We start from the raw sequence: 57,671 nt of genomic DNA on the forward strand, positions 1-57,671 counted from the left end.
GGGAATAAAAGATTAAAATCCCTTCAACTCTTTTCAAGTTTGTAAGTGGCGCCTCTTTTATGTGTCATGTAATAAACTGCAATAAAATCAGCCTCCAGTTCAATATATCTCGTGTCTGCAGCAGGATCTTGTGCTGCTTCATTAGGGTATCTCCAAATATTATTACAAAAAAAGCCCCGCAATTGCGGGGCTTTCGTGATAAGATTTTAAACTCCTTTAGTTTTGAGAAGCTGCATTTGCTTCTTTCATTCCTTCTTCAATCAATCCGTAGAATTGATCAATCTTAGGAAGTACTACGATTCGTGTTCTTCTGTTTTTTGCACGACCTTCAGCAGTTTCGTTAGTTGCAACAGGTATGTAATAACTTCTACCGGCAGCAGTCATACGGGCTGGCTCAACTCCAAACTCTTCCTGAAGTGTCCTAACTACAGAAGTTGCTCTTTTTACACTAAGATCCCAGTTATCTTCAATAACTCCGCTGCTAATTGGCTTATCATCAGTATGGCCTTCAACCATAAATTCTATGTCCGGCTTGTTTTTAACAACAGTAGCAACTTTTCCAAGAACTTCTTTTGCTCTGTTCGTCACATTGTAACGACCGCTTTCAAATAAAAGTTTATCTGAAATAGAAACATATACTACACCTTTTTCAACATTAATTTCGATATCCTCATCACTAATGTTGCCTAAAGCACCTTTAAGGCTGGTAACTAATGCAAGAGTTACAGAATCCTTCTTATTTATGGCATCACGCATACTCTTAATGGCGAGATCTTTTTCTTTAATGCTCTCTAAAGAACGCTCAAGGTTTTCAGCTTCTTTTTTAGATAAAGTAGCCAAATCTCCTACATTGTTTAATAGTGCTGCATTTGTGTTGTTTAAAGTTGATATTTGGCTATTTAACCTTTCCTTCTCGTCCAGACAGGAGTTAAGTTTTACAGTAGCTGTATTTAATTGATCCTGAGTTTCTCTTTGCTTAGTCTCCAGTTCTGCATATTTCTTTTGAGAAACACAAGAAGAAAGCATAATAGCGGCTGTTGCCGATAGAAGCATGAATTTTTTCATAACTTGAAAATATTATTAATGTTAGATGACCCAAAAGTATCAAAAAAAATCTTTCTTGAAAACTAATTTTAACATTTCTTTGCGTCGATTTTTAAATTTCCCTAAATATCTTCTTTCCCCGAAGATAGTGGGCATACACAACGGATTCTGTTTTATAATATTGTTCTTTTTTAGGAAAATTTTTTCTTTTTTTTCTCATTGTTGAAAATGATGAATAAAAATTCAAATGCGCCCTGAAAACTGCAAAAAAATGATTGAATTTTCCCTGTCCCAAAAAGCGAAAAGCAGCTATTCCATCCAGGATCATACGTATAAATAGAACCCAAAAGATTTGTGGTGACGGTACATTTTTAGTAATTAAATAAAGACTGTTCCTAAAATTAAAAAAAGTCTTCATAGGATTAATGCTACTTAAAGTAGCGCCGCCTACGTGGTAAATTGTTGATTTTGAGGCAAACATTATGCTGTAATTAAGGTTGTTTAATCTCCAGCAAAGGTCAATTTCTTCCTGATGAGCAAAAAAATCTTCATCCAGACCGCCGGCTTCCAAAAAAGCCTCTTTTCGTATTGCCAGGCAGGCACCACTGGCCCAAAAGATGGTGGTATCATCATTATATTGGCCATTATCTTTCTCAATGTGGTCAAAAATCCTTCCACGGCAGAAAGGATAAGCGTATTTGTCAATAAAACCTCCTGCAGCGCCCGCATACTCGAAGTAGGATTTATTATTAAAATCCAGAATTTTTGGTTGTACGGCACCCACTTTTGGTGCATGCTCAAAAATGGCAATTATCGGCCTTAACCAGCCCGCAGTTACTTCAATATCGCTGTTTAGAAGAATAAAAATATCTTCCTTCAGGTTTCGAAGAGCATCGTTATAACCTTTCGCATAACCTCCATTTATTTCATTCTGGATTAGTTTAACTTCAGGGAAATTCTTCTGTAAAAACTCAATAGAATCATCTGTAGATGCATTATCTGCCACATAAACTGTTGCTTCCGCAGAATGGGAAATTACAGAGGGAAGAAATTTCTTCAGAAGTTCTTTTCCGTTCCAGTTTAAAATGACTACTGCAATTTTCATGTTTGCTTTAACTATTCGGTTTTCTGAAAAGAGGGTATTTCCTTCAGAAAATTATATTTTTCTGCTTCATAATCCATTTGGCAATAGTAATGGTTAATTCCGTTGGTCACCATTAAATAGGTAGCATTAAGTTTTAGATTATACCTCGCAATTTGGTCAAAAGTGTCCTGAGTAACCTTGATTTTTGGTGCTTTACATTCCACAATAAGGTGAATATTACCGTTGCGGTTAAAAACCACAATATCGTAGCGTTTGACCAGATCGCCCAGCTTCAGTTGTTTTTCAACATTTATAAGGCTCTCCGGGTAATCTTTTTCTTCAGTTAAAAACCTTACACAATTTTGTCTCACCCACTCTTCCGGAGTAAGGATGACGAATTTTTTCCGTAGTTTGTCAAAAACAGCTGTTTTATTTTGATTATTTTTGAACCGAAAGCTATACTGCGGAAAGTTTAATTCTTGCATAGCGCCAAAAATAAGAAAGAAAAAATAACCCTTCTGTGAAAAATTCTGAAAAGAACAGGAAGGATAAAAAGATCCCCACATTTACCAATGGATGAAGCCAGGCAAATTGTTAACAGCATACAGAGCGGAAAAATTGAACCTGTGTACTTTTTAATGGGCGAAGAGCCGTATTATATAGATAAAATTGCCGATTTTATTGCAGATAACGTACTTCAGGAGGAGGAAAAAGGCTTTAATCAGATTGTGATGTATGGGCGGGATACGAGCATAGATGAAATTGCCAGCAATGCCAAACGCTATCCTATGATGGCAGAGCGGCAGGTGATTATCGTGAAGGAGGCGCAGGATCTTTCCAGAACCATAGAGCAGTTAACGGCCTATGCTGAAAATCCGCAGCCTACGACAACACTGGTAATGTGCTACAAGTACAAAAAGATCGATAAACGGAAAAAGTTGTATAAAGCTGTTGCAAAAACGGGTGTTATCTTTGAAAGCAAACGTCTCTACGAGAACCAGGTGGCACAGTGGATCCAGACTACGCTGAAAACGAGAAACTACAGCATTTCACCCAAGGGCGCACAAATGTTGGTAGAATTTCTTGGGAACGATCTTGGAAAAATTGAGAATGAGTTGCAAAAACTACAGTTAATAGTTCCCGAAGGAACACAAATTACTCCGGAATTAATAGAAGAGAACATTGGAATAAGTAAAGATTTTAACAATTTTGAGCTAAGAAAAGCGGTGGGGATGAAGGATACTTTAAAGGCCCACCGGATCATAAATTATTTTGCGCAAAATCCAAAGGACAATCCTCTTGTAGTCACCATTTCGCTGTTGTTCTCCTATTTTTCCCAGTTATTACAATATCACGGACTTTCAGATAAGTCCAAAGGAAACGTGGCGCGGCAGTTAAAAATTAATCCGTACTTCGTGAGCGATTACACTACAGGTGCCAGGAATTATCCTATGAAAAAAGTGAGCGGTGTAATAAGTCTGTTGCATGAAGCCGATGTAAAAAGTAAAGGAGTAGGATCTGTAAACGTTTCACAGGGCGACCTGCTAAAGGAATTACTGGTAAAAATAATGCACTAATTCATGAAGAAAATTAATTCCTGGGTTGGAGCTGCCAGACTAAGAACCTTACCACTTTCCCTTTCGGGAATTCTTGTTGGGACAGCTATTGCTGTAGAAAAAGGATTTTTTAATATCGCCATTTTTAGCCTTGCCCTGGCTACTACTTTAGGTCTGCAGGTGCTTTCCAATTTCGCTAATGATTATGGAGATGGCGTAAAAGGGACAGATAATGAAGATCGGGTCGGGCCAATGCGAGCTTTACAAAGCGGAATAATCAGCCAAAAAGAAATGCTGGTTGGGATCATAATAACAGCGGTAATTACTTTAGTACTGGCTATTTTATTAATCTACGCCGCATTTGGAACTGAAAATATTATTCCGGCGCTTTTCTTTTTCTTTCTGGGTATAGGAGCTATCGTCGCTGCAATAAAATATACCGTGGGAAAATCGGCTTATGGCTACCGTGGTCTTGGCGACCTGTTTGTTTTTATTTTCTTCGGAATAGTAGCGGTTTACGGATCATTTTTTCTTTATATCCATGAAATGGAGTGGGATGTGTTTTTGCCCGCTTCAGCATTCGGATTCTTTAGTGCGGGAGTGTTGAACCTGAACAACATGCGTGATAGAATTTCTGATGAGAAAGCCGGTAAAAATACATTGGTGGTGAAAATAGGAGGAAAGGCAGCCAAAAAATATCATTATTTTTTAATAATCTCCGCTTTTGTTTTAATGATACTTTACACGATTAGAAATTTTGAGGGAGTAGATGATTTCTTGTATGTGCTGGCATTTCTTCCGCTTGTGTTTCATTTAAAGCGGCTTAAGCAGAATGAAAATCCTGTTCTCCTGGATCCTGAATTAAAGAAACTTGCGCTGTCAACTTTTGCAACTGCCGTGCTTTTTGGAATAGGGCAAATCTGGTAAAATCAGGTTTAACAAAATTATATAGCTAACATTTCTTAAGGTCCTTCTTCAAATCCTTAATTTTAAGTTTTAACCTGAAAATTATTTAATTATGAAAATCACTTTCTACGGACAAAATTGTTTAGGACTTAAAATAGAAGAGATAGATGTTTTGGTAGATCCTTTTATTACCGGAAATGATCTTTCCAAAGATAAAATAAATATAAAAGACCTAAAGGCAGATTATATTTTGCTAACGCACGCGCACCAGGACCACACGTTGGATGCCGAAGAAATTGCAGAGAATACCGGCGCGGTAATCGTAGCTAACTTTGAAATAGCAAATCATTACGAAGAAAAAGGTCTTGAGGTTCATCCCATGAATCACGGCGGAAGCTGGGATTTTGAATTTGGGAATGTAAAATATGTAAACGCTATCCACACCAGCTCTTTTCCGGACGGGAAATACGGCGGCCAGCCCGGAGGGTTTGTAATAGAAGGCGAGCATAAGAACATCTATATTGCCGGGGATACTGCACTCACGATGGATATGAAATTAATTCCTATGACAACAAAACTTGATCTTGCTGTTCTTCCGGTTGGTGATAATTTTACTATGGGTGTAAACGACGCAATTGTGGCCAGTGATTTTGTAGAATGTGATAAAATTTTAGGCTGTCATTATGATACATTTGGCTACATAGAGATAGACCATGAAGAAGCAAAGAAGAAATTCTATGAAAAAGGAAAGGACCTGATGCTTCTTGACATTGGAGAGAGTATAGAATTATAATGCATATTAGACTATTAGATCATTGGATTTCTGGAATTTTAGATATAGAAATAATAAATAAAAAAGATGCATCGATTTAAAGAGTTGGAGATTTGGAAGAAGAGTCGCATCTTTTGTAAAGACATTTATAAAATAACAGCAGATTTCCCGGAAGTAGAAAAATTTGGTCTTGTTAATCAATTAAGAAGAGCAAGTATATCTGTTCCTTCTAATATTGCCGAAGGAGCCTCAAGGGAATCGCCAAAGGAATTCAGTAGGTTTCTGGAAATTGCAATGGGTTCTTGTTATGAAATAGAAACACAAATCCTGATATCAAATGATCCTGGTCTTATAGAAGCTAAGAATCTTGAAACCTTACAAGCGGAGTTAGAGTCAATAATAAAGATGATATCCAAGTTCCGTTCTATTGTTAAAAGTCGCGTTTGAATCAGAATTTTATTCGTATTTTCTTAATCCAACAATCCAACAATCCAACAATCCAACAATCCAACAATCCAACAATCTAAATGACTGCTGAATACAAAAAGTACATTCTAAACTTTAAGCGCCCCAGTGGAACTTCACGGGGCGTTCTTACTACAAAGGAAACCTGGTTTATTATCATCAATGACAACAACCGGAAAGGCATTGGTGAATGCGGAATTCTTAGAAGTCTAAGCATCGATGACAGGCCCGATTATGAAGAAAAATTGAAATGGACCTGTGAGAATGTAGCTTTAGGTAAGGAGAAACTTTGGGAAGCGTTAATTGAATTTCCCAGCATTCAGTTTGGGGTGGAAATGGCTTTCCGCTCTTTGGAAGCTGCTAATCCTTTCGAATTATTTCCTTCGGAATTTACTAAAGGAAATGATGCTATTCCGATTAACGGACTGATATGGATGGGTGAAAAAGCGTATATGAAGTCCCAGATTGAAGACAAAATTGCTTCAGGGTTTAATTGTATTAAACTGAAGATTGGCGCGATAGATTTTACTTCAGAACTTCAACTTTTAAAATACATCCGTCAAGAATTTTCTTCAGAAGAAATAGAGTTGAGAGTGGATGCCAACGGAGCTTTTGCACCTTCCGAAGCTCTTGAAAAGCTTCAAAAGCTAAGTCACTTTGAGCTACACAGTATAGAACAGCCAATAAAACAGGGGCAGATTGAGGAAATGGCGGATTTGTGCAGCAGGACTCCGCTGCCTATTGCACTGGATGAGGAACTTATAGGTGTTTTTGATGTAACAAAAAAGGAAGAACTACTACAAACAATAAGGCCGCAGTATATTATTTTTAAACCTAGTTTGATTGGTGGTTACAGAGGTACACAGCAATGGATGGATTTGGCTGAAAAACAGGGGACAGGCTGGTGGATTACCAGTGCTTTGGAAAGTAATGTAGGGCTGAACGCAATTTCGCAGTGGACATACACCAAACAACCAAATATGCCGCAGGGTTTGGGAACCGGCGGTTTATACACAAACAATTTTGATTGTCCGCTCGAGGTGCATAGCGGTAAAATTCACTACAATCCCGGAATTTACTGGGATTTCAAATTATAATTATAACATGTACATAGCTCAGGCTCTTAGGTATCGATATAGCTTCTGGCGATATATCGTGGGAATTATTATCGTAGCAATAGGAATCACTTTAGGTCAGGTTCCATGGACTTTCGCTGTTTTTATGAAAGAGGGATTTGCCATGTTTGAAATGCCCCAGACGGAATTACTTAGCTCGCTGGAATCAAACTTTTCACTTTTTCTCCTGTTGTTGTCTTACGCAGTAGGATTGGCGGCACTTTTTTTTGCAGTAAAGTACCTTCATGAACAACCTATTCTTACCTTATCCACCACCCGCAAAAGCCTGGACGTAAAACGTGTGATGTTTTCTTTCCTAATTACCGCAATTTTAATAGTGGGCGGAATTTTTATAGGATATCTATTGGAACCTGAAAGTTTTCAGTGGAATTTTAATCTTGTCCCTTTTTTGATTCTGTTGGTAATTGCAGTAGTCCTCATTCCTATACAAACAAGTTTTGAAGAATACCTTTTTAGAGGGTATCTTATGCAGGGGATAGGAGCTTTTGCAAAAAACAAATGGATCCCTCTCTTGATAACTTCTCTCATCTTTGGTGGTCTGCATATTGCCAATCCCGAAGTTGCCTCATACGGATATTTTATAATGGCAAGTTATATAGGCATAGGTTTGCTCCTGGGAATTATCACATTAATGGATGAGGGGCTCGAATTGGCCCTGGGTTTTCATGCCGCAAATAATCTCTTTATTGCGCTTTTACTGACTTCAGAAAATACCGCCTTCCAGACTCATTCAATATTTAAAGATATCTCTACACCTGAAATTTTGGGTTGGGAAGTCTTTATTGAAATACTAATTATTTATCCGGTGGTTTTAGGAATATTTGCCAAAAAGTATGGCTGGAGCAATTGGAAAAATAAGCTTTTCGGAAAAGTAGAAAAGCCGGAAACCTTAAAACTTTCTGAAGAACCTTAAATTTTTCATAGCGATTTGTTAACTTCCCTTAATCAAAATTAAAATAATTTTGATTTTAGGCTATGACAGACAAGTATAAAGTACCTGAAACGCATCCGGACTTCAGACTTAACAAACAGTATTTTACCAATGCTGAACTGCGCCAGGTTGCGTATAGTTTTATAAAGGAAGGAGAGGCTTACGAGGAAAAAATCGGTAGTTTTCTGCTGGATTGGTTAAAACCATCTTCTTATACTATCAGTAAAACATCGGGTTCTACAGGTGTTCCAAAAGAAATCAAGCTAAAAAAGGAACATATGGTAAATTCTGCTCTGGCTACTTCCAAATTTTTTGAATTGCCTGCAGGAACAACCGCTTTACTTTGTTTGCCGGCCACGTATATTGCAGGACGCATGATGCTGGTGAGGGCAATGATTTTAGGTTGGCACCTGGATTTAATTCCACCGTCTTCCAATCCGTTAGACCAGGTTTTTAAGCGCTATGATTTTTGTGCAATGACTCCATTTCAATTAGATAATTCGGTAGGTCGGCTTCATCTTATTAAAAAGCTTATTGTTGGCGGAGGTGCGGTTTCCTATCGCATTCAGAAAATGGTGAAGGATGTTGACACGAAAGTCTATGAAACTTATGGGATGACTGAAACGGTGACACATATCGCAGCCAAGCGTCTAAATTCAAATAAAAAGAAGGAGAATCGTCCCTTTAAAGTTCTTCCGAACATAAATATTTCTAAGGATAACAGGGGTTGTTTGGTGATAAAAGCTCCTAAACTTTCGGATGAGGTTATTGTTACCAACGATATTGTGGAAATTCTCACCTACAAAAAGTTTGTATGGAAAGGTAGAATTGATAATGTGATAAATAGTGGCGGAATTAAAATTTTTCCTGAAGAAGTAGAACAAAAAATGAGTCCGGTGATCGATCAGCGGTTTTTTATTACCTCAATTCCCGATGATGCCCTTGGAGATAAGCTCGTTTTGTTTGTAGAGAGCGATTTTTCTGAAGAATTACTACTTCAGTTAAAGAAAAAGATCGAAAAACTGCCGACATTGGATAAATATGAAGTTCCGAAGAAAATATACCTCATCGAAAAATTTGAAGAAACCTCTTCAGGAAAAATTCACAGGGAAAATACAGTTAAAAGTAAAGTCGGTTAAACTTCTTATTTAAGCAGGAATAAAGCTAATGGCCGAAAATGGCAATTTTCGGGCATCCGTTTTTTCGGTCATATTTCTCAGGCTTATCAGAAAATATAGTTGTATATTTACAACCATACAAGAGTAATATTACAATCTTAACCATGGAAGCCAAATTAGAAAATTCCAAGAAAGGAAGACAGCAAGCTAATCTTGCTAAATTTTCACCATCCTGGGTTGTTTTAAATGTGAAAGATGCTCCTGGTTATAAGATGGAATTAATTGACCGTATCCGGAAAGGCGTGAGAAAGGCAGATTGGAAGCAATTAATACATGATACCGGTTCTACTGAAAAAGAATTTGAACATATTTTGCCGGCATCTATTAGTAGTATGCAGAAGAGGAGCGTTTATGGAAAAGAAACTTCAGAAAGGATCTATGAACTGGCGAGATTATTTGGATTGGGCTATGAGGTTTTTGATTCCAAAGAGGATTTTAAACAATGGTTAATGACTCCATCCAAAAATCTTGGGGGAAAAATTCCGTTTGAACTTCTGGACAGTAGTTTTGGATTTGAAATGGTGGAGAACGAGATTGTCAGGATTCAGTACAATGTCTATAGCTAATGATTGTCTATAGAATTGCTAATGTTAAGTACAAAGATGCAACGCTATCGGGATTAGGAGCTGAAAAGGTTGGTGGAAGGTGGAACGAAGTTGGAACACGGGCAGTTTATTGTTCAGAAAACATTTCACTGGCCTTACTGGAATATTACGTTCACTCTGCAAATATAGCCTATCTACCTAAAGAAATATGGGCAGCAAAAATTCAATTTCCAGATGATCTTGTTGTTGAAGAATTACAAGAGCTTCCGGAAGAATGGAATAATTACCTATACTCTGCTCAAACAACAGAAATCTTTACAAATTTGGCCAAAGACCGAAATTTCTTTGCTTTACGGGTACCCTCCACTATTGTTGGAATAGAATCCAATATTATTTTGAATCCGCTGTATAAAGACTTTGGAAAAGTTGAAGTTACTGAGTTTCTAAATTTACCTGTTGATGAAAGGCTTAAGGTAGGAAAACACTAATAAGTTGCGATTAAAGACGACGCCTGAAAATGGCAATTTTCGGCATGTGTTTTTAAAAGTAAATGGTTTCAACGAATTCGGAAAAAATTAAAATATATGCTAATGCTGAATTAAAGCCTCAACTTCCTCTTTTAATTTTGGTAAATGAGTAATTAAAATTGACCAGATATTTTCATCTGAAATATTATCATATGCGTGAATCACCTGATTTCTTAATCCTATAATTTTTTTAGTATTAGTTAATTTATCTTCAAAAGCTGAATCTCTTCTTATTATTCGATTAATGGCTTCCCCTATAATTTCCAGATCTCTCTCAACTGCTCTTTTGAGCATCAGATTTTCTTTATATCGAAGAAAATCCATATCTGAACCTTCAAAGTAACTGTCGATTTCTTCTATGGCCAATTTCACATCAAATAGCCATTTAAGATTCTTTCATCCATATACCAATTCCTTTGATCGGTTAATAGATTTTATCAAGATTGGGTTCTTTAATGTCTGTTCTTCTACAAGATCAATTTCTCTTCCAAGGAGAGCTTTTAAATCTTCTTTAAAGCTTATATAATTTTCAAAATAATCAGCTAAGTCGATAGGTTTAAACCTAACCATAAAATCAATATCACTACTGTCGGAATACTCTTCATGTAAAGCAGACCCGAACAAATACATCTTATCGACCTTGTGTTCTTCACAAAGTTCATACAGCGTACTCATATGTTTTTCCAGGACCTTCATATCGCAATTTAGAGAAAAATCTGCTTTACACTATCTTTTTTCTTTTTGGTTAAGATAAAATTATTGCCAAATGATGACACTTTTTCTGATTTTTGAATCGTTCTGGATTATAGAATCTATTCTTTTATTTCCCAAATTTTTCCACATCCACATAAAACTCCTCTATCTTTACTTCAATAGCATCTATATTTTTAACGCCTGCCAGTTTTTGCCAATTTTCGGTAGGGATTAGCCGTTCTTCTTCGCCGTTGATTAGTACGTCTACAGGCATGGTGAAATTTTGAACATCTGCTTTCCATCGGAAAGAAATAGTCGCTCCTTCCTGCTTTAGCTGAAGTTCAGGAATTGCAGTTTCTCTAAGATACTGATCAAAAACCGGCTGAAGATTGGTCGCTATTGGTTCGTTGAAGAAATCTTCTACCTGTTGCGTGGTGACCGTTTGATGTTTAAAAGTTTCAGTATAATCCTTCAGTGTTTTCCACCATAGCTCGTCATCCTTATAAATACTACGGATGGTGTTTAGAAGATTAGCTCCTTTTGCATACATATCACCCGATCCTTCAGCATTTACTCCGTAATCTCCGATTATTGGATTTTCATTGCTAATATTTCTTCGGAGACCTTTCAGGTATTCAAGAGCATTTTCTTTTCCCTGCTCACATTCTACAAAAATTGCTTCCGTATAGCTGGTAAAACCTTCATGAACCCACATGTCGGCAATATCTTTGGAGGTAATACTGTTTCCGTACCACTCGTGCCCCGACTCGTGAATGATGATATAATCCCAGGACAACCCGTGGCCGGTACCAGAGAGATCACTTCCCAGGTAGCCGTTCATGTAATGATTTCCGTAGGCCACTGCGCTTTGGTGTTCCATCCCGAGATACGGAGTTTCCACAAGTTTAAATCCGTCTTCAGGAAAAGGGTAAGGCCCCATTTTTTCATAAAAGCACTCCATCATTGGTTTGACTTGTTCAAACTGTTCTTTGGCTTTTTCGAGGTTGTACTCCAGAACATAGTAATCCAGGTCCAGATCTTTATAATTATCATGAAAATGAGCATATTTTCCAATATTCACCACCACGTTGTAGTTGTTTATTGGATTAGAAACCTTCCATTTCCACCTGGTGTAACCATCTTCAAGTTTTTCGCTTCCTAACAGTCTGCCGTTGGAAACATTGGTTAATCCCGTTGGGACTTCAACCTCACTAAGAACTTCATTAGGTTCGTCGCTCTGATGGTCTTTGTTCGGGTACCATAAACTTGCACCCGCACCTTGTACAGCAACGGCTATCCACGGATTCCCTTTTTCATCTTCGGTCCAGACAAAACCACCGTCCCACGGAGCTCTTTCTGCCACAACGGGATTTCCGGAGTAATAAAACTGAATAGAATCTTTTTTGCCTTTCCTGAGAGGATTGGAAAATTCGACAAAAACGGCATTATGTTTCCTTTTGTATTGAAGCTTTTTTCCTTTCCGGACAATAGAATCAACCTTCATATTTTCAAAAAGATCTACCTGCATTACCGGCAGCTTTTCTTTAGTCCTGAAGGTAATAGTATTGGACCCTGAAATAAACTTGTTTTCAGGAACAACCCTTACCTGGAGATGATATTTAAGCACGTCATAAGCACGTTCTTTCCTTAGCGATCCACGAAGGCTGTCAGCTTCAGTATATTTTCCTTCTTTATTGCTGAGTACCTGACAACTGCTGACAGGTACTATAAAAAAGAAAGCGAAAATTAAGAAAAACAGGTTTTTCATGTATTTTAAATTTAAGTCTGAATTACGCCCATATTAAAATCTTTTTCAATAGGAGCGTGATCAGCGGCTTCTATTCCCATGGAAACCCACTTCCGGGTGTCTACAGGATTTATTACAGCATCTGTCCACAGTCTTGCCGCAGCGTAGTAGGCAGAAGTCTGTTCGTCGTACTTTGCTTTCAGTTTTTCAAAGACTTCTTTTTCCTTTTCCTCATCCACCTTTTCGCCCTTTTTGGCCATTGAGGCGGTTTCAATCTGTGCCAGTACTTTTGCTGCCTGTGTACCACCCATTACGGCAAGTTCTGCACTCGGCCAGGCAAAGATAAGCCTCGGATCGTATGCTTTGCCGCACATTGCGTAGTTCCCTGCACCATAAGAATTGCCAATTATCACGGTGAATTTTGGAACTACAGAATTGCTTACCGCATTCACCATTTTTGCACCGTCCTTAATAATTCCGCCGTGTTCGCTCTTGCTGCCTACCATAAAGCCGGTGACATCCTGAAGGAAAACCAACGGAATCTTTTTCTGATTGCAATTCGCGATAAAACGAGTGGCTTTATCTGCAGAGTCCGAATAAATCACTCCGCCAAACTGCATTTCTCCCTTTTTGGTTTTCACAATTTTACGCTGATTGGCGACAATTCCTACGGCCCAGCCATCAATTCTTGCATAGCCAGTAATAATGGTTTGTCCGTAGCCTTCTTTGTATTCTTCAAATTCTGAATTATCTACTAGACGTTTAATAATCTCGGTCATGTCGTATTGATCGCTGCGCTTTTTCGGCAGGATCCCGAAGATTTCATTTTCATCTTCTTTAGGCTTAACGGACTCTTTTCGGTTAAAACCGGCTTTGTCAAAATCACCGATTTTGTCCATGATATTTTTGATTTTATCCAGCGCTTCAGAATCATTTTTCACCTTATAATCTGTAACGCCACTTATTTCGCTGTGAGTGGTCGCGCCGCCAAGGGTTTCATTATCCACACTTTCGCCAATGGCTGCTTTTACCAGGTAACTTCCGGCAAGGAAAATACTTCCGGTTTTTTCCACAATAATAGATTCATCGCTCATAATAGGGAGATAAGCCCCGCCTGCAACACAACTTCCCATAACAGCGGCAATCTGGGTAATTCCCATACTGCTCATTACCGCATTGTTCCTGAAAATCCTTCCGAAGTGTTCTTTATCAGGAAAAATTTCATCCTGCATTGGTAAAAACACACCGGCGCTATCTACAAGGTAGATAATGGGTAGCCTGTTTTCAATAGCTATTTCCTGCGCACGAAGGTTCTTTTTTCCGGTTATGGGGAACCACGCCCCTGCTTTTACTGTAGCATCATTGGCAACGACAACGCATTGCTTTCCTGATACGTAGCCCACTTTCACGATCACGCCGCCACTGGGGCAGCCGCCGTGTTCATTGTACATCCCGTCACCTGCAAAAGCTCCTATTTCAATAGATTTTGACTTTTCGTCTAAAAGAAAATCTATTCGTTCCCTTGCGGTCATTTTGCCTTTATCGTGGTGCTTTGCAATTCTTTTTTCACCGCCACCTAATTTCACCTCCTTTAATCTGTGATTTAGAGTGGAAACCAGAAGTCGGTTATGATCTTCATTTTTATTGAAGTTGATATTCATGTTGTTCAAAATTTGAGAATGGACTCCGGAGTTACCGGAAAAAGCTAAAAAATATTCATATATTTTTATGACACTATAAGGAAAAACTCCCTTAAATTGCTGTTCCGCTAAAATACAAAATCAAGTCTATTGGAATATTGAAAAGCAGGATTATCTGGAGAAGCTTTTGATTATAAGGATATCGTTATGGGAATGAATAAGAATACCATTTTTGGCTGGGCGTCTTTCGTTCTGTTTTTAATTGGGACAGCAGTGATCTTGCTGGGAGTGTTAAAATATATCGACTACGCAATAGGATTTTCTGTGGTTGGGATTGGATTTTTTGCAATTTCCTGGGCATTTAATGCATTAAAAGGCAGAGTATAGGATGGATGAAAAACAAATGAAAGAACAACTTGTTAAGCATTTACAGGGAGGTGAGGCATATTTATCTTTAGCCAAATTTCTCGATGAAATTCCGTATGATAAAATCGGGAAACGTCCGGAAACGTTTCCGTACTCGTTTTATGAAGTCTTTTATCATATTGCTTATGCTCAAAAAGATATTATAGAATATTGTACTGCTGAAGAATACAAAAGTGCAAACTGGCCCGAAGATTACTGGCCGGAGATGCAGTTTCCCGAAAGCGAAGAAGACTGGGAAGAGCTAAAGGCAGATTATTTTGAATGTCGTAAAGACTTTGAAGATTTTATTCTGGACCCGGAAAACCGACTAATGAAGCCGGTTAAGAACGGTGAAGACCATACGCTTTTACGGGAGCTTATGCTGGTAATAGAACACACTTCTTATCACACAGGTCAACTTCTCGTAATCCTGCGCTTACTGGGTCTACACAAAAGCTGATATTTGGTAAGACATCAATTATTTTCTAATCAAATTTTAAGATATTTGCATTTCTTCTGAAGATCAAAAACTGACTTCAGAAAAGACTGATACATCAAAATTTAAGAATTATGGCAGACGATAAAAAGGTGATTTTCTCCATGTCCGGAGTTACCAAAACTTATAAAAATGCGAATACTCCTGTTCTCAAAAATATCTATTTGAGCTTTTTCTACGGAGCGAAAATTGGAATTTTAGGATTGAATGGTTCCGGTAAGTCCACTTTACTTAGGATTATTGCGGGAGAGGACAATAACTATCAGGGTGACGTGGTTTTTTCTCCTGGCTACAGTATTGGTTACCTGGAACAGGAGCCAAAACTTGATGAAGATAAAACCGTACTGGATGTTGTAAAAGAAGGTGTAGCTGAAACAGTTTCTGTTTTAGATGAATACAACAAGATCAATGATATGTTTGGTTTGCCTGAAGTTTATGAAGATGCAGATAAGATGCAGAAGCTAATGGATAAGCAGGCAGAACTTCAGGATAAGATCGATGCTACCAATGCCTGGGAGCTGGACACCAAGCTGGAAATCGCAATGGATGCACTCCGTACGCCGGAAAGTGACAAGAAAATTGGAGTTCTTTCCGGAGGAGAAAGAAGAAGGGTTGCATTATGCCGACTATTACTTCAGGAACCGGATATTTTACTTTTGGATGAACCTACCAACCACCTGGACGCCGAATCTGTGCACTGGCTGGAACATCACCTTGCGCAATATAAAGGGACGGTAATTGCCGTAACACACGACCGTTACTTCCTGGATAACGTAGCCGGCTGGATTTTAGAACTGGACAGAGGAGAAGGAATTCCGTGGAAAGGAAATTATTCTTCCTGGTTAGATCAAAAGTCAAAACGCCTTGCACAGGAACAAAAGCAGGCGAGCAAGCGTCAGAAAACTTTAGAAAGAGAGCTGGAATGGTCGCGAATGAATCCGAAAGGGCGACAGGCCAAACAGAAGGCACGTTTAAACAATTACGACAAGTTGATGAGTCAGGACCAAAAGCAGGTAGATGAGCAGCTTGAAATATATATTCCGAATGGACCAAGGCTGGGAACGAATGTAATTGAAGCCAAAGGAGTTAGTAAAGCTTTTGGAGACAAATTGCTTTATGAAGATCTTAATTTTAAATTGCCGCAGGCGGGAATTGTGGGAATCATTGGACCTAACGGTGCCGGTAAAACTACAATATTCAGGATGATAATGGGAGAAGAGCAACCAGACAAAGGAAACTTTGAAGTAGGGGAGACCGCTAAAATTTCCTATGTAGATCAGGCGCACAGCGATATTGATGTCGAAAAAACTATCTGGCAAAACTTTAGTGATGAGCAGGAATTGGTGATGATGGGCGGGCGTCAGGTGAATTCAAGAGCCTATTTAAGCAGGTTCAACTTTAGCGGAAGCGAGCAGAATAAGAAAGTCAGCATGCTTTCAGGTGGAGAACGGAACAGGCTTCATCTTGCGATGACTTTAAAAGAAGAAGGTAACGTGCTGTTGCTCGATGAGCCTTCCAATGATTTGGATGTAAACACGCTGCGGGCGCTGGAAGAAGGTCTGGAAAACTTTGCGGGATGTGCAGTGGTAATTTCTCACGACCGTTGGTTCCTGGACAGGGTTTGTACCCACATTCTTGCTTTTGAAGGAGACTCACAAGTCTACTTCTTTGAAGGCGGATTCTCAGATTATGAGGAAAACAAGAAGAAACGTCTTGGTGGCGATATAATGCCGAAGCGAATTAAGTATAAAAAGTTGGTCAGATAATTTTCTAAATAATTTACAGTAAACAATAATCAATTAAAAAGGAGTAGCATTTCGATTAATGCTACTCCTTTTTAATTTTGTCTACAGTCTACAGTCTACAGTCTACAGTCTACAGTCTACAGTCTACTGTCTGAGTTATTTTCACCCTTCACTTTTTCACCCTTTCCCGGCATTGGTCCACGCAGGTGAATTATTAGTCCGTTTAGAAAATTTCTAAGGAATTGATCTCCGCATTCCACGTATTTTGGATGATCTTCTTTTCTGAAAATAGCTCCCAATTCACTTTTAGTAACTTTGAAATCCACGAGGGCGCAAATTTGCACAATATCGTCATCACGTAATTTGTGAGCTACCCTTAATTTTTTAAAAATGTCATTATTTGTTAGTCCCATGCTGCAAATTTAATTTATTCTTTTCCGAATTTGGGGAAATATTGTTCTGGTTTTTAAATTTCAGGTCAATTAAAATTAAAGAATCTTTTTTAAAGCTGAAATTGTCAATTCAAGGATTTTCAATTTCGGTATAGCCTCAAAAATGGCAATTATCGACATTTTAAATACGAGGTGAGAAGTGGGAAGTACAAAAATTTTCTCTTTTTCTTTCCTCTCTCCTCTTTTAAAGTAATGCCTCAAAAAACGGCAATTATCGACTTATAGAAAGCTTCAACATCGATTAATGATATATAGCTGACTAATTGACATATTTAATTTAGCTGAACGCGACATAATGACTTGTTTTTTTAATTTGGAATTTGAATTGCTAATGGATATATGGAAAACAAAAATTATAACCTTAAAAAATAAATGTTATGAGTTTAATTAAAACAAATGAGGCCAATTGGCTGCCTTCAGTTTTCGACGACATGTTTAAAACCGATTGGTTAGGAGGAACTACTAACGTGAACAGTATTGGGACCAGCATTCCTGCAGTGAACATCAGGGAAGATGAAGATGGTTTTGCTGTTTCTGTAGCCGCTCCCGGAAAGAAGAAGGAGGATTTCAATATCGAATTAGATAATGATGTTCTCACCATTTCTTCCGAAGAAAAGAAAGAAAATGAATCTTCTGAAAAACAAGGAAGCTTTACCCGAAGAGAGTTCAGTTACAGCACTTTTAAAAGAGCTTTTAGTCTACCAGAATCTGTAGATAGCAGTAAAATTTCTGCCGCTTACAATGATGGTGTTCTTGAAATTGCTCTTCCTAATCGTGAGGAAGCTAAGGTACAGGCCAAGCGTTTAATCGAAATTTCTTAAGATTTGTTGGTTTTGAATTACTGAAAAAAAGCGCCTAATCGGGTGCTTTTTTTTTTCAAACCTGCCCTGTTCAGAAAATGAAACTGAATACTTGTTGAATTTTACTGATTGAAAAGCAGTATCCATCTGTTTCCGGCACTTTGGATTTCGTAGGTTTTTCCTCCCTGAATTGTGGTTACCGTGTTATTAGTAGAAATGTCGAGCAGATTGTCGCTCCCCAGGAAGATCAGGTTTTTAACTCCTGTTCCCGGCCACCCGGATAGCACGATCTTTCTCCCTTTATTTTCGGAAGCTCTTGGAATTACGATTCCCGATACCTGATTATTTATTCTTAGGGTGCCGGCTTCTTCGCCAATTACGTAATCTCCCGTAGTACTTTCAGTGGAAATATAATTGGAAAAATTTGAATGTTTCCAGCTTACTACACCACTTTTGTCTGTAACCAAGACTTGATTTTCCTGTCCTCTGCTATCGGGTAACGAGTAGTCTGTTTCGGGAGTGGCGCCAATTCCCACTCTCCCTGCAAAATAACCGGCAAAAACATTTGCATTGCGGTCACCATAAGCGACACTATAAATTCCGTAGATGTTTCCTACTCCCTGAGTACTTCCAACTTCATTGTAAATTCCGTAATTGTTGCTTCTTGCTCCAAAGGTGCGACCAATCCGGTTGTAAATTCCGTAGATGTCGCTGGTGCCAGAATTTTGGTAGGTTTCATTAAAGATTCCGTAGTGAATTCCTGTACCGCTTCCACCTACATTAGATTTTATTCCGTATTTAATGCCATTGGTAGAGCTTCTGTTGTCACTTACAATTCCGTAGGTCGCAAGGTTATCTGTGGCCGAATTATTATTATCGATCTCCAGAGGTTTTTTGATGTTCAAATCTTTTCCGGAGAGAATGGCGATCTGTAGTTTAGAGGAAATCTGGTTGGTACCAATCCCAATATTTCCTTCACGAAAAACGGGATCTGTAATATTGCCCGCGCTGGTAGTGGTACCGATTTTATAAAAGTCTGATGACACCGATCCTGTACTACCGGCCAATGTTTTCCAGCTGCCGGAATCGAAGTTCCAGTAATAAAATCCAGACGGAAAGCCGGGAATATTCTTATTCAGAAAAACCAACATTCCGTTTTGATCGTGTCCCGGATTGGTAGCCGGAAATCTTTCGATCCTGGGAATAAGGATGCCATCTATGGGATTTGGACTTGCATTATTTGAAGCAACAATATCTAACTGTGCTTTTGGTGTGGTTGTACCAATTCCCACCTGAGCATACAGCAAACAAGGGGAAATCAATAACAACAGTAAAAAAGAAGTCTTCATAAAGTGATGGATTTAGCATACACTTCAGTTAAGTTTAGGGAAAGGGCAGATCAAGATAAATTAATAATTTAATATTCAGCGCTTTACTTAAAAATAAATTTTAATCCTTGTCTTTTACCTTCTCCTGTAACATCTTGATTTCATCCCGAAGACGGGCAGCTTCCATAAAATCCAATTCTTTAGCCGCAGTCTCCATTGCTTTTCTTCTTTCCCTAATAACCTTTTCGACCTGCACTTTACTGAAATATTCTACCTCTTCTTCGGCAGCTTTAAGCGTTTTTGGCCTCTCATCGTAATCATAAACATCTAATTTCTGTTTAACCAGGGCACTATCGAAAGCTTTAACTAACGGAGTTGGTGTGATCTTATGCTTCTGGTTATACTCAATTTGTTTTTGTCGGCGGTACTCGGTTTGATCTATTGTTTTCTGCATACTATCTGTAATTTTATCTGCATACAGAATAGCTTTTCCTTCTACGTGTCGGGCCGCCCGGCCAATAGTCTGGGTAAGGGAGCGGTTACTTCGTAAAAAACCTTCCTTGTCGGCATCAATGATTGCAACCAGGGAAACTTCAGGTAAATCCAGACCTTCCCTTAGAAGGTTTACTCCAATTAGAACATCAAAAATACCCTTTCTCAAATCCTGCATAATTTCCACCCGTTCCAAAGTGTCCACATCTGAGTGAATATATCTACAGCGGATGTCGATGCGGGTGAGGTACTTGGTGAGTTCTTCAGCCATTCTTTTGGTCAAAGTAGTTACAAGAATCCGCTCGTCTTTTTCTACCCTAATATGAATTTCTTCGATTAAATCGTCAATCTGATTAAGGCTTGGGCGCACTTCTATCACAGGATCAAGCAAACCCGTTGGCCGTATCACCTGTTCTACATAAACACCTTCTGTCTTCTGAAGTTCATAATCTGCAGGGGTAGCGCTCACGTAAATCACCTGATTTTGCAGCGCCTCAAATTCTTCAAATTTTAACGGACGGTTATCCATGGCAGCAGGAAGCCTGAAGCCGTAATCCACAAGAGTTTCTTTTCTGGAGCGGTCACCACCGTACATGGCGTGCACCTGCGGAATTGTAACATGGCTTTCGTCCACAACCATTAAGTAATCATCAGGAAAATAGTCCAGTAAACAGAAAGGTCGTGTTCCCGGTTTTCTTCCGTCTAGGTATCGGGAATAATTTTCAATTCCGGAGCAGTAACCGAGCTCACGAATCATTTCCAGGTCGAAATTTGTTCTTTCATCAAGCCGTTTCGCCTCCAGGTGCTTACCAATATCCCTAAAATAATCCACCTGCTTCACCAGGTCATCCTGAATGTCACGAATGGCACCCTGTAACACATCAGGCGAAGTCACAAACATGTTAGCAGGATAAATATTCAACCTATCGTATTTTTCAACCACATCATTAGTTCCGGGATCGAAAGCTTCAATTTCTTCAATTTCATCTCCAAAAAAGTGAATTCTGAAGGCATTATCTGCATAACTCGGGAAAACATCCACAGTGTCACCTTTTATTCTGAAGTTTCCGTGGGAAAACTCAGCTTCAGTCCGGGAATAGAGGCTTTGAACAAGTTTATGCAGAAGTTTGGTCCGGGAAATATTCATGTCCTTTTCAATGGACACCACGTTTTTCTTGAATTCCACAGGATTTCCAATGCCATAAAGACAGGAAACGGAAGCCACCACCAGTACATCCCGGCGTCCGCTTAACAGTGAAGAAGTTGTACTAAGCCGAAGCTTTTCAATTTCCTCATTAATGGATAAATCTTTTTCAATGTAAGTTCCCGAAGAGGGGATAAAAGCTTCAGGTTGGTAGTAATCGTAGTAGCTTACGAAATACTCTACCGCATTCTCGGGGAAAAAATGTTTAAACTCTGAATATAATTGTGCGGCAAGGGTTTTGTTATGGGCAAGCACGAGTGTAGGTTTCTGTACCTCTTCTATAACATTCGCGACAGAAAAAGTTTTTCCGGAGCCTGTAACCCCCAGCAAAGTTTGATATTGATCGTTCCGGTTTAAACCTGAAACAAGCTGCTTTATTGCCTGTGGCTGGTCACCGGTAGGTTTATAATCTGATTCTATTTTGAATTTCATGGATTCTTTTCTTAGCCACGCGAAATTACGCAATTCCCGTGCCTATTCAAACTCCTGAAAATCAATTCGATCTTTTAAGTGTGAAGTGCCCTTTAATCTCAGTTCCATCTTCAAAATAAATACTGAACCAGTAATCATCTGAGGGCATTGGACGACCGTGGAAATTTCCGTCCCAACCTGCCCCACCAGGGCTAAGCTGCTTCAGTACTTTTCCGTATCTGTCAAAAATGTAGATATTGCTAATGGTAAATTCGGTATTATTTATGTCATAGGGCTTCCAGCTGTCATTGTAGCCATCGTTATTTGGTGTGAAAAAATTAGGATAGCCAAAAACGGTGAATTCCTGTTCTATAATCCCACAGCCATTTTCGACCTGAACATAAACCGTATGTTTCCCGCCGGGAACGTTCCGAAATTCAGGGTTGGATTGGTAAGGTCCGGTAATGTCGTCCAGCGAGAAAGTAAGATTTGTACCGTCGAAATTTGTTATTATAGTAACGTCGCTTTCAGCACCGTTATTAGTAATCTGAATATCTGTAATTTCCGGTGTTTCAAACTCTTCAACAGAATAATCTATTGTTCTTCCGCAGCCAAAACTGTTATTTATAAGATTGAGGTTGTAATTTCCCGGTTCATTAATTTCAATTGTGGCAGTTGTTTCGCCGGTGCTCCATTCAAAAGAAAAATCTTCAGGATTATCCAGCACAAGATTTTTTCCCAGCAGCAAAGGAAATTGTGATGAGCAAAGTTCCAGAATATTGTTCTGCTGAATATCGGGAAAAGCGACAATTTCCAGATCCAGACTACCATAACCATAACATACATCCTCCTGATAAGCTTTTACATAGATTGTGCCCGCTTCAGAATTAAAAATATCGGGCAGAGGATTAGCCCCCAACACAGCATCATCTTCATTTCTATGAAAAGTGAGGTTTACATTTTCATCAAGGTTAAGATTAGCACGTATATTTTCCTGAATATTATTCAGATTAAATTCAGCCTCTCCATTGCCGATGTCGCATCCCTTCGCTGTTCCTGCTTCCAACAATCTACCTTCGGAGGTTGCGAGTTGAATTTTTGTAAGGGTGGTACATTCATCGTCAAGTCCGGTGACTTTTGCGACTAATTCCTGATTAGGGGAGGTATTGCGGTAAAGATCATTAAGGCCTTCCTGATTCAGGTTATCCAGCATGGCATCTCTTTCCGTTTCATAAAAGAGGACCCGAAGATTATTGTTGTTTCCCGTAAGGTAATTCCGCGCCAGCTGAAGGTTAAAATCTGTGAGTCCGTCGTCAGGAATCCCATCGCTTCCATCACATTGCGTTAAAACATAATCCTGTGCAGCTTCAGGAATGCCAATTATCGTGATTTCCTTGCATACAGGATCCTGCGGAAGGTTGTTTATGAATTTTGTCAGGCTAACTGTATAAGATCCGGGTGCACCATAAGTATGTGAGGGGGTTTCTTCTGAAGAAAAATTTCCATCTCCAAAATCCCATTCCACAGCGTCATAATTGTCACCGCTGGTAGAGAATTCAGTTGATTCACCAAGACAAAAATTTTCAGCCTCAAAATTGTTCCTGAACAGAGATTGTACAAAAGGCGGAAGCCCGAGTTTTACATCGTTAGGAGAAACATCTACAGAATTGTGGGAATAATTAACGTTGGCGCCGGCATTTTCAGGTTCATTAATAACAGATAAGAAATTGTGGTTTAAATACCCTCCATCGTCTGTGGGATAGCCGGCCCTGTAAATTTTTCCATTAGGGGCAAGCTGGAGTGCTCCTGCCACGTTTCGGGAAGAGTGGATACTTGTTCTGGAATTCAATATGCCGGGGCTTGTAAGGTCGAACTGGTACAGTTCGCTTCTGTCCAGAACATCGTTTTCACGAAAGATATTTGCTGTGACGTAGAGTTTTGAAGATTCAGGTGAGAATTCCACGCCGTAAGGATAGGAGTTCTCTAATATAAATTCTTCGTTGTATACTTTCCCGGTAATGTCATCAAAATCATACAGAAAAACTTTTCCGTTTTTTTTGGTGCCATTCATACCGGCATTCTCGAGCGCTGTATTAGAATAAGCCGCCGCTATCTTCTTTCCGTTAGGAGAAATCTTCAGGTATCCTCCAGCTGTGATATTGACACCAATTTCATTGATAATGGGAGGGAAATTATTCGAAATTACTGAAACAACAGGAGAAGTCTCCACGCCAGCTGAACTAATTCTGAAGGAATAAAATTTATTTCCGAATTGCGTGACCAGCCAGTAAGAGACACAGTCACCGCCGATTACAGCAGAAATTTTCTCTGAATTTTTGAATTCATTTTCGAGTGGATCTGAAGGATCGTATGTCACCAGGTGGATGTTCTTTCGTCCTTCTATTACAGCACCTCGTCCATTGCTTAAAGTCATATCTACTTCAGAATAATTCACTCCCTCAATAGGGTCTTCCGGAGACAGATAGTAATCAGGTTTATCTACAGTGAAAATGAAATATCGGTTGGGATTTCCGGGTCTGGGAACAACAATGGCAGACTGTGTGCTGGAAACATGACCTTTTAAATTTTCTCCATTCCGCATCACGTCATGGCTGCGGTTATAGACGGTACTTCCGTCGGTATAGAACAGAAGATTTCCATTGCGGTCAGAAATACTGGTGGATCCTTCTACCGTTTGTAGTTCTCCATTTAAAAGCGCTGTTGGCGTGCCGCTGTTAAACGAAAGGCCTGCCTGGTCTCCAAAATACCAGTTGGAGGCTTCCTTTTGAGCTTCTGCTTCCATAGCAAAAAACGCAAGAATAAGAATGAACAGGCAGCTTCTTAATTTCATACCACAGTGGAATATCACCAAGGTATTACAAATCCCGCTTTTTCAACAATCGGTAGGAGAAAAACACAAAAATAGCTGTCCAGGCAATTACTATTAGAAGCTGATACCAATGAATGCCGTAGTCTTTTTCAAACTCAGATCCCAGCTGGTTTGCAGCAGCTTTAAAGGCATTTAGACGGGAAAATGGTTCCTTAATTATGTTCGCCATGCTTTCCAGTGGAAAGAAGCGTGCGATATGATCTGCAGTATCAGTCCCTTTAAAGATTTTCCATTTTAGCACACCATAGGTAATGCTTTCTATAATCCACCAGATAAAAAGGAAACCCAGTGCAAATGCAGAGCGCTTTACCAATATTCCCAGAAACATACAGAAGGCAAAAAAAGCCGTAAGCTTGACGAAATATCCTACAAGATATTCCATATCTGAAAGAATAATCGAAACTTCACTAAAATCCGAAAAAGAAAGTCCCAGGATTAAAGAAACAATAAACAGGAATAATGTAGAGATCAGTGAAAATACGAGTACGGTCAGGAATTTAGAAAGTACAAATTCTTTTTTGCTAAGGCCATCGATGAGGTTTTGCTTAAGCGTCCTGTTGCTGTATTCATTGGACATCATCGAAACAATGACAATGGCCAAAAACAGTTTTAGCATTGCCGCAATATAGCTGTTAAAGTGCCAGATATAAGGGAAATTAAAAATTCCCTGGTCTGCTACCCGGAAATTGATCTGACCAATATTAAATTCGATAGAGGCAAAAAGGGCTATAAAAGTGATAAGAATAAAATACGTGAGCGTTAATACTTTAGCAGAACGACTGTATTTTAATTTATGAAATTCTATGTTTAATAATCGTAGCATCAGGCTTTATTTGTTTGGTTAGTTAATTGAAGGAACTGTTCTTCCAGGCTTTGTTTTCTCTTTACGAGATAACATAAAGAGAGGCCTCTTTCAAACAAATATTCATTAATCACTTCGGCCTCCATAGGTTCTTCCAGGATAGCTGTTACCAGATCATCATTAACCGTAATTTTACCAATATCGGGATGGCTCTTTAATAGCTCTTGCAGGCGGGCAGTGTCTTTAGCTCTTAATTCAAAAAATCCGTGGCTTGCATTAATTCCGTCTACGGGGCCGGTATAAAGTTTAACTCCATTCCGGATAATTACTACATGAGAGCAGACTTTTTCCACTTCATCCAGTAAGTGCGAAGCAAGAAGAATGGTGGTACCCATTGAAGCAATTTTTCTGATAATTTCCCGAATCTGATGGATTCCCTGAGGATCGAGTCCGTTTGTGGGTTCATCCAGAATAAGGATTTCAGGATCATTGAGCAGGGCAGAAGCGATTGCAAGACGCTGCTTCATTCCCAGGGAATAGGTTTTAAACTTGCTGTTTTTTCTATCTAAAAGTCCTACCAGTTCCAGTTTTTCCTCAATTTTTGCAGGCGGAATATTTTTAATTTTGCAAACCAGGGCCAAATTTTGGGCCGCCGTCATGTATGGATAAAAGTTGGGGTGCTCTATTATTGCCCCTACTTTTTTTAAAGCTTCATGCGTAGATTCTTTTCCGTCAAACCAGAGAAAATCTCCACTGGTTTTATTTACGACATTAAGGACCATTCCTAAAGTTGTGGATTTACCGCTACCATTAGGGCCTAAAATTCCGTAGACATTTCCTTTTTCAATGGTGAAAGACAAATTATCTACAGCCGTAAGTGAGCCGTATTTTTTAGTAAGATTGGTGATGCTAAGGATTGTTTCCAATTGATGAAATGTTTTTAGTATGACGACGAAATTAACATTTTGTTACAGGTTTCGCACTAGAAACTGTATTTTTGGGCAAAACCAATAGATACATGGAGCAGAAATTAATGTCGAAGAAGAAACCTTCTTTCCCAATAAACCAGCGTTTTAACCGGTATCTCGCCAAATATAACCGGAATACAATGATTCCTGTGTTTTATGAAGATTTACTGCGCTTTTCCGGTTCTATTGTGGTTTATGATCAACATGAAGAGGATACTTTTTGGGTGCGTTGCTATTATCCAGATCACGAACGCCTGGAAATTGATGAAAGCCTGAAGAAAGTATATACCATCCTTCATTCTGATGGTAGTGACGATTCCCTGGAGTTCCTGAATATTGATGCCATAGACTACTGTACCTTCGGAAATTCAAAACCATTTCGCGTAAAAGTGCGGAATATTTTAAATGATAGTTTTACTTATTTCTACGTAAAAACTGCAGATGCTTCAAGGGTTTACGGTCTCGAATTCGAGCACTTACTTTCCCCACACAGGATTAATTTCCTGGTTTATAAAGAAACTTTAATTGAGGAACATATCGCAGGTATTCCCGGTGACGTTTTTATTGAAGATCACCTCCCAACCTGCAGCGAACGTGAGCAAACGCAAATTGCCAAACAGTTTGTGAAATTCAACGAGCGCTGTACGGTACGACTTTTAGGTGATATGCGCTCTTATAATTATGTGGTGATTCCTACCCACGATTTTGATCATGTCCAATATAAGATTAGAGCTATAGATTTCGATCAGCAATGTTATGAGGGAAATTTAAAAGTTTACCGTCCCCAGTTTTTTAAAGAGAATTATAAAATGGTAAAGTTAGTTTCAGAAAAATTGCAGGAATCTTCTATAGAACAATACAGGAAAGAGGAACGCTCACTACTTGCCAAGCGGATTATCAATACCAAAAGCAGGTACAAAGAATTGATAAGGTGTATGATTAACGATCATGTTTCTACCGGGGACAAGGTTAAAAACCTGCGGCAGGATCTTTATAAATACACCAATGATGTCAAGTTTAAGCGTGCCAGCACAATGGGCCAGATTCTACGGACTGCCCTGGATTTCGTGAAACGCAATTACGAAGATGTAAATATGAAGCGATTGTTAAGCTGAAGAACTTCCTCTAAAAAAGTGAAGAGTGAAGAGTGAAGAGTGAAGAGTTCATTTTTTCGTACTTCTTACCTCCCACTTCGTACTTCAAATTAGGTCGATAATTGCCATTTTCAGGACTTGCTTTTAAGAGAGGAAAGAGGAAAGAGCACAGAAAAAAATTTCCGTACCTCTCACTTCTTACCTCGTACTTCATACTTCAAATTAGGTCGATAATTGCCATTTTCAGGACTTGCTTTTAAGAGAGGAAAGAGCACAGAAAAAAATTTCCGTACCTCTCACTTCTTACCTCGTACTTGAGATAAGGTCGATAATTGCCATTTTCGAGGCATAGCTTGGGAAAAGAAAACTCTTCACTCTTCACTCTTCACTTCATTTCTAGCTTTTTTCTTCTTTATTGAAGTAAACGAGGTAATAATACATCTGTTTTTCTTCATCCCAGCCTTTTTCTACAAATTTTTCAGCAGATTCCGGGTTAATGAAGTCCAGTTTTATCTGAATATTGGTGTCCAGGTTAATTACGCTCTTAATTTTCTTCCTGGCAGCGGTAACTGCAGTGTTTACAATAGAAAAATCTGAAAGATCTTCAATTTTATATTTTGGAGCCTTCTCTGTTTTGTAATTCTGAAATTCAGGAACCAGCTCTGGATTGTCAATTACAGAATTCAGGAAATTAGTCTCTTCAAATTTGTCATTTTTCGCGAAGTAATCCATGCTTCGGTTCATAAACATGACTTCTTCTTTTTTGTCTTCCGCGGGAAGCACAACATCTTTAGCGAAATTTTTACAAAAATTCAGGTAGTTTTTTGTGCGATAATTATCGTCTGCAAGAATATCTACCCCTAAAAAGTTCTCCAGCCAATACTTTGTATCATATCTATTGGAATCTACCGAGAGGATTTTGTAACCTTCTTCCCTTCCTTTATTGAAAATAAGCGCTCCTTTGTCCAGTTTGTTCAGGTTAATTCCCTGCTGGACAATCATATCCAGAATACTTCCTTTTTCTTCAAACTGAAGAAAATCGTGCTTCAATTCTGACTTAAATATGCCAATTGCCGACATTTTTTCATTGTCCAGTTGCATATTTTCAAAATAAACCAGGAATACCTCTCCATTTTTAATGTGAGGATGGGCAGATTGCTCGAAAAGCAAGGTGGTTACTTTCTTCGATATTTCGTGAGCCTTATCGGGGCTATCAAAAATAGCATTGGCTAAATTATAAAGCTCGTTAAATTCCAAATCTGTTTCATGAGAAAACTGATAGTAATTTTCTTCTTTTTCCCTGAAAGGCTTCAGGAAAAATTCCTTGATAAGCGGTTTAATTTCATCCTCAAGATTATAAGGATTTGCAGAAAGGAAAATTCCTTCATTTCTACTTTTATTACCTACTCTGTGAATAGATAAAGATTCAATCTGGGCATTAAAGAGGTTTATCATTTAATAATGAAAAGTAAAAGGTTAAAAGAAATATTGAAGTGAATGCTGATTAATTCCAGTTTTCGTCGAAAGAAAGGTTGTCGTAATCATCAACATCAAAATCATCATCAAATTCTGCCGAACCTTCTTCACTCTCACCAATAAATTCTTTTTCGGGAGCTACGTTAGGTATTTGTCCGTGCACAAACATAAGGTTTGGATAATCGATACTATCTTCAGGATCGGCAATTTCAGCAAGTTCCACGAGGAACGTCCACATATTCAGAAAATCATAGACGTAGATCATTTTCGTATTATCTTCTGAAAGGACGCTGTCAAGGCTGGTTTCATTCATAAGCCTTACTTCGCCACCCATATCAAACTGAGAAAATTCTTCTCCCTGGTTCCAATTATCATCGCTGGCATAAAAGGAAGCCATCTCTGTCCCGTCAAAACCAAATGACTGGATTATGGTATTATGAAGATCCTCCAGGGTACTTTCCTGAAGCATTTCTATATCTCTGAACACATCCTCTTCCGCATCAAGAATTACTCTGAATCTATAAACCATAGCTTTAAATTTTAGGGGGCAAAGTTACAAACTTTTGTACTTCTTAGGGGCATACACGCATTCCATTAACAAATAAAACTGAATCCCGAAAAACAGGGAGGCAATGACCAGATGCAACGGCTGGCTAAGAAACGGGAAGTCGTAATTATACATGGCTATACCTGTTGCTATTTCCAATAAAAGCAGGATTAGTATCCAGTTAATTTTTGAGAATTTTAACCCGAATTTTCTGTTTTGCCACCAGAGCAGAAGGTTTACAAGCAATACCAGGATTGAAAAAGAACGGTGGAAATAAAAGGTGAAATTAGGGTTTGCCAGCCAAAGTTCTTCAACTCCTGTACCTAATGCTTTAGACTGTTCATCCACAAACTGTCGTACCTGAGTTCCCAGTACCACCTGTATTAATGTAAGACTAATGGCGAAAATAAGGAGATTCCGGAAGCCTTTCTTTTGATAATGTTCACGTCTTTTTTCCGAAGAAATATAGATTAGGTAGATGAGAATCGCCACAATTACCAGGGCCATCACCATGTGTACGGTAATACGGGCGGGTGCAAGAACAGAATAAACCACGGTTGCGCCAAGCCATGCCTGGAATCCCATGAGCAAGACGGTAAGCCATGACAACAGCGGAACACGTTTTCGGATTTTCCATTTTTTGAAGGATAAAAAAGCCATAATTAAAACGGCAAAGCCCGCCAGCGCCCCGAAAAGCCTGTTAATATATTCCACCCAGGTATGTGCGGGATTAAAGACTGCATAATCGTGTTTGATATAGGTTTCCCAGTTTTCTTTGTTGTATTCTTTAGAAGAAGTGAAGTCTGAAGCAGCGACCTGCAAGGTTTCATCTACAATAATCACCTGGCCTTTTTCATATTTTTTTTGTGGCTGAAACAAAAGTTCGGCCTCTTCAGTAGGAGGAATGTAATATCCGAAGCATTTTGGCCAGTCGGGACAGCCCATTCCAGAGCCGGTCATTCTTACCACGGCCCCGGCAATAATTACCAGGTAAACAAGGACAAGCGCTATTTTTGCTGATTTTCGATACACTTTTTGTTGATATTAGATTAGAGACTGCTTCGCTATCAGAATTTTGGATTTGGTTCAGGAATTTTTAAAATTTTATCCTTCCAGCTGAATTTTCCTGCTCGATTTGCTACTCCAAACTCCGATCTCCGAACTCACTATTTCACCGGCTGTAGTCCAAGCTTTTGTCCTTTTTTCAGCATAAAATTATGTGCTGCATCATATTCGTTCGGGATATCTCCTTCAAGAATTGCTTCTTTAATCGCATCCTTTATCATTCCCACTTCCCGACAGGGCGTTAAACCAAAAGTTTCCATAATTTCCTCTCCACTTACCGGAGGCTGAAAATTGCGTATATGGTCCCTTGCTTCAACTTCTTTGATTTTTTGTCTTACTATTTTAAAGTTGTTATGATATCGATCAAAACGTTTAGGGTTTTTGGTGGTGATGTCAGCTTCACAAAGGGTCATTAAATCCTCAATATTGTCACCGGCGTCAAAAACAAGCCTGCGCACGGCAGAATCTGTAGTGTTATCATCCACAATAGCAATAGGACGCGAGCTCATTAAAACCATCTTTTGAACAAACTTCATCTTTTCGTTTAACGGCAATCTCAAACGCTTAAATAATTTGTAGACCATTTTGGCGCCCACAAACTCATGACCATGAAATGTCCAGCCTATTTTCTTGTGAAACTTCTTGGTAGGTGCTTTGCCAATATCATGAAGAAGTGCGGCCCATCGCAGCCAGAGATCATCGGTGTTTTCTGAAATATTGTCCACTACTTCCAGGGTGTGCCAAAAATTATCTTTATGTCGTTGTCCTTCAATTTCATCTATTCCTTCCAGTGCGGTAAGCTCGGGAAGAATTAGTTTTAAAAGTTTTGTTTTATGAAGCAGCGCAAAACCGACTGATGGTTTTTCGGAAAGCATAATCTTGTTCAGTTCGTCTACAATACGTTCTTTGGAAATTATTTTAATCCGGTCTTTATTCTCCCGTATTGCTTTAAGCGATTCTTTTTCGATTCTGAAGCCAAGCTGGGCGGCAAAACGTATCGCTCTTAACATGCGCAAAGGATCGTCTGAATAGGTAACATCCGGATCAAGCGGAGTTCGGATAATCTGGGATTTTAAATCTTTGAGTCCGTTAAAGGGATCCAGAAGTTCTCCAAAATTGTTTTTATTCAGGCTTAACGCAAGTGCATTAATTGTAAAATCACGCCGATTCTGATCGTCTTGCAGCGTGCCATTTTCCACAATGGGATTCCTGCTGTCCTCACTATAACTTTCTTTACGGGCACCAACAAATTCAATTTCCATATCGAAAGCCCGCAGCATTGCGGTGCCGTAGTTCTTGAAGACCTGGACTTTTGGCTTGTGAGGTAATAGTTCTGAAACCTTTTTGGCAAGTTCAATCCCACTTCCCACCGCAACCACATCAATATCCTTGGGATCGCCCCGTTGCAGAAGGTGGTCACGTACAAAACCACCAATAACGTAGCTTTCTACATCCAGTTCTTCCGCGGCAAGCGAGATTACATTAAAAATTTTATGATCTAAGGCCTCTTTATAATTTTCCACTTACTCTTTTTTCTTCCTGTCGAAAGACCTCGCAGGTTTCTAAAACCTGCGAGGTCTTTAAAACGAACTCAGCGAATCGCTTATTTACAGATGCTATTTACGTACCACTTTCACTTTTCCATCATTACTCAACTTAATAATTGCAGATGGTTTGGTGCTTTTTTTTGACTGGTGCAAATTTACTACATAGTCCACACCTTTTAAAATTTCAGGAGCTATTTGAGAGTAGGATTCCGGAGTTTTTTCTCCGCTTATATTTGCTGAAGTTGAAACGATTGGTCTTCGAAATCTTCGCACTAATTCTTTGCAAAATTTGTCCTTGGTCACGCGTATCGCAAGCGTATTATCGTCTGCAATGAGATTTTCAGCAACACGAATAGGATCATCGTAAATAATGGTCGTTGGTTTTGCAGCATATTTAAGAATATCATAAGCCACTTCAGGAACATCTTCTACATATTCGTTTAACATTTTAAAATCTGAAACGAGGCAGATAAGCGATTTAGATTCGCTTCTTTTCTTTAGGGCAAAAACCTTTTCTACGGCTTCAGGATTTGTAGAATCACAACCAATTCCCCACACGGTATCTGTAGGATAAAGAATAAGTCCGCCGCGTTTTAACACGCTAATTGCTTCCTGAGATTCAGTTTTAAAATCATCTTTCATTTAATACTTTTTTATATTCTGAATATGTTTTTTCAGCCATTACTGCTGAAGTAAAATTATTTTCCAGTTTTTGCCGGGAAATGCGTGTGAAATTTTCCCGGTCCTGCTGATTGTTCAGCAAAGATACGATATGTGCGGCCAATTTCTTAACATCAAAGGCCGGGGCGAGTAATCCATTCACGTTATGTTCAATAACTTCAGAAATACCGCCTACGTTTGTGCTTACCACTGGAACTTTATGATAAAAAGATTCATATATAAACTGCGGAATCCCCTCGCTTTGCGACGTCATCAGGCTTATATCGAACTGCGGAATAAAATTAGCGGCGTTCTCCACTTTTCCCATAAAAGTTATATGTTTCTCCAGTTTGCACTCATTTATCAAATTGAGTAACGGAGGCGTGAGAGTACTAAATTCGCCAATCTGGACAAAATGAAGGTTTTTAAGCTGCTGCTTATTAATGAGCTCATCAGCAACAAAAATAAAAGTTTCCAGGTTCTTTGGCCAGATGTGATTGGCGATGTTTCCGATAATTCGGACTTCTTTTTTTAACTGCAACTTATTCCGAAGAAGAAAGGGTGTGGTTGTAGCTTTATCCTTTATGTTCGTGCCATGGTAAATGCAGCGAATTTTATTTTTATCCTCAATAGTTTCGGAAGTAATCCTGGCAGTGGCTATGGAAACACAAAGGATTTTCTTTATTTGAGGAGAATTGTATTTAAAAAGGGTCTGCTTTCTGGACCGAATGGGAAAAGACGTTTTTTTACTGAAAACAGCAGGTGGGAGGGAAGCGAATCGGGTTCCTAAAATATAAAGCGTTAAAGCAGTGCTGTCGTGAATATGCACAATATCGACCTTCCTTTTCTTGCAAATATTGATGATCTTAGCCACATATCGTGGGTCCATTTTAAAACTTAAGGAGGCCGGAATTATTTCGGTTTTTGTGTCGTAAAAATTTTTACTGAAGCGGAATTTACTATTGCAAAGGACGATATTGTTGATTTTTGGGACCACATTGGGAAGTTCCCTGCATAAGTTTTCAATATGCCTTTCTCCACCACCCCATTTCTTAACTGCTGAGAGGTGGAGGACAGTTAAATCCTGATCCTGATATTGTTTTGCTTCTTTCTGCAATATTGTCAATGTAAAATAGATCGTGAAAGTAAAAAAATCGATATTAAGGATAAGGAAATAGCTATTTTAATTTGAATGAGACGTTCAAATGATCTGAAACACAATCAACGGAAGGATCCACAATAATGACTTCAAATAATTATATTTGATTTTTGTATTCAGAAAGCGGAAGGCGAAAAATGGCAATTTTCGGCTTCTTTTGAAAAACTTTCTGAGTTATCAGAACAATCATGCAATCTACTTCATGAAAAAAATTCAGGTCGGTTTTTTGATGTCTTACGATTATGAATTGCTCAAAAAAGCAATTCCGCCGGTTTATGCAGCAGCAGATTCTGTTTTTATTGCTTTAGATGAAAATTATCGAACCTGGTCCGGAGGAAAAATATTGGTAGATCCTGAATTCTTCAAATGGCTGGAGGAAATTGATGTTGATCAAAAAATTACAATTTACAAAGATAATTTTTATGTGCCGGAACTTACTGCAATGGAAAATGAAGTGCGGGAAAGGAAAATGCTGGCGCAGAAGATGGGAAAGGGAAATTGGCTGATACAGGTAGATTGCGACGAATATTTCTTGAATTTTGAAGAATTTGTAAATGATTTGCGCAAGTATGACAAATTTTTAGATAACCCTGAAGACAAACCTGTACAGATAGCGGCTTTTCTTCTGGTTCTTTATAAATATGTAGATAATGGAATTCTTTATGTAGAAAAAGTACGGCGGCAGATGATGGCTACTAATTTCCCTGATTATAAAGTGGGAAGAAATACAAAACAAAGAATCATTTATACACAAAACCTTCTTTTGCATGAGTCCGTTTCACGATCAGAAGAGGAGATTATTACTAAATTCAGGAATTGGGGGCACCGGGAGGAGACGAATCCAGATCAGTTTTTGGAAAAATGGCGTGCTGTAAACAGTAAAAATTTTTCAGAATATCAGGATTTTTTCTATTTGGAGCCGGAAAAATGGAAAAAATTAGCGTTTGTAAAAGGAAATTCTGTGGAGCAAATCAGCAGTAATTTAGATTATAAGACCTTAATTCCTTCAGATTTTTATATCTATAAAAAGAATTTCGGACAATGGTTTAAATCACATTTTAAGTGAAGCCCGAAATTTGGCGATTTTCGGCATAGAGAAAGGAATGTGACTTTGTTTTATTCCGTAGTAAATTTGCAAAAAGAATAGCTCTGTTAATAAAATCAACTTTGAAACCATATTGAAATGAAAACTGCTTTACTTATTTCTACCTACAACTGGCCTGAAGCTTTAAACCTGGTTTTAAAAAGTGTAAAAAATCAAAGTACGGCGCCAGATGAAATAGTAATTGCAGACGACGGCTCTACTGAAGAAACGGCTAACGTTATCAAGAAGCACAAAGATCAGGGTCTTCCAATAAAGCATGTATGGCAGGAAGATGAAGGGTTTAGAAGAACTTCGATTTTAAATAAGGCTATTGCACAAGCTACTTCAGATTATATAATTCAAACAGATGGGGACTGTATTTTACATAAAGATTTTGTCAGGGATCATATCAACAATACGAAAACGGGAACTTTTCAGTTTGGGAGCCGGGTGAATATTCAGGAAGAAGCTTTGCAGGAAATTTTTGAGGAAGGAAGAATCAGTTATGATTTTTTTGCCAGCGGAATTAAGAAGCGGACAAGGAGTCTACATATTCCTTTTTTGAGCAGTTTTTATAAACAAAAGAATGAGCTTTCAAAGAAAGTCCGAGGTTGCAATTTGTCTTTTTGGAGAAAAGATTTTATTGAAATTAATGGTTATAATGAGGATATGACCGGCTGGGGCCAGGAAGATTCCGAAATGGTGGTAAGATTGTTGAACAAAGGCGTCGACGGAAAGCGTCTTCGTTATGCCGGAATTGTTTACCATATTTGGCACAAAGAAAGCTCTAAAGAAAAAAGTATTGTAAACCGGGAAATACAACAGAGGGCGATGGATGAGAAAATGGTTAGCTGTGAAAACGGAATTGAAAAGTATCTGTAAAAGGCTACTTTTTCTTTTACGCTAAAGCTTTATCCAGATAGGAAATAATCGCTTTTGCTCCTCTTTCTGAAGCAGTAGAGCCTTCTTCGGTATAATAATTTTCTTCGGTTATTTTTTTCTGAACAGTTCGATATTTGGCAAAATCTGCTGTTGCCTTTGTCAGAGCTTCATTCAGCTGTTTTGCAGAATTTATAACCTCACCACATTTCCAAAATCTAAAACTGAAATCATTTTCATACTGAAGCTCGTTTGGATTTAAAAATATACAAGGTTTGGGGGTGATAATAAATTCATAGACCTGGCTGGAAACATCGCCGACGTAAAGATCAGCCGAATTTAAGTAAGACATATCTATACTTTTCAGACTTCCCAAATCTATGTGAATATTTTTTTTCCGGTAAAATTTTTCAGGAATTTCAGAAGCCTTGTGTCCGCCTTTATTTTCCTGAAAAAGGTGTAAATGCGGAGCAAAAATTAAATTGAAATGTTCCTGATTATAAAAATAATCGAGTACTTCAAGGCCTTCGTGCTTCCACGAAGATAAGTTTGGGTCGAAATGAGGATTGTATAAAACAACGGGTTTTTTATTCCCAAAAGAGAAATTTCTTTCCTTCGCTTTTAATGCATCTAATTTAGCGTAGCCGGTGATAGCAGGATGATTTCCTAACAGTCCCATCTCCTTATACTGCTGGTACTGAAAATTGCCAATTATCAGCTGAAAGTCAAAATCCAACTGACTCTTATTAAAGGCGTAAGCCCTGCCGGGGGTGCCATGTGGAAATTTGAGAAGTTTAGGTGTTTTGCCCGGTTTTCTATCTCGTAACAGGTACTTGTGAAAATAATCAGTGAAAACTACAGCATCAAAAGTTTTGAGAATATACTTTTTGTTTTTCTTGATCCAGAATCCTTTTCTTGGCAATTCTCTGCCTTTTATTCTATCAGTAAAAGACCGGAAAGCTGAAGTCGGCAACTCTTCTACGGTAATATTATCGCCATCCAACTCTTTAATGCTTCTGCGCAGCAAATCGTGGTTTGAAGGATAGGTGAGAATACTTACTTTTTGAGTTTTCGAAAGCTCTGTCGCAATGCTGATAAAATGAAAGATATGATGGATTTCGTCTAGGAAAATAAATCCTATTTTATAAGTTCTTTCACTTTCTGTCTTAGTCCCCATTGTTACAAGATTACCACTTTAGCAGGAAATATACAATTTGCCTCACTTGAATTCCCATTGCGGTACCTCGATAAAACTTTTTTCAGACGGGAAATCTTTATTAAAAACTTATTTTTGTGCTATGAAATTTGTGGTAGAAAAAGCTTTTGCAGATCAGAGAGAAGAAATTCTGCACTTTATAAATCATTTCAGTAGAGAAGGGGAAGTACTGGATAAAGGTCAGCGTAACGACATTAAAATCTTCGATCTCAACGGGAAAAGGCTAAACGTAAAATCTTTCAAAAAACCCAATCTGATTAATCAGGTAGCATACAAATATTTCAGAAAATCCAAGGCACGTCGCTCTTTTGAAAACGCAAATTATTTATTGTCACACAATTTAAAAACTCCTGTTCCTGTTGCCTATGCAGAAGCGTCCGGTTTATTATTTACAGAGAGCTTTTATGTGTGCGAACAGATTCCATATGATCTTACCTTTAGGGAATTAATTCATGAGCCTGATTATCCTCAGAGAGAGGAAATACTCAGGGCATTTACCCGGTTTACATTTCGGTTACACGAAAATAACGTCAACTTTCTGGATCACTCTCCGGGAAATACACTCATTCAAACCAATAACGGAAATTTTGAATTTTATTTGGTAGATTTAAACCGGATGAAATTTGAGCCTCTGAATTTTGAAGAACGAATGAAAAATTTGCATCGCATTACTCGTTTTGAGGACATGGCGAAAATAATAGCAAATGAATATGCGAAGTTAATCCCGGAAACTGAAGAAGAAGTTTTTTCTGAATTGTGGAGTCATATTCAGAAATTTCAGGAAAAGGCAAGGAAGAAAAAGGAGTTTAAGAAACGACTAGGATTGAAAAAATAAGTCAGTCCATATTCCTTTTCATTAGCCAATGATAAAGAACAATATTATAAGCTTTAAAACCTTCAAGGTAGCTCAAGATATAACCTTCTTTTCCTGCAAGAAAATTTCTTTTGATGAAATACTGTTTAAGGAAAGCCTTAACCGGATTCCAGAGAAAATGAAATTTATAAATTTTCTCCTTCGGGTTTTTTGAAGATCCAGTGCGTTTGGCTTCCCTCATAAGCTCCTGAGTGTACTGATTATAATTTTTCAATTCGGGATCCTTAATTTTTCCGTTTAAAATCTGGAGCTTCACATACCGGCTTAGAACCCCGTAACCATTCATAGAAGTAGAGGTTAACCCTGCTACACCGTCCATAAAACCCAGTCGCAGAATATATTCACTTAAAAACCTGTAGAGTGGCTTAAGTAGCAACGGAGCTGCCCCTACTTCTTTCTTCCGCTGAAAAAGTTGCGTGGACTGCAACTCAGAATACTGATTTTTCTTCTGAAAGAAGTGCCACAGATTTCTGTAGGTATAATGTAATATTCTGCCTTTAAGCACACCAACAGATCCTTCGCATATAAGTTGCTCATGAACCAGACCTTCATATCTGCAGAATTTTCTATTGAATAATCTGAGCTTTATCTTATTTCCGTTTGTTCCATGATGGATGAACCGGTTAATAAAATAATTTTTGAATAACATCTTGTACGCCTTATGCTTCGGGTTTTTTATCGCTGAAAGAATTTCATTGCGCAGTTCGTAAGTGATGTATTCATCAGCATCCAGCACCAGGATCCAGTCGTTCTTTGCCCTTGCGATCCCGTAATTCTTCTGATTAGAAAAATTATCGAATTTACGTTGTAGGATGGTACAATTATGTTTTTCTGATATTTTAACTGTGGCATCTGTACTGTAAGAATCCATAATTAAAACCTCGTCTGCAAAACCCGAACAGGAAATGGCCTGCTCTATTAATTCTTCTTCGTTGTATGTAGGTATTAAAACTGTTATGGGTGCCCGCATCTAGATATCAAAGGATTTCAAGTGGATAAAATTAAGTATTTTTGGGGTAAATCCAATTTTAATGAAGGCTATTGATACATCGGTAATTTTAAGTACGTATAATGCTGAAGAATGGTTGAAGAAAGTTCTATGGAGTTATACCGTTCAAACCTACCGAAATTTTGAAATAGTAATTGCAGACGATGGTTCAGGAGAAGGAACAAAAGCTCTTATTGAAGAATTTAAATCAAAGACTGAAATTCCGATAAAACATGTATGGCACCCGGACAGGGGCTTTCAAAAATCCGAAATTCTGAATAAAGCAATTGTAGCTACAGAGAGCGACTATATTGTGATGAGTGACGGGGATTGCATTGTGCGCGAAGATTTTATTGAGAAGCATGTGAAATACAGGACTTACGGCTATTTTTTAAGCGGCGGTTATTTTAAACTTCCTATGGACCTTTCCCAAAAAATCGAGAAGGAAGATATATTAACAGGACACTGTTTCAACTTAAAATGGCTAAAAAAGAACGGACTTTCTTCTTCATTTAAGAATAATAAAATTGATGCTCATGGATTTAAGAGCTGGATACTGAATTTATTAACGCCTACTTCAGCAACATGGAATGGTCATAACTCTTCGGGTTGGAAAAAAGATATTCTGGAAGTAAACGGTTTTGATGAAAGAATGCAGTACGGGGGACAGGACAGGGAGCTTGGGGAACGACTGATGAATTTTGGAATTCGTGCTAAGCAGATTAGATACAGCGCGATTTGCCTGCACCTGGATCACTCACGCGGTTATAAGAATCAGGTTTCAATAGATAAGAACCTTGCGATAAGAAAAGCTACCCGCGATCAAAAAAGTACCACAACGGCTTCCGGGATTAAAAAGAATTCTTCTTCATGAATTCGTTAATCTGTGGCAGAATATAATCTGGTGTAAATTCGTGGTATAAAGATGAGCTTTGCTTATAAAGTTCTTTTTTACTCTTTCCTGCAAACAATTCAGGTTTTACATCCTTTAGATGTATCGACTGGTTTTGAGGTTCATTCTCGAATGTTGCCCAGAATTCCTTTACAATATATGGTGAAAAAATGGTAAAAGTAGCTTTTTTAAAGGCTTTTGCTATGTGTATACTGCCTCCTTCATTTGCAATCATACCGTCACAGTGGTAGATGATCTTAATAAAATCCCTCAGGCTTTTTCCGAAGATGTCCGGGTAGATCTTATCTGAAGTTTTGACTTCTGCTAAGATTTTATCTACACTTGATCTTTGGGATGGGATATAATTGAAAATAATATTTACGTCGTAATTATCAATTAAATAATTAATAATTTCTGCAGTATAGGAGACAGGAAGCGATTTGGAAGCATCACTCCCCAGGATCCCAAACATAATGGTTTTCCTGTTTTTATTTAAAGGCTGCAAAAAAGTTGCACCTTCTTTCTTTTCTTCTTCGGTTAGAAACAATTTTGGAGCTGCTTCAATTTCTACTTCCCCATCCAGACATTTTATTAAATTGATTCTGTCATCTATTGCTTTTCCAAAAGGAGAGTCCTGTTCTGCGAGAATAGGAATTTTGTGGGTGTAGGCGAGTGGCAATGTCTTTTTTTGATAACTAATGCGCTTTTTTGCATTGCTAAACAGGCTCAGGAACTGACTTTGAAATTTGACATATGGATCTATAATTACATCAAATTTCTCATCTTTAATGTAGGACGCCGTACTAATAAGATTTTTGATCTGCTTTAATTCCTTCTCCTTTACAGCGATAATATGGTCAATATTCGGATTGTTCTCCAATACTGGTGCAGCATAATCATAGCAGAGAAAGAAGATAACCGAATTCGGATATTTTTTCTTCAAATTGTTGGGTATAATTGACGCCAATAATACGTCACCAATTCTTTTATTCTGAATAATTAAAATCTTCATCCTTATTCTCCCGGGTTATCTTCTTTATAAGATTATTTCATGGTTACACAGCAACGCTGTACTCCCTTAGAGCATCATTAAGTGATGTTTTTTTGTTCGTGCTTTCTTTTCTTTTTCCAATAATAAGAGCACATGGTACCTGATATTCACCTGCCGGGAATTTTTTAGTATAACTACCAGGGATCACCACAGATCTTGCCGGCACATAACCTTTAAACTGTTTTGGCTCATCTCCTGTAACATCAATAATTTTTGTAGAACCTGTAAGTACTACATTTGCACCAAGTACAGCTTCTTTTTCTACGCGAATCCCTTCTACCACGATACTTCTGGAGCCTAAAAAAGCATTGTCTTCAATAATGACCGGAGCGGCCTGTAGTGGTTCTAAAACTCCGCCAATTCCAACACCACCGCTTAAATGTACATTTTTGCCAATCTGTGCACAACTTCCTACCGTAGCCCATGTATCCACCATAGTGCCTTCATCTACATATGCACCAATATTTACATAGCTGGGCATCATAATTACTCCGCTGGAAATATAAGCACCATGCCGTGCAACCGCATTAGGAACCACACGGATTCCTTTTTCTTTATAACCTCTTTTTAAAGGCATTTTGTCGTGATATTCAAAAATACCTGCTTCCAGGGTTTCCATTTTCTGAATTGGGAAGTACAATACAACTGCTTTTTTAACCCATTCATTTATCTGCCAGCCGTCTGCTGTTGGCTCCGCTGTTCTCAGCTTTCCCTGGTCAAGTAGTTCAATGACCTCACGTATGGCATCTGTTGTTTCTTTATTTTGAAGTAAGTCCCGGTTCTCCCAGGCTTCTGTAATTTTTGCTTGTAATTGATCCATTCTTAAATGTTTTCCGCAAATATAACAGCTTATGGCTAAATTTTGGATGCATAGTGATATAAACCTTACATTTGTGCAAATTTTTGATATGGCAAGGATTTTGGCACTGGATTATGGAGTAAAGCGCACAGGTATTGCGGTTACAGATGAGATGCAAATTATTGCTTCAGGTCTCGCCACAGTTGCTACCAAAGAATTACTGCCTTATCTGGAAAACTATTTTAAATCAGAGAATGTAGAGCTTGTTTTAATTGGGGAGCCCCGGCAAATGGATAATTCAGCTTCAGAAAGTGAAGTTTATATCCAGGAGTTTTTAAAAAAGTTTTCTGAAAAATTTCCGCAGATGCAAATGAAAAGAGTAGACGAGCGTTTTACCTCTAAAATGGCTTTTCAGAGTATGATCGATAGCGGAATGTCCAAGAAAAAGAGAAAAGATAAAGCACTTGTTGACGAAATTAGTGCAACGATTATTTTACAATCTTATTTGTATAAATGATTAGGGTTAAAGGCTTAAGGTTTAATAGAAAAGTCATTCTCAATGCTGAGAGATCTTAAATTACGTTCTAAAGATTTTGCACATTTATGTGTGAAAATTGCCCTTTCGTTGCCGGAATCTGCTTTAGGAAGGCATATTAAGCATCAGTTAATAAGGTCCTCAACTTCAGTAGCTGCAAACTATAGAGCTGCCAGTTTGGGCCAGAGCAAAAAAGCTTTTATCTCGAAATTAAGTATTGTTATTGAAGAAGCCGACGAATGTGTTTTTTGGATGGAGTTTCTTAAAGAGGAAAATTGGCGACAGGTATAGAATTTGAATCGGCATTAAAAGAAGGAAGAGAATTAACTGCTATTTTTGTTTCTTCACGTAGAACAGCAGAGAAAACTAATAAAAGAGAGTGATACAGAAGGTTACTTAACATTAGACCTTTAACAATAAACATTTAAAAATGATTTTACCTATTGTAGCTTATGGAGATCCGGTTTTGAGGAAAAAAGCGAAAGAAATTCCTGAAGATTTTCCCAAGCTGGAAGAATTAATAAATAATATGTGGGACACAATGTACAACGCTTACGGAGTGGGACTGGCCGCGCCACAGGTTGGAATTCCGGTAAGGATGTTCATGATAGATCCTGCACCATTTGCAGAAGATGAGGAATTGGATGAGAAGGAGAAGGAACAGCTTTTAAACCTTAGAAAGGTATTTATTAATCCTAGAATTATTCAGGAAGAAGGTGAGGAATGGGGTTTTAATGAAGGTTGTTTGAGTATTCCGGAAGTAAGAGAAGACGTTTTTAGAAAACCGGATATTGTGATCGAGTATCAGGACGAAAATTTCAATACACACAAGGAAAGCTATTCCGGGTTAGCGGCGAGAGTGATTCAGCATGAATACGATCACATTGAAGGAATTTTGTTTACAGATAAGCTTTCCAGCCTTAAAAAACGACTTATAAAAAGCAAGCTCAGCAATATTTCAAAAGGAAAAATCAAGATCGAGTATAAGATGCGTTTTCCGGAGATGAAAAAAGGCAGATAATCATTTTGATAATTGGGGCAGTAATATCATATTTGCCACCGAAATTGAAAAAGAACTATGGGTTTAGAAAAAATACTGGCAATCTCAGGTAAACCGGGATTATATGAGATGAATGCACAAACTCGCGGAGGGTTTATAGCAACTTCTATCGTTGACGGAAAAAAAATATCTGTAAACTTACGTCACAATGTAAGCGTACTTAGTGAAATTGCTATTTACACTTATACTGAAGAAGTTCCGTTAGGCGAGGTGCTTCAGAAGATAAAAGAAAAGGAAGATGGAGGAGAGGCAATAGACCATAAAGCTTCCAAAGCAAAACTGGAGGATTACTTTGCTGAAGTTCTTCCGGAGTATGATGTGGACAGGGTTTATGCCAGTGATATAAAGAAGATCATCCAGTGGTACAACCTGTTGATTAAAAATGGCTTTACAGATTTTTCTAAAGAATCTGCCGCCGAAAACAAAACTAAGGACGAAGAAGAATAGATCTTACTTAAAATATTTTACTGGCCGGACCTAAATTTGAATTTCCTTGAATGAATTCAAAACTTTTGTCCGGCTCTTTTTTTGCCATTTTTCGGCATTGGTAGGATAGTGCATCAAAATTTTAATCCGAAGATAAATGCCCCGTCCCGGTTTCCATCCTGGTTAGAGACTACGTAATCCAGCCTTAAGAACCGATATTTGCCAAATCCGAGGTTATCTATACCCACAGAATATTCTGAATAAGGCTTGTTTTCCTGAGTGTAAAGTGCGTGAGCACCCAGAATAAGGTTGTAATTCAGTTTGTTTAAAAAAGGGATTTTACCCAAAATCCATCCCTGGAAATTATGTTCCAAATGTCCTTCTGCATAAGTCTGGTTTGTACTCAGCGCGTAATACGGGAGCAGGTTAAAAGTCTGCAGATAGCTTCCAAAGCCAATCCTGGTCTGGTTTCCGTTAAAATGCTGGTAGTCTACAAAAGCAATATCTTCAGCATTTAAAAAAGTACCTCCGCTGGCGCTGTATCCAAATTCTCCTTTATTTCCCAGGCTTATTTGCTGCGTCACAAGCGCTTTAAATTGATCAAAATTGTAATTTTCAGTATCAGACCCAAATCCTTTTTCGTAAGCGAGGTACACTTTTGGATATTTCTCATTCGGGATGTTGTATTTCCTGTCCGGATAACTCATATACTTTTGTCCAAAATTAATTTCCCCAAGAATGTTTAATTTAAAGATTTGGTGTTCTTCAAAAGGAACAGAACCAAAATCATTGGGCGCTAGGGGATTGTTGGAAGTATATTCCACATCATCCCGGGCTATAAAAACATAATCTGTGGTATTGGTTAAGGGTGTGCGCTCTTCAAAAGATAAATTTCCGGAGAAGTCAAATCCGTTAACTATCTCCTGCTCATATTCTATTTCCGCAAAGGAGCGTTCGTATAACTTCATATAATTTCTTTCAAAATATAGCGTGGCAATGCTGTTTATCAATCTCGTAATAGGTTCGCGGGTATTAATTTGAGCAGTTTCAACACCACCGGTAATTTTCAGACGAGCATTGTTAATATCATTAAATTTTTTCTCAAATCCTCCGTTTATTCTGAATCGCTCTTCGGCCAGGCCATAGTTTAATTCAGAAAAGATGCGCCAGTATTTGGTATCATTATCAACGTTGTTTTGCTGAAATTCCACATCTACTGAAGTATTCCAGCCCTGTACGGTATTGAATTTAACACCAAATAAGGGAGAACTAATACTGAACATCCTTTTCTTATACGAATTGCGGTAAGTATAACCCATTAAAGGATCTGTAAACTGAAATTTGTTCCTTGCGGCATCAATAGAATCAAGGTATTGCCGGGACTGCTTTTTCTCCTGAATACTGTCTTTCTTTATGTAGTCATTCTTTTCTTCGGAAGTAAGCGGGACCGGTCTCAGGTTTTTCCAGAACAAAGAATCCTTTTTATTTGCTGCCGGGGCAAAAGCGAGTACTTCTTTGCCAAAACTCCGTTTGTCAAACTCGGGTTCAAAATTGTAATTACTGTAAACTGCAGTAAACCTTCCGTCACCTGCAATCCCGAACATGGCAAATTCAAAGTCCACCGTTTGGGAAATCTGAATATAGAACTCGTTTTCTTCAGAAAATTTATAATTCTGCTTAAACTGAAGGGTTTCTATTGGTTGAACCTGGATGGCTTTTCCCGTGGTCTTAAGCTCTACGCCAAAAATTTGCCAAAAGTCCTCTGCAATATAAATATATCCTGAAAATACACGATCTTCCGACCGTTTGGGAGTAACTTTGATCTTATTGATTAAATGCCCATTATCATCATAAAATGTGCCTTCCAGCTTATAATTATAGTAATTAAATGCATAATCTGCAATCGGGGAAACGATATGGCTATTAATCTCAATAGTATTTTTGTAGAAGGAAAAATAAGCTTCCTGGGCAGAGTTTAAGCTGAAACCATTGTCGTTGCCACTTACTTTTGAAGCAATGATCTTTTCTTTAAAATCACCTGGTTTTCTATATGAAATTTCAGAAATGGTTTCACTTAAATACACAATTCCGCTACGGGTAGAATCTAGACCACCGCCTAAATCGCCAATTTCCTGTCCCAAAATCTTTTCGGGTGCATTTTTGATCCTCCAGAGTCCGCGGGAATAGAAATCTGCAGTATATTCTTCAACTTTTGCCGCATTTTCCTTCCGAAAATCGATGGCATTCTGAATAATGGCATTTGCCGGATTTTCATTGGCATCTACGGTAACTTCAGAAAGACTTGTGGTCTCTTCTTCCATTGAAATATTCAGTTCAAAGGGAAATTTTTGAACATTTACCTCCTTTTTTAGGCTTTTATAGCCCAGAAACTGAAAAATAAGATGATAAGTTCCGGGATTGGAAGTCTTTAGACTATAAAATCCGTTCTCATTGGTGGTGGTCCCAAAATGCCCATTATCGGTATATACATTTACATAGGGCAAAGCTTCGCCGCTGTTATCGGTAACTTTTCCGGTGATTTGTGCTAATACTGAAGACGAAGAAATTAGAAGAAAAAAAAGTAAAAGCAGCCTGTACATGTAGTGTGATTTGAGGCCGCAAAATAAGAAAAAAGTTTACAGTTTAGGTGAGTAAATTTGTTGATTGGAGCTTCAGACTGTACCTGTAAATATTTTATGAATTGAATTCTTTTTTGATACGGTCCAGTTTTCTCTTGCTCTCACGGTTTTTGATGGTCTCCCTCTTGTCGTATATCTTTTTACCTTTAGCAAGGGTGATCTGGATTTTTGCCAGTCCGCGGTCGTTAATAAACAATCGTAACGGAATGATTGTTAAACCCGAATTCTTTACTTCTTTTTCCAATTTCCGCAGTTCCCTTTTCTGAAGAAGTAACTTCCGCTCACTTTTGGGATTATGATTAAAATGAGTGGCATGGGAATATTCCTCAACATGCATATTAATTACAAAAAGCTCGTGATTTTGAAATTCGCAAAAGCTTTCGGCAATAGAGGCTTTTCCCTGGCGAATTGCCTTAATCTCAGTCCCTGCAAGCTGAATTCCCGCGATGTATTTATCGAGAAATTCATATTCAAATTTCGCCTTTCGGTTTTTTATGTTGATGGTGTTAGAATTCTTCATAGACCTGCAAAAATAGGAAGCTTTATTTAGAAAAGCTTATAATGTTTCTTTAAAATTCAGCAATCAGCTAAGTATTTTGATGTTTTTAAGGATGATATAAATCCCCTGTAAATGGCTATCTTTGCTGCAATTTGGAAGTTTTATGAAATATAGGTTTACCGTTTTAATTATAGTATTAGTATTTTTTTCCTGTAAGGAATCGAATGAAGAAAGTGATGCACAGGAGGTGGTAAATAAAGCAATTGAAATTGCAGGTGGGGAGAACTACCAAAGGGCCCGTATAAACTTCAACTTTAGAAATGTTTCTTATAAAAGTATCCGCAATAACGACGAATTTGAACTAGAGCGCTTAGTTATCGATTCTTTAGGCTCTAAAACCCGTGACCTACTTTCTAACAACGGACTTATAAGGTTTAGAAATGATTCTGTTGTTAAAGTGGCAGATTCGATTATAAATTCTGTGAGTAACAGCGTGAATTCTGTTCATTATTTTTTGCAATTACCTTTTGGTCTTAACGATCCGGGAGTTAATAAAAAATTAGTTGGCCGCGATACTATTAACGGCAAAGGATATTACGAAATTAAAGTTACGTTTGAGGCGGGGACAAATGGAAGCGATCATGAAGATGAATATTTGTACTGGATTAATGAAGATATTTTTACCGTAGATTATCTTGCTTATAATTTTGAAGTTAACGGAGGGGGCGTGAGATTTCGAAAAGCAATAAATCCAAGAGTGATTAATGGTATTCGTTTTGTTGATTACGAGAATTTTAAGTACAGGGACGCCGGGGTAGACTTAAAGAAATTGGATAGTCTTTATACCGCGGGTGAGCTCAGCCTGGTTTCAAAAATCATTAATGAAGATATTGAAGTGGAACTTATAGAGTAGCTTCTAATTAATGTAAAGCACCTGGGAAGTTCTGCTCCCGTTTGGATGTATGGTAACAATAAAAAGACTGCCATACTCATCTTCTGGGATATTGGAATATTTCTCCTCTTTCAGAATGTAATTTACCCATTCCGGATTTAAATTGCTGTGCCCAACCACCAAAACAGTTTTCCCCCTGGTTTCTTTCTGAAATTGCTGATCATTGAGCTTTTGCGTATTAAAATATTTGATTTCCTTATCCTGAGATTCAGCAATTGGTGTGGCAGTATTCACGGTACGTTTATACTGAGAGCTGTAAATAAGATCAAAATCTATTTTCCTGAAAATTTCCGCCCATTTTTCAGCTCGTGTTCTTCCTGCTTCTGTAAGTTCCGGATCTTCATTTGCCGGATCTATAGTACTTTTTTCGGCATGGCGAATAAAGTAATATGTCGTCACGGAATCATCATTTTTTATTCCTGCACAGGAGGCAAAGAGAAGGACTGAAATTAAAAGAAGGTATTTCATAATATTATGGTTGTAATTGAAACTGAAATTCTTCAGGATTAGTTGCACCTAATTTAGATGTTCTATTTCAAGAAGAATGATCTGTGAGAGCTGTTTTCCAAAGCTATTAAAGTTATTATCAGAAATTAAAACGAGAGAACGATTCCCGTTAGGAAGAACAGGGCCGAAGCACATCCCTTCAATATTATCTATTATTTCTTCAGAAAGCTGCTTTTTTACAGATTTGAAGTTAAAAATAAGTTCTTTATCCGCAAATCGATAGTCAGATTTTCGGAGTCGGTTTATTTTCAACGTATTTGTGGCGTTTTGGGCATTTGCGGCAAATATTTTCACGGTATTACTATTAGTGCCGTGTCCCGCAGAAAAGGACCGTTCCAGCACTAGGAATTTTTCCTTTTCGTATTCCAGGATTTCAGTAACACCATTTACAGCAAAGTACAGAAAAGGAATTTTCGAAATACCATCCAGCTTGTAGGCAAATTGTTTTACCGCTTTATTTTCTTCGGAATTATACAGAGTGAAACGCACGGGTGAATTTGTCGGGAACAGCTTTGGTTTAGGCCCGTCTTTTTCCAGCGGCAATTCTGTCGCGACCCAATAACCTTCAGAATCAACACTTTTAGTCATCCCTTCAAAAACACCATTATTACGTGGTTTTTGTTCTCCTGAAGCTAAAAAATAATCCGGGATGGTATATCCTTCAATAAATTCACCATTTGCTGAGAATCTAAAGATTCCGGGGTCTCTTCCCTTGTCGATACTACCTTCACTGCTAATCATTACCGTATTCGATTCGGGTTGAAATCTAATGGATTCCAGGTCAAGATAAAGGTTTTCGGGAGCTTCAGGCTGCTGCATAGTTACTACATTCTCAATGCTAACCGTATCTATAGAGAATCCATTTAATTTTATATCTGCAATGTAGAACCTGGGATTAGAAGGTTGATCACAAATAATATAATATTTGCCATTACTGAAATCTATTCCGGAGAGGCCTCCCACTTTAGTACCGTCAACTTTTAAGTCTGCATCCAAAACAAAATCATCGAGAAACTTTAAGCTTGCCTGGTCATTATTAATTCTTCTTGTCGTGGCGCAGCCCATGAGTAACAGGGCAAAAGCAAGGCTGGCTAAGCTTCTCATAGGTTTTCTTTTTAGCAGTAAAAATAACAAATCATTAAGATAAAAATGGCGGTTTGTTGAGAGAATAGAAGGTTTTCTAATTGTATTTTTAATGTTAGTATTAATTTAAAATCAAAGATTATGAATGATGATAGAGTTGAAGGTAAATGGAAACAGATTCGTGGAGAATTTAAGCAGAAATACGGTAAAGTGACCGATGATGACGCCACTTATACCGAAGGCAAATTTGATGAGATGCTGGGACGCCTGCAAGAGCGAACCGGCAAAAGCAAAGAAGAATTAAGAACAGAAATTGATAAGTGGTAGTTGAAATTTTACCATTATCGAAAAAGGCTGCAGATATCTGCAGCCTTTTTTGTTAAAAAATATTCTCAAGATTTATTCGCTTTCTGCTAATTGCTCCTGATTTCTAAACACCAGGATACCGTCAAATTCGTCCAGCAGGATAATACTATCTGCATTTATTTTGCCTGCTAAGATTTCTTTAGAAAGCTTATTCAGAACTTCCCGCTGAACAACCCGCTTAACCGGCCTTGCCCCAAATTGTGGATCGAAACCACGGGAGGCGAGATATTTAATCGCATCGTCTGTGGCATCCAGTACGATATTTTGCTTCGCCAGCATCTTTTTAACTCCGCGTAACTGAAAATCTACAATTTTACGAATGTCTTTTTGCGTTAGCGGACTAAACATAACAATATCATCAATTCTGTTTATAAATTCAGGACGCACTGTTTGTCTCAGCAATCCCAGAACTTCAGTCTTCGCAGATTCCATGGCTGTATCAGGATCTTTTATGGCTTCAAACTTCTCCTGGATAATCTGGCTTCCCATGTTAGAAGTCATTATGATTATCGTGTTTTTAAAGTCTGCAAGGCGTCCTTTATTATCCGTCAACCTTCCTTCATCAAGGACCTGAAGAAGGATGTTAAAAGTATCTGGATGTGCTTTTTCAATTTCATCAAGCAGGACTACAGAATACGGCTTTCTTCTCACAGCCTCTGTTAACTGCCCGCCTTCATCATAACCAACATAACCAGGAGGGGCACCTACGAGACGGCTTACAGAGTGCCTTTCCTGGTATTCGCTCATATCAATCCGTGTCATCGCAGCTTCGTCATCAAACAGGTATTCTGCCAGGGCTTTTGCAAGTTCTGTTTTACCTACCCCGGTTGTACCAAGAAAGAGGAAGGAGCCTATCGGCCTGTTTTGATCTTGCAATCCGGCCCTGCTTCGTCTTACCGCATCACTAACCGCCTGGATCGCCTCTTCCTGCCCAACGACCCTTTTGTGGAGTTCGTCTTCCAGCTTAAGAAGCTTTTCCCTCTCACTTTGCAGCATTTTAGTAACCGGAATCCCGGTCCATTTTGCCACGACCTCTGCAATATCATCGTTAGTGACTTCCTCCTGGATCAGGGATTTTCCATCTTGCCTTTCGGCTACGCTCTGCTGAAGTTTTTCCAGTTTCTCCTGCGCTTCTTTTATTTTACCATAACGTATTTCCGCTACTTTTCCATAATCGCCGTCGCGCTCTGCTCTTTCAGCTTCAAGTCTGAAGTTTTCAATATCAGATTTTGTATTCTGAATATTATCAACCAGTTCCTTTTCGTTTTTCCACTGCGCATTTAATTCATTGCGCTCTTCTTTAAGATTTGCGAGATCTGCCCTGAGTATTTTAAGCTTAGACTCGTCTTTTTCACGTTTAATTGCTTCAATTTCTATTTCCAGCTGCATAATCTTACGGTCAAGAACATCCAGTTCCTCAGGTTTGGAGTTGATCTCCATTCTTAATTTAGAAGCAGCTTCGTCCATCAGGTCTATTGCCTTATCTGGCAAAAACCTGTTGGTAATATAGCGCTGAGATAGTTCTACAGCCGCAATAATGGCTTCATCCTTAATCCTAACCTTATGGTGAGTTTCATATTTCTCTTTAATTCCACGCAGAATAGAAATGGCGCTTTCCACATCGGGCTCTTCTACAATTACTTTTTGAAAACGTCTCTCAAGAGCTTTATCTTTTTCGAAATACTTCTGATACTCATCCAAAGTGGTTGCTCCTATTGCACGTAATTCTCCGCGGGCAAGTGCAGGTTTTAAAATATTAGCTGCATCCATTGCTCCCTGGCCGCCACCGGCACCCACAAGAGTATGTATTTCATCTATAAACAGGACAATGTTTCCATCGCTGCCGGTTACTTCTTTAATTACAGCTTTTAGCCTTTCTTCAAATTCTCCTTTATATTTTGCACCGGCTATTAAGGCTCCCATATCCAGGGAATAAATGCGCTTGTCTTTAAGGTTTTCAGGAATATCACCATCTACAATCCTATGGGCGAGACCTTCGGCTATTGCTGTTTTTCCTGTTCCCGGTTCTCCCACCAACATTGGGTTGTTTTTTGTTCTTCGGGACAATATTTGCAAAATTCGGCGTATCTCTTCATCTCTGCCAATCACCGGATCCAGTTTACCTTCTTCCGCAAGCTGATTCAGGTTTTTAGCGTACTTATCTAAAGAATTGTAAGTTTCTTCTGCACTTTGAGAAGTAACGCGATCTCCTTTGCGTAATTCTTCAATGGCTGCTTTTAATCCTTTTTCTGTTGCTCCCTGGTCTTTTAGAATCTGTGCAACTTTACTGGAAGACTTGAAAATTGCCAAAATCAGGTGCTCGACAGAAACATACTCATCGTTCATTTTTTTTGCAACAATAGACGCTTCGTTAACTGTTTTTCCCGCTTCCCTGGAAAGCATGATATCGCCACCGCTTACCTTCGGAAAACTTTGCAGCGTATTATCCAGGATCTGGTTAAACAGGCTAACATTAATGTTCAGTTTTTTCAGCAGGAACGGAGTTACATTTTCATCAACTTTGGTGATGGCTTTAAAAATATGTTCGTTCTCTATTTGCTGATGGCCCATTTCCTGAGCAAGCTGTTGTGCCTGCTGGATGGCCTCCTGTGATTTTATAGTATAGTTATTGAAATTCATCGTATTTGTTTTTCTTCAGAAATAGCAATTTATGTACCCAATGAAAAACAAGACAAAATGACAGTTGTTTTAAGGAAATAAGCGACAAAAAGACGTCTTCTGTTAAGTTTTATTAAAAAGAGGCACTATGATTGCTAATAAAGTTATTAAGAATTAATTTTACGTAAAAGAGAAACCTATGGGAATATTTGATAAAGTATTTAAGAGTGAGCGCGATATAGCTAAAGATGAAGTGAAAAAAGTCCCATGGAATGAACTCACATCCATTGAACAACTGGACGATATCCAAAAAGAGTCTGCAGATCATGCTGTGGCTATTTTGAAGCATTCTACACGCTGTGGAATAAGCAGGATGGTTTTGAAGCAATTCGAATCAGATTATAAAGAAGAGTATAACGATGTAAAGCTTTATTTTCTGGATCTTCTCAACCACAGGAATATCTCCAACGATATTGCCTCACGTTTTAGCGTGCGTCATGAAAGTCCGCAGTTAATTATTTTAAAAAGTGGGAAGGTAGTGCATCATTCATCTCACCAAAGTATTCAGGCCGAAACGTTGGAAAACCACTTAAATTAGCATCTGTTTCTGAAAAACTTTTTCAATATTTTAATATCTATTGTTAAACATTATTAATCTCATCGGAATAGTTTTTCATCATTTGTAAATTCATCCTATAAACAATAATAAAATTATGGTTGATAAAGAGATTGATATAAAAGAACTTGAAAAGAGGTTTGATGCAATAAAGAAAGCTGACAAGGATCGTCCACGGAAAGAATTCCAGGACGCTACCCAAAAAAAGGAAGAGGAGCTGGAGTCAAATCCTAAAGATGAAACTCCGGAAGTGCATTCGGAAAGAGAAAGTGATACTGACTTTCAGGATCTGAAAAAAGGAGAAGAGAAATAGTATATATTAAAAAAGCTGCCAATTTTGGCAGCTTTTTTTATCTAGTGTAAACTGAAAATTATTTCTTCTTTGGTTCAAAGACAGGTAGTAATTTGGTTTTTACTTCACCAAAACCTATCCTGCGACCCTCACTCTGGCAGTATCCGCGCATAATAACTGTATCATTATCTTCAATAAATTTTCTCTCGCTACCTCCGTTTAGCTTAAGAGGTTCCTTGCCGCTCCAGGTAAGTTCCAGCATAGATCCATAAGAATTTTTATCTGTTCCTGAAATTGTTCCGGAAGCCATCATATCGCCGGAATTTACAGGGCAGCCATTTACGGTATGATGCGCTAGTTGCTGACTCATATTCCAGTAAAGATCCTTGAAATTTGCTTTGGAAACAACCGTTTCTTCAGCATTATCTGGTTGTATGGAAATTTCAAGATTAATGTCGAATGTCTTTTTGCCTTTGTACTGGAGATAAGGAAGCAGTTCCTTTTCCGGTTCCGGGCTTTTTGTTCTAAAAGGTTCAAGTGCATCCATGGTTACGATCCATGGCGAGATAGAAGAGGCGAAATTCTTCGCCAGGAATGGACCCAGCGGCACATATTCCCATTTTTGAATATCTCTCGCACTCCAGTCGTTAAATACGACCATTCCAAAAATATAATCTTCGGCTTCATCTACCGGAATAGGTTCTCCTAAAGGATTGGCATCGGTGGTAATAAAGGCCATTTCCAATTCAAAATCTACTTTTTGTGATGGGCCAAATACCGGACTATCTGCACCTTCAGGCATTGTTTGACCTTTCGGGCGGTGGACCGGAATTCCGCTGGGAATTATAGAGGAACTCCTTCCGTGGTAACCTACAGGAATATGAAGCCAGTTAGGTAGAAGTGCATTTTCGGGATCACGAAACATAGAACCTACATTGGTAGCATGTTCTTTACTGGAATAAAAATCGGTATAATCTCCAACCTGCACCGGCATCTGCATTTCAATCTCGTCGAGGGTGAAAAGAACTGTGTTTCTGTGGTCCTGGTTATCTTTTAATTTAGAATTTTTAGCGTCAAAAATATCGGCAATACGATTTCTTACAAGACGCCATGTTTTCTTTCCGTCAGAAATAAAATCATTCAGTGTATCCTGTAAAAAAATATCATCGGTTAATGGAATCCCATCGAAATATCCAAGTTGGTGCAAAGCTCCCAGGTCTATGGCATAATCTCCAATTCTGGTACCGATTGTGATAATATCATCCCTTGTAAGGAAAACTCCAAAGGGGATATTCTGAATAGGAAAATCGGTATCCTCGGGAATATCAAGCCAGGTTTTTCGCCCCGGGTCATTAGCAGTAATTGGCATAGAATTTTTTGGTTTTTTGTTAAAATCTAATGTACTCAAATATATTATTTTCCTGTAATTAACGGAATGTATTTATTACTTTTGGTGAATATTTAACGAAAAAATTCGAAATGCAACGAGACAACCAGATTTTTAATTTAATACAAGAGGAAAAAGAACGTCAATTAAATGGTTTAGAGCTTATTGCCAGTGAAAATTTTGTGAGTGAGCAGGTGCTGGAAGCAGCAGGATCTGTACTTACAAACAAGTATGCAGAAGGTTATCCCGGGAAGAGATATTATGGAGGATGTGAGGTGGTAGATAAGGTCGAGCAATTAGCTATTGATCGATTAAAAGAACTTTTTGGAGCCGAATATGCCAATGTGCAGCCACATTCCGGTTCCCAGGCAAATACCGCAGTTTTCGCTACATGCATGAATCCCGGTGACAAATTTTTAGGTTTTGACCTTTCTCACGGAGGGCATTTGACCCACGGTTCTCCTGTAAATTTCTCCGGAAGACTTTACAACCCCGTTTTTTACGGAGTAGATAAAGAAACGGGTCTCATAGATTATGATAGAGTTGCTGAACTTGCTGAAAAAGAAAAGCCGAAAATGATTATTGCCGGTGCTTCAGCATATTCGCGTGAAATAGATTATAAAAGGTTTAGGGAAATTGCAGATAGTATTGGTGCTATTCTTTTCGCTGATATCGCTCATCCGGCGGGGCTAATTGCAAAAGGTCTTTTAAGCGATCCTATTCCACATTGCCACATAGTAACTTCTACTACTCATAAAACCCTTCGTGGACCACGAGGTGGTATTATCATGATGGGTAAAGACTTTGATAATCCATTTGGCGAAAAGCTGAAAAACGGAAATCTGAAAAAAATGTCTGCAATGCTTAACAGCGGAATCTTCCCCGGAAATCAGGGAGGACCTTTAGAGCATATTATTGCTGCTAAAGCAGTGGCTTTTGGAGAAGCTTTGACCGATGAATTTTTGCATTATGCAGTGCAGGTGAAGAAGAATGCTAAGAAAATGGCTGAAGCTTTTGTTGAAAAAGACTATAAAATTATTTCTGGCGGAACTGATAATCACTGTATGCTTATCGACTTAAGAAATAAAAATGTTAGCGGAAAAGAAGCTGAAGAAGCTTTAACAAAAGCAGATATCACTGTTAACAAAAATATGGTTCCTTTTGATGATAAATCTCCTTTTGTCACTTCCGGAATTCGAATAGGTACCGCAGCAATTACCACCCGCGGACTGGTAGAGGAGGATATGTCGAAAATTGTAGATTTAGTCGATCGGGTTGTAAATAACATTGAAAATGATGCCGAACTGGCTAAAGTGAAAACTGAAGTGAACTCTCTTATGCACGGCAGACCGCTTTTTCAGTAAAAGTGGCTAATAAATAGAATTATAAATAGGTTGTCCTGAAAGGGCATCCTTTTTTTGTTGGGCTTCGACAGGCTCAGCCTGACCCGCAGGTCGAAAATTGGCAATTTTGGAGCGATGTTTAGATTGAGAAGAAGAAGCTGCCACTAATTCACGAATAATTTCAAAAGAGTGGTATGGTATTTATAGAATTAGAAAATATTCGTGAATTTTTGGTGAAAATTATTAAGTTAAAAATTGCCATTTTTACCCCATGAAATTTATTCTGCTCAATTTCTTTCCGAATAGAATTATAAGATGTGTTGAAAATGAAGAATATCGATCTTAATTAGTACCTCAGATGTCACATCGAGCGGCGTCGAGATGGTGTGTACGCCGAGCTCCTGATAATTCTCGACTCCGCTCGAATTGACAAAGTAAATTTTTCTTTGGCAACCTTTTTTCAGGAATACCGCAGGTCGAAAATTGGCATTTTTAGCCTATGACTTTTTTCCTGCTGAATTGTTTGACTGAGAATAAAGAGGTGCCTCTAAAATTGCAATTTCCGTCCTCTGGTCACACTGAGCTTGACGAAGTGTTCTGTTTATAGTACAATAAATCGCCGACTCCGCTCAAATTTTACAAATCGAATTTTGTCTTTGAGGCTTTTTTTGCTGAAACATTGTAGGTCGGAAATAGACATTTTTCGCCTTTGACTTTTTTCCGGCCAATTTTTCTCTGACTAATAAGGGAGTGCCTTTAAAATGGCAATTTATCGACCTCAGTCACACTGAGCTTGACGAAGTATAGCCTATGACTTTCTTTCTACGGAAAACAGCCTTTTTAGTTCATCAGAAATTTTCACCGGTTTCTTAGTGTCATTCTTCATAAGGCACCAGGTGGTTTTTGCTTCAACAAGTGCCTTTCCGGTTTCTGCATTCTTAATTAAGACGTGCCGTAAAGTAGTTACGTGAGTGGTTTCTGTAACGAAAGTGTGCAGTATTAATTCTTCATCAAGAAAAGCCTGGCGTTTATATTTAATATGGTGTTCTATAACCACCCAAAAAACTTCTTCCTGTTGTTCTTTCGTAGCTTTTTTTAGCCAATGTGCCTTTGCCACATCCTGCACCCATTGCACATATTGCACATTGTTTACATGCTGTTGCTCATCCAGGTGTTCTGGTTTTACTTTTATTCTTAGCTCGAAAATATCCGGATTATGGCTCATCTATTTTTCTATAATATTAACTTCAAAAATCTTATCCCAGTTTTTTCCTGTTACATAAAGTTTCTGAGAATTGGGGTTATAGGCGATTCCGTTGAGGACGTCCAGCTTATCGTGTTGTGTGACTTTATCTCTTAGTCCGCGAAAATCTATGAGACCTTCAATAGCACCATTTTCAGGGTTAATAATGGCTACGCCGTCTTTCTGATAAGTGTTAGCATAAATTTTGCCTTCTACCCATTCCAGTTCGTTCAGTTTAGAAGATAGTCCGCGATGATGGGCAGGCTGGATAAAATCTGTTTCGGTTAAGGTTTCAGGATCAAGAATCCAAATTTTTTCTGTTCCGTCGCTCTTGTACAATTTTTCACCATCGTTGGTCAGGCCCCATCCTTCTTTACTTTCATTATAGGCAAACGTTCCTGTTTCCTCAAATTTGTTGAGGTCATAAACAAGTCCTTCTCCTTCCCGCCAGGTAAGCTGATAGATATTTCCATTTAAAATGGTGATTCCTTCTCCAAAATACTGGTCATCCAGGTTAATCTGGTTGTAAACTTTTCCTGTTTCAAGATCTGTTTTT

General features: G+C 38.4%; 58 protein-coding genes (1 of these 58 running past the window's edge). 27 read left to right on the plus strand and 31 right to left on the minus strand.

The features are described 5' to 3' along the window. Positions 1-216: 216 nt before the first annotated feature. From RM545_RS14020 to RM545_RS14030, 3 genes are all read right to left on the minus strand, one after another. The gene (locus tag RM545_RS14020; RefSeq protein ID WP_311495914.1) at positions 217-1,065 is read right to left on the minus strand and encodes an OmpA/MotB family protein; all 849 of its coding nucleotides are present in this window, start codon (positions 1,063-1,065) and stop codon (positions 217-219) included. Positions 1,066-1,156: 91 nt separating this feature from the next. Further along, entirely contained in the window at positions 1,157-2,149 is a 993-nt protein-coding gene (locus tag RM545_RS14025; RefSeq protein ID WP_311495915.1) for a glycosyltransferase family 2 protein, read from the minus strand. Positions 2,150-2,160: 11 nt separating this feature from the next. Then, positions 2,161-2,613 carry a type I restriction enzyme HsdR N-terminal domain-containing protein gene (locus RM545_RS14030; protein WP_311495916.1) on the minus strand — a complete coding sequence of 151 codons (453 nt, stop codon included), beginning with the start codon at positions 2,611-2,613 and terminating at the stop codon, positions 2,161-2,163. An 87-nt stretch (positions 2,614-2,700) separates the two neighbouring features. Between RM545_RS14030 and holA the strand changes: the two genes are divergently transcribed. The 9 genes from holA (at position 2,701) to RM545_RS14075 (ending at position 10,105) form a co-directional block, all read left to right on the plus strand. After that, the gene (gene holA / locus RM545_RS14035) at positions 2,701-3,705 is read left to right on the plus strand and encodes a DNA polymerase III subunit delta (RefSeq protein WP_311495917.1); all 1,005 of its coding nucleotides are present in this window, start codon (positions 2,701-2,703) and stop codon (positions 3,703-3,705) included. Positions 3,706-3,708: 3 nt separating this feature from the next. Beyond that, positions 3,709-4,611, plus strand: coding sequence for a 1,4-dihydroxy-2-naphthoate octaprenyltransferase (gene menA, locus RM545_RS14040; protein WP_311495918.1), 903 nt, complete (start codon positions 3,709-3,711; stop codon positions 4,609-4,611). A 91-nt stretch (positions 4,612-4,702) separates the two neighbouring features. Further along, positions 4,703-5,383 (plus strand): metal-dependent hydrolase, encoded by a 681-nt coding sequence (locus RM545_RS14045; protein WP_311495919.1) that lies wholly within the window; start codon positions 4,703-4,705, stop codon positions 5,381-5,383. Positions 5,384-5,449: 66 nt separating this feature from the next. Next, positions 5,450-5,809 carry a four helix bundle protein gene (locus tag RM545_RS14050; protein ID WP_311495920.1) on the plus strand — a complete coding sequence of 120 codons (360 nt, stop codon included), beginning with the start codon at positions 5,450-5,452 and terminating at the stop codon, positions 5,807-5,809. A gap of 80 nt (positions 5,810-5,889) precedes the next feature. After that, positions 5,890-6,924, plus strand: a complete 1,035-nt coding sequence (locus tag RM545_RS14055; RefSeq protein WP_311495921.1) for an o-succinylbenzoate synthase — start codon at positions 5,890-5,892, stop codon at positions 6,922-6,924. 7 nt (positions 6,925-6,931) lie between these two features. Next, a complete protein-coding gene (locus RM545_RS14060; RefSeq protein ID WP_311495922.1) occupies positions 6,932-7,876 on the plus strand; it encodes a CPBP family intramembrane glutamic endopeptidase in 945 nt (314 codons plus the stop codon). A gap of 62 nt (positions 7,877-7,938) precedes the next feature. Beyond that, positions 7,939-9,033: an AMP-binding protein gene (locus RM545_RS14065; protein WP_311495923.1), complete on the plus strand. Its 1,095-nt coding sequence runs from the start codon at positions 7,939-7,941 to the stop codon at positions 9,031-9,033. Between the two features lie 143 nt (positions 9,034-9,176). Further along, on the plus strand, positions 9,177-9,638 hold the full coding sequence (locus RM545_RS14070; RefSeq protein WP_311495924.1) for an Xre family toxin-antitoxin system antitoxin: 462 nt from the start codon (positions 9,177-9,179) through the stop codon (positions 9,636-9,638). Further along, the gene (locus RM545_RS14075; RefSeq protein ID WP_311495925.1) at positions 9,638-10,105 is read left to right on the plus strand and encodes an RES family NAD+ phosphorylase; all 468 of its coding nucleotides are present in this window, start codon (positions 9,638-9,640) and stop codon (positions 10,103-10,105) included. The genes RM545_RS14070 and RM545_RS14075 overlap by 1 nt, the downstream gene beginning before the upstream one ends. A 99-nt stretch (positions 10,106-10,204) precedes the next feature. On the opposite strand, the gene RM545_RS14080 is transcribed toward RM545_RS14075, so the two are convergent. The 4 genes from RM545_RS14080 to RM545_RS14095 all read right to left on the minus strand — a co-directional run bounded on the left by RM545_RS14080 (position 10,205) and on the right by RM545_RS14095 (position 14,245). Continuing rightward, a complete protein-coding gene (locus tag RM545_RS14080; RefSeq protein ID WP_311495926.1) occupies positions 10,205-10,516 on the minus strand; it encodes a HepT-like ribonuclease domain-containing protein in 312 nt (103 codons plus the stop codon). A 24-nt stretch (positions 10,517-10,540) separates the two neighbouring features. Next, complete coding sequence (locus RM545_RS14085; protein WP_311495927.1) at positions 10,541-10,840, minus strand: nucleotidyltransferase family protein; 300 nt, start codon at positions 10,838-10,840, stop codon at positions 10,541-10,543. 124 nt (positions 10,841-10,964) lie between these two features. Then, positions 10,965-12,605, minus strand: coding sequence for a M1 family metallopeptidase (locus RM545_RS14090; RefSeq protein ID WP_311495928.1), 1,641 nt, complete (start codon positions 12,603-12,605; stop codon positions 10,965-10,967). Between the two features lie 11 nt (positions 12,606-12,616). Then, positions 12,617-14,245, minus strand: a complete 1,629-nt coding sequence (locus RM545_RS14095) for an acyl-CoA carboxylase subunit beta (protein ID WP_311495929.1) — start codon at positions 14,243-14,245, stop codon at positions 12,617-12,619. 186 nt (positions 14,246-14,431) lie between these two features. Here RM545_RS14095 and RM545_RS14100 point away from each other — a divergent pair, with 186 nt between their 5' ends. From RM545_RS14100 to ettA, 3 genes are all read left to right on the plus strand, one after another. Further along, the gene (locus tag RM545_RS14100) at positions 14,432-14,611 is read left to right on the plus strand and encodes a CAL67264 family membrane protein (protein WP_311495930.1); all 180 of its coding nucleotides are present in this window, start codon (positions 14,432-14,434) and stop codon (positions 14,609-14,611) included. 1 nt (position 14,612) lies between these two features. After that, positions 14,613-15,089, plus strand: coding sequence for a DinB family protein (locus RM545_RS14105; protein ID WP_311495931.1), 477 nt, complete (start codon positions 14,613-14,615; stop codon positions 15,087-15,089). A 110-nt stretch (positions 15,090-15,199) separates the two neighbouring features. Continuing rightward, positions 15,200-16,891: an energy-dependent translational throttle protein EttA gene (gene ettA, locus RM545_RS14110; RefSeq protein ID WP_311495932.1), complete on the plus strand. Its 1,692-nt coding sequence runs from the start codon at positions 15,200-15,202 to the stop codon at positions 16,889-16,891. Positions 16,892-17,007: 116 nt separating this feature from the next. On the opposite strand, the gene RM545_RS14115 is transcribed toward ettA, so the two are convergent. Continuing rightward, entirely contained in the window at positions 17,008-17,283 is a 276-nt protein-coding gene (locus RM545_RS14115; RefSeq protein WP_311495933.1) for a DUF1456 family protein, read from the minus strand. 416 nt (positions 17,284-17,699) lie between these two features. Here RM545_RS14115 and RM545_RS14120 point away from each other — a divergent pair, with 416 nt between their 5' ends. Further along, a complete protein-coding gene (locus RM545_RS14120) occupies positions 17,700-18,143 on the plus strand; it encodes an Hsp20/alpha crystallin family protein (RefSeq protein ID WP_311495934.1) in 444 nt (147 codons plus the stop codon). A gap of 101 nt (positions 18,144-18,244) precedes the next feature. On the opposite strand, the gene RM545_RS14125 is transcribed toward RM545_RS14120, so the two are convergent. The 5 genes from RM545_RS14125 to RM545_RS14145 all read right to left on the minus strand — a co-directional run bounded on the left by RM545_RS14125 (position 18,245) and on the right by RM545_RS14145 (position 26,175). Continuing rightward, on the minus strand, positions 18,245-19,471 hold the full coding sequence (locus RM545_RS14125) for a phage tail-like protein (RefSeq protein ID WP_311495935.1): 1,227 nt from the start codon (positions 19,469-19,471) through the stop codon (positions 18,245-18,247). Positions 19,472-19,571: 100 nt separating this feature from the next. Continuing rightward, positions 19,572-21,578, minus strand: a complete 2,007-nt coding sequence (gene uvrB / locus RM545_RS14130) for an excinuclease ABC subunit UvrB (RefSeq protein WP_311495936.1) — start codon at positions 21,576-21,578, stop codon at positions 19,572-19,574. 61 nt (positions 21,579-21,639) lie between these two features. Further along, the gene (locus RM545_RS14135; RefSeq protein WP_311495937.1) at positions 21,640-24,408 is read right to left on the minus strand and encodes a T9SS type B sorting domain-containing protein; all 2,769 of its coding nucleotides are present in this window, start codon (positions 24,406-24,408) and stop codon (positions 21,640-21,642) included. Positions 24,409-24,433: 25 nt separating this feature from the next. Then, entirely contained in the window at positions 24,434-25,270 is an 837-nt protein-coding gene (locus tag RM545_RS14140) for an ABC transporter permease (RefSeq protein WP_311495938.1), read from the minus strand. Next, a complete protein-coding gene (locus RM545_RS14145) occupies positions 25,270-26,175 on the minus strand; it encodes an ABC transporter ATP-binding protein (protein ID WP_311495939.1) in 906 nt (301 codons plus the stop codon). The genes RM545_RS14140 and RM545_RS14145 overlap by 1 nt, the downstream gene beginning before the upstream one ends. A 92-nt stretch (positions 26,176-26,267) precedes the next feature. On the opposite strand from RM545_RS14145, the gene RM545_RS14150 reads away from it, so the two are divergent. Further along, positions 26,268-27,332, plus strand: a complete 1,065-nt coding sequence (locus tag RM545_RS14150) for a hypothetical protein (protein ID WP_311495940.1) — start codon at positions 26,268-26,270, stop codon at positions 27,330-27,332. A gap of 375 nt (positions 27,333-27,707) precedes the next feature. Here the strand turns inward: RM545_RS14150 and RM545_RS14155 are convergent, their stop codons facing one another. The 6 genes from RM545_RS14155 to RM545_RS14180 form a co-directional block, all read right to left on the minus strand. Continuing rightward, a complete protein-coding gene (locus RM545_RS14155; protein ID WP_311495941.1) occupies positions 27,708-28,766 on the minus strand; it encodes a nucleoid-associated protein in 1,059 nt (352 codons plus the stop codon). 49 nt (positions 28,767-28,815) lie between these two features. After that, positions 28,816-29,316 (minus strand): IS1096 element passenger TnpR family protein, encoded by a 501-nt coding sequence (locus RM545_RS14160; RefSeq protein WP_311495942.1) that lies wholly within the window; start codon positions 29,314-29,316, stop codon positions 28,816-28,818. A 24-nt stretch (positions 29,317-29,340) separates the two neighbouring features. Beyond that, positions 29,341-30,366: a COX15/CtaA family protein gene (locus RM545_RS14165; RefSeq protein WP_311495943.1), complete on the minus strand. Its 1,026-nt coding sequence runs from the start codon at positions 30,364-30,366 to the stop codon at positions 29,341-29,343. Positions 30,367-30,500: 134 nt separating this feature from the next. Beyond that, complete coding sequence (locus tag RM545_RS14170; protein ID WP_311495944.1) at positions 30,501-31,922, minus strand: CCA tRNA nucleotidyltransferase; 1,422 nt, start codon at positions 31,920-31,922, stop codon at positions 30,501-30,503. A gap of 93 nt (positions 31,923-32,015) precedes the next feature. Beyond that, the gene (locus tag RM545_RS14175) at positions 32,016-32,588 is read right to left on the minus strand and encodes an L-threonylcarbamoyladenylate synthase (protein WP_311495945.1); all 573 of its coding nucleotides are present in this window, start codon (positions 32,586-32,588) and stop codon (positions 32,016-32,018) included. After that, on the minus strand, positions 32,578-33,723 hold the full coding sequence (locus RM545_RS14180; protein WP_311495946.1) for a glycosyltransferase family 4 protein: 1,146 nt from the start codon (positions 33,721-33,723) through the stop codon (positions 32,578-32,580). The genes RM545_RS14175 and RM545_RS14180 overlap by 11 nt, the downstream gene beginning before the upstream one ends. A 244-nt stretch (positions 33,724-33,967) precedes the next feature. Here RM545_RS14180 and RM545_RS14185 point away from each other — a divergent pair, with 244 nt between their 5' ends. Next, complete coding sequence (locus RM545_RS14185; protein ID WP_311495947.1) at positions 33,968-34,831, plus strand: hypothetical protein; 864 nt, start codon at positions 33,968-33,970, stop codon at positions 34,829-34,831. 117 nt (positions 34,832-34,948) lie between these two features. Then, positions 34,949-35,731, plus strand: a complete 783-nt coding sequence (locus RM545_RS14190) for a glycosyltransferase family 2 protein (RefSeq protein WP_311495948.1) — start codon at positions 34,949-34,951, stop codon at positions 35,729-35,731. A 16-nt stretch (positions 35,732-35,747) separates the two neighbouring features. Here RM545_RS14190 and RM545_RS14195 read toward each other — a convergent pair whose 3' ends face one another. Beyond that, positions 35,748-36,905 carry a CDP-glycerol glycerophosphotransferase family protein gene (locus tag RM545_RS14195; RefSeq protein WP_311495949.1) on the minus strand — a complete coding sequence of 386 codons (1,158 nt, stop codon included), beginning with the start codon at positions 36,903-36,905 and terminating at the stop codon, positions 35,748-35,750. A 121-nt stretch (positions 36,906-37,026) separates the two neighbouring features. Between RM545_RS14195 and RM545_RS14200 the strand changes: the two genes are divergently transcribed. Beyond that, positions 37,027-37,779 (plus strand): lipopolysaccharide kinase InaA family protein, encoded by a 753-nt coding sequence (locus RM545_RS14200; RefSeq protein ID WP_311495950.1) that lies wholly within the window; start codon positions 37,027-37,029, stop codon positions 37,777-37,779. A gap of 1 nt (position 37,780) precedes the next feature. On the opposite strand, the gene RM545_RS14205 is transcribed toward RM545_RS14200, so the two are convergent. Then, positions 37,781-38,788 (minus strand): glycosyltransferase family 2 protein, encoded by a 1,008-nt coding sequence (locus RM545_RS14205; RefSeq protein WP_311495951.1) that lies wholly within the window; start codon positions 38,786-38,788, stop codon positions 37,781-37,783. A 61-nt stretch (positions 38,789-38,849) separates the two neighbouring features. Between RM545_RS14205 and RM545_RS14210 the strand changes: the two genes are divergently transcribed. After that, a complete protein-coding gene (locus RM545_RS14210; RefSeq protein WP_311495952.1) occupies positions 38,850-39,680 on the plus strand; it encodes a glycosyltransferase family 2 protein in 831 nt (276 codons plus the stop codon). Here the strand turns inward: RM545_RS14210 and RM545_RS14215 are convergent. Next, a complete protein-coding gene (locus RM545_RS14215; RefSeq protein ID WP_311495953.1) occupies positions 39,658-40,710 on the minus strand; it encodes a glycosyltransferase family 9 protein in 1,053 nt (350 codons plus the stop codon). The genes RM545_RS14210 and RM545_RS14215 overlap by 23 nt on opposite strands. A gap of 43 nt (positions 40,711-40,753) precedes the next feature. Next, positions 40,754-41,569, minus strand: a complete 816-nt coding sequence (locus RM545_RS14220) for a 2,3,4,5-tetrahydropyridine-2,6-dicarboxylate N-succinyltransferase (RefSeq protein ID WP_311495954.1) — start codon at positions 41,567-41,569, stop codon at positions 40,754-40,756. 88 nt (positions 41,570-41,657) lie between these two features. On the opposite strand from RM545_RS14220, the gene ruvX reads away from it, so the two are divergent. The 4 genes from ruvX to RM545_RS14240 all read left to right on the plus strand — a co-directional run bounded on the left by ruvX (position 41,658) and on the right by RM545_RS14240 (position 43,590). Next, on the plus strand, positions 41,658-42,065 hold the full coding sequence (gene ruvX, locus RM545_RS14225; protein ID WP_311495969.1) for a Holliday junction resolvase RuvX: 408 nt from the start codon (positions 41,658-41,660) through the stop codon (positions 42,063-42,065). Between the two features lie 42 nt (positions 42,066-42,107). Continuing rightward, positions 42,108-42,374: a four helix bundle protein gene (locus RM545_RS14230; protein ID WP_311495955.1), complete on the plus strand. Its 267-nt coding sequence runs from the start codon at positions 42,108-42,110 to the stop codon at positions 42,372-42,374. Between the two features lie 139 nt (positions 42,375-42,513). Beyond that, a complete protein-coding gene (gene def, locus RM545_RS14235) occupies positions 42,514-43,104 on the plus strand; it encodes a peptide deformylase (RefSeq protein ID WP_311495956.1) in 591 nt (196 codons plus the stop codon). 57 nt (positions 43,105-43,161) lie between these two features. Further along, the gene (locus RM545_RS14240) at positions 43,162-43,590 is read left to right on the plus strand and encodes a DUF5606 family protein (RefSeq protein WP_311495957.1); all 429 of its coding nucleotides are present in this window, start codon (positions 43,162-43,164) and stop codon (positions 43,588-43,590) included. Positions 43,591-43,703: 113 nt separating this feature from the next. Here RM545_RS14240 and RM545_RS14245 read toward each other — a convergent pair whose 3' ends face one another. Both RM545_RS14245 and smpB read right to left on the minus strand, forming a co-directional pair. Further along, positions 43,704-46,169 (minus strand): DUF5686 and carboxypeptidase regulatory-like domain-containing protein, encoded by a 2,466-nt coding sequence (locus tag RM545_RS14245; protein ID WP_311495958.1) that lies wholly within the window; start codon positions 46,167-46,169, stop codon positions 43,704-43,706. A 94-nt stretch (positions 46,170-46,263) separates the two neighbouring features. Continuing rightward, entirely contained in the window at positions 46,264-46,728 is a 465-nt protein-coding gene (smpB, locus tag RM545_RS14250; protein ID WP_311484347.1) for an SsrA-binding protein SmpB, read from the minus strand. Positions 46,729-46,870: 142 nt separating this feature from the next. Here smpB and RM545_RS14255 point away from each other — a divergent pair, with 142 nt between their 5' ends. After that, positions 46,871-47,620, plus strand: coding sequence for a DUF6503 family protein (locus RM545_RS14255; RefSeq protein WP_311495959.1), 750 nt, complete (start codon positions 46,871-46,873; stop codon positions 47,618-47,620). 3 nt (positions 47,621-47,623) lie between these two features. On the opposite strand, the gene RM545_RS14260 is transcribed toward RM545_RS14255, so the two are convergent. Both RM545_RS14260 and RM545_RS14265 read right to left on the minus strand, forming a co-directional pair. Further along, positions 47,624-48,127, minus strand: a complete 504-nt coding sequence (locus tag RM545_RS14260; RefSeq protein ID WP_311495960.1) for a SixA phosphatase family protein — start codon at positions 48,125-48,127, stop codon at positions 47,624-47,626. Between the two features lie 48 nt (positions 48,128-48,175). Beyond that, on the minus strand, positions 48,176-49,270 hold the full coding sequence (locus RM545_RS14265; protein ID WP_311495961.1) for an esterase-like activity of phytase family protein: 1,095 nt from the start codon (positions 49,268-49,270) through the stop codon (positions 48,176-48,178). 120 nt (positions 49,271-49,390) lie between these two features. Here RM545_RS14265 and RM545_RS14270 point away from each other — a divergent pair, with 120 nt between their 5' ends. Beyond that, positions 49,391-49,576, plus strand: coding sequence for a CsbD family protein (locus RM545_RS14270; protein ID WP_311484343.1), 186 nt, complete (start codon positions 49,391-49,393; stop codon positions 49,574-49,576). Between the two features lie 72 nt (positions 49,577-49,648). On the opposite strand, the gene clpB is transcribed toward RM545_RS14270, so the two are convergent. After that, a complete protein-coding gene (gene clpB, locus RM545_RS14275; protein WP_311495962.1) occupies positions 49,649-52,255 on the minus strand; it encodes an ATP-dependent chaperone ClpB in 2,607 nt (868 codons plus the stop codon). A gap of 178 nt (positions 52,256-52,433) precedes the next feature. Here clpB and ytxJ point away from each other — a divergent pair, with 178 nt between their 5' ends. Together ytxJ and RM545_RS14285 are read left to right on the plus strand one after the other, a co-directional pair. Then, complete coding sequence (gene ytxJ / locus RM545_RS14280; RefSeq protein ID WP_311495963.1) at positions 52,434-52,832, plus strand: bacillithiol system redox-active protein YtxJ; 399 nt, start codon at positions 52,434-52,436, stop codon at positions 52,830-52,832. 115 nt (positions 52,833-52,947) lie between these two features. After that, a complete protein-coding gene (locus RM545_RS14285) occupies positions 52,948-53,163 on the plus strand; it encodes a hypothetical protein (RefSeq protein ID WP_311495964.1) in 216 nt (71 codons plus the stop codon). Between the two features lie 58 nt (positions 53,164-53,221). Here the strand turns inward: RM545_RS14285 and fahA are convergent, their stop codons facing one another. Continuing rightward, the gene (fahA, locus tag RM545_RS14290) at positions 53,222-54,511 is read right to left on the minus strand and encodes a fumarylacetoacetase (RefSeq protein WP_311495970.1); all 1,290 of its coding nucleotides are present in this window, start codon (positions 54,509-54,511) and stop codon (positions 53,222-53,224) included. Positions 54,512-54,621: 110 nt separating this feature from the next. Between fahA and glyA the strand changes: the two genes are divergently transcribed. After that, positions 54,622-55,893, plus strand: a complete 1,272-nt coding sequence (gene glyA / locus RM545_RS14295) for a serine hydroxymethyltransferase (RefSeq protein ID WP_311495965.1) — start codon at positions 54,622-54,624, stop codon at positions 55,891-55,893. A gap of 787 nt (positions 55,894-56,680) precedes the next feature. Here glyA and RM545_RS14300 read toward each other — a convergent pair. Together RM545_RS14300 and RM545_RS14305 are read right to left on the minus strand one after the other, a co-directional pair. Then, entirely contained in the window at positions 56,681-57,097 is a 417-nt protein-coding gene (locus tag RM545_RS14300) for an acyl-CoA thioesterase (RefSeq protein ID WP_311495966.1), read from the minus strand. Then, positions 57,098-57,671, minus strand: the 3' portion of a protein-coding gene (locus RM545_RS14305; protein ID WP_311495967.1) for a glutaminyl-peptide cyclotransferase. 482 nt of this gene lie beyond the right edge of the window; only the last 574 of its 1,056 coding nucleotides appear in the window; the start codon falls outside the window, past its right edge; it ends in the stop codon at positions 57,098-57,100.

The sequence above is a fragment of the Autumnicola lenta genome, from assembly GCF_031846515.1.
Classification (GTDB): Bacteria; Bacteroidota; Bacteroidia; order Flavobacteriales; family Flavobacteriaceae; genus Autumnicola; species Autumnicola lenta.

Coding starts and splice junctions, on each gene's coding strand:
- RM545_RS14300 (WP_311495966.1), bottom strand. CDS start 57,097: ATGAGCCATAATCCGGATATTTTCGAGCTAAGAATAAAAGTAAAACCA.
- RM545_RS14200 (WP_311495950.1), top strand. CDS start 37,027: ATGAAATTTGTGGTAGAAAAAGCTTTTGCAGATCAGAGAGAAGAAATT.
- RM545_RS14060 (WP_311495922.1), top strand. CDS start 6,932: ATGTACATAGCTCAGGCTCTTAGGTATCGATATAGCTTCTGGCGATAT.
- RM545_RS14155 (WP_311495941.1), bottom strand. CDS start 28,766: ATGATAAACCTCTTTAATGCCCAGATTGAATCTTTATCTATTCACAGA.
- RM545_RS14220 (WP_311495954.1), bottom strand. CDS start 41,569: ATGGATCAATTACAAGCAAAAATTACAGAAGCCTGGGAGAACCGGGAC.
- RM545_RS14025 (WP_311495915.1), bottom strand. CDS start 2,149: ATGAAAATTGCAGTAGTCATTTTAAACTGGAACGGAAAAGAACTTCTG.
- RM545_RS14150 (WP_311495940.1), top strand. CDS start 26,268: ATGGAGCAGAAATTAATGTCGAAGAAGAAACCTTCTTTCCCAATAAAC.
- RM545_RS14245 (WP_311495958.1), bottom strand. CDS start 46,169: ATGTACAGGCTGCTTTTACTTTTTTTTCTTCTAATTTCTTCGTCTTCA.
- RM545_RS14030 (WP_311495916.1), bottom strand. CDS start 2,613: ATGCAAGAATTAAACTTTCCGCAGTATAGCTTTCGGTTCAAAAATAAT.
- RM545_RS14105 (WP_311495931.1), top strand. CDS start 14,613: ATGGATGAAAAACAAATGAAAGAACAACTTGTTAAGCATTTACAGGGA.
- RM545_RS14050 (WP_311495920.1), top strand. CDS start 5,450: ATGCATCGATTTAAAGAGTTGGAGATTTGGAAGAAGAGTCGCATCTTT.
- RM545_RS14140 (WP_311495938.1), bottom strand. CDS start 25,270: ATGCTACGATTATTAAACATAGAATTTCATAAATTAAAATACAGTCGT.
- RM545_RS14190 (WP_311495948.1), top strand. CDS start 34,949: ATGAAAACTGCTTTACTTATTTCTACCTACAACTGGCCTGAAGCTTTA.
- RM545_RS14185 (WP_311495947.1), top strand. CDS start 33,968: ATGAAAAAAATTCAGGTCGGTTTTTTGATGTCTTACGATTATGAATTG.
- fahA (WP_311495970.1), bottom strand. CDS start 54,511: ATGCCAATTACTGCTAATGACCCGGGGCGAAAAACCTGGCTTGATATT.
- RM545_RS14125 (WP_311495935.1), bottom strand. CDS start 19,471: ATGAAGACTTCTTTTTTACTGTTGTTATTGATTTCCCCTTGTTTGCTG.
- RM545_RS14215 (WP_311495953.1), bottom strand. CDS start 40,710: ATGAAGATTTTAATTATTCAGAATAAAAGAATTGGTGACGTATTATTG.
- RM545_RS14195 (WP_311495949.1), bottom strand. CDS start 36,905: ATGGGGACTAAGACAGAAAGTGAAAGAACTTATAAAATAGGATTTATT.
- RM545_RS14175 (WP_311495945.1), bottom strand. CDS start 32,588: ATGAAAGATGATTTTAAAACTGAATCTCAGGAAGCAATTAGCGTGTTA.
- RM545_RS14230 (WP_311495955.1), top strand. CDS start 42,108: ATGCTGAGAGATCTTAAATTACGTTCTAAAGATTTTGCACATTTATGT.
- RM545_RS14255 (WP_311495959.1), top strand. CDS start 46,871: ATGAAATATAGGTTTACCGTTTTAATTATAGTATTAGTATTTTTTTCC.
- RM545_RS14135 (WP_311495937.1), bottom strand. CDS start 24,408: ATGAAATTAAGAAGCTGCCTGTTCATTCTTATTCTTGCGTTTTTTGCT.
- RM545_RS14020 (WP_311495914.1), bottom strand. CDS start 1,065: ATGAAAAAATTCATGCTTCTATCGGCAACAGCCGCTATTATGCTTTCT.
- RM545_RS14085 (WP_311495927.1), bottom strand. CDS start 10,840: ATGAAGGTCCTGGAAAAACATATGAGTACGCTGTATGAACTTTGTGAA.
- RM545_RS14100 (WP_311495930.1), top strand. CDS start 14,432: ATGGGAATGAATAAGAATACCATTTTTGGCTGGGCGTCTTTCGTTCTG.
- RM545_RS14070 (WP_311495924.1), top strand. CDS start 9,177: ATGGAAGCCAAATTAGAAAATTCCAAGAAAGGAAGACAGCAAGCTAAT.
- glyA (WP_311495965.1), top strand. CDS start 54,622: ATGCAACGAGACAACCAGATTTTTAATTTAATACAAGAGGAAAAAGAA.
- RM545_RS14075 (WP_311495925.1), top strand. CDS start 9,638: ATGATTGTCTATAGAATTGCTAATGTTAAGTACAAAGATGCAACGCTA.
- ytxJ (WP_311495963.1), top strand. CDS start 52,434: ATGGGAATATTTGATAAAGTATTTAAGAGTGAGCGCGATATAGCTAAA.
- RM545_RS14055 (WP_311495921.1), top strand. CDS start 5,890: ATGACTGCTGAATACAAAAAGTACATTCTAAACTTTAAGCGCCCCAGT.
- RM545_RS14260 (WP_311495960.1), bottom strand. CDS start 48,127: ATGAAATACCTTCTTTTAATTTCAGTCCTTCTCTTTGCCTCCTGTGCA.
- smpB (WP_311484347.1), bottom strand. CDS start 46,728: ATGAAGAATTCTAACACCATCAACATAAAAAACCGAAAGGCGAAATTT.
- holA (WP_311495917.1), top strand. CDS start 2,701: ATGGATGAAGCCAGGCAAATTGTTAACAGCATACAGAGCGGAAAAATT.
- RM545_RS14045 (WP_311495919.1), top strand. CDS start 4,703: ATGAAAATCACTTTCTACGGACAAAATTGTTTAGGACTTAAAATAGAA.
- RM545_RS14240 (WP_311495957.1), top strand. CDS start 43,162: ATGGGTTTAGAAAAAATACTGGCAATCTCAGGTAAACCGGGATTATAT.
- clpB (WP_311495962.1), bottom strand. CDS start 52,255: ATGAATTTCAATAACTATACTATAAAATCACAGGAGGCCATCCAGCAG.
- RM545_RS14120 (WP_311495934.1), top strand. CDS start 17,700: ATGAGTTTAATTAAAACAAATGAGGCCAATTGGCTGCCTTCAGTTTTC.
- def (WP_311495956.1), top strand. CDS start 42,514: ATGATTTTACCTATTGTAGCTTATGGAGATCCGGTTTTGAGGAAAAAA.
- RM545_RS14115 (WP_311495933.1), bottom strand. CDS start 17,283: ATGGGACTAACAAATAATGACATTTTTAAAAAATTAAGGGTAGCTCAC.
- ruvX (WP_311495969.1), top strand. CDS start 41,658: ATGGCAAGGATTTTGGCACTGGATTATGGAGTAAAGCGCACAGGTATT.
- menA (WP_311495918.1), top strand. CDS start 3,709: ATGAAGAAAATTAATTCCTGGGTTGGAGCTGCCAGACTAAGAACCTTA.
- RM545_RS14205 (WP_311495951.1), bottom strand. CDS start 38,788: ATGCGGGCACCCATAACAGTTTTAATACCTACATACAACGAAGAAGAA.
- RM545_RS14095 (WP_311495929.1), bottom strand. CDS start 14,245: ATGAATATCAACTTCAATAAAAATGAAGATCATAACCGACTTCTGGTT.
- RM545_RS14210 (WP_311495952.1), top strand. CDS start 38,850: ATGAAGGCTATTGATACATCGGTAATTTTAAGTACGTATAATGCTGAA.
- RM545_RS14160 (WP_311495942.1), bottom strand. CDS start 29,316: ATGGTTTATAGATTCAGAGTAATTCTTGATGCGGAAGAGGATGTGTTC.
- uvrB (WP_311495936.1), bottom strand. CDS start 21,578: ATGAAATTCAAAATAGAATCAGATTATAAACCTACCGGTGACCAGCCA.
- RM545_RS14265 (WP_311495961.1), bottom strand. CDS start 49,270: ATGAGAAGCTTAGCCAGCCTTGCTTTTGCCCTGTTACTCATGGGCTGC.
- ettA (WP_311495932.1), top strand. CDS start 15,200: ATGGCAGACGATAAAAAGGTGATTTTCTCCATGTCCGGAGTTACCAAA.
- RM545_RS14285 (WP_311495964.1), top strand. CDS start 52,948: ATGGTTGATAAAGAGATTGATATAAAAGAACTTGAAAAGAGGTTTGAT.
- RM545_RS14065 (WP_311495923.1), top strand. CDS start 7,939: ATGACAGACAAGTATAAAGTACCTGAAACGCATCCGGACTTCAGACTT.
- RM545_RS14270 (WP_311484343.1), top strand. CDS start 49,391: ATGAATGATGATAGAGTTGAAGGTAAATGGAAACAGATTCGTGGAGAA.
- RM545_RS14090 (WP_311495928.1), bottom strand. CDS start 12,605: ATGAAAAACCTGTTTTTCTTAATTTTCGCTTTCTTTTTTATAGTACCT.